The following is a 55,343-nucleotide window of genomic DNA, read 5'->3' as shown; positions in this document are numbered from 1 at the left end:
TGTAAAAAGCAGCCTCAGCGGAAGTGCCATTAGGCGAACAGTCGAGAGCCTTATATGCATACATAAAAAAACGCCGAGGCGTTCGCAGCCTCGGCGTTTTCAACAACCTACGCGCTCACATGGGGTTTAGCGCTGTGCTGCCATCGTGGCCAACACCACCAACAGCGCCGCCGTTTGCGCATCCGGCTCGCCGTCATAACGCGACGGGCGGTATTTCATTTGCAGGGCGGCGATGACGTTACGCGTGGCACGGTCCAGCTCGCCATGCGTGGGCACTGCATAGCCCTGACGCGCCAGTTGCTCCTGGAACCACCGCACGCTCGGCAGGCTGGTAGTAAACAGCGCTTGTTGGCGCGCCACCGCAGCCGCGTCCGGCCAGGGCATCAGGCCGGCATCGGCAAGCCGCTGCCAGGGAAACAGCGGGCCTGGGTCAACCTTGCGCTGCGGGGCAATATCGCTGTGCGCAATGATGCTGCCGGGGGGAAGCTGATGGCGCTGCATGATGTCTTTGAGCAGCACGATCAACGCATCGATCTGCGCCGGGGCAAAAGGCTGCCACTGGCGACCGGAAGGGGTGTCATAAAAGCCCGGGTTGACCAGCTCAATGCCAATCGTCGTGCTATTAAGCCAGGTACGCCCCTGCCACTGACTGACCCCCGCATGCCAGGCGCGACGGTTCTCATCCACCAAACGGTAAATGGTCGCCGGGGCCTCGCCAATCAGGTAATGGCTGCTCACGTCACCTTCGGTCAATAGTTGCAGCGAGCGCGCCAGATCCGCAGAGGTGTAGTGCAGCACGATGTACTGCACGCGGCTATTTTGCCCCGTGGCCGTGTAGCGATCATCGATCCGTGGGCCGCTGCTGCAGCCGGCGAGCAACAGGACTAAAACCGTTAAAAAGAGCGCTTTCATGGGCTGATATGCAACACGCTTTGCAGGTTATCCAGCAGCATGTCGACGCTGAGCATGATCAACAACATGCCCATCAGTCGCTCCACTGCCGTTAACCCGCGAGGTCCGAGGAAACGCTGCAGGAACGAGGCCTGCAGCAATATAAAGGCGGTCGCCGCCCAGGCCAGTAGCACCGCCACATAAAGTTCCCAAAGCGGCCCTTCATGGGTGTTGCGCAGGGTCATCAAGACCGCGAGGGCGGAAGGCCCCGCCACTGCCGGAGTGGCCAGCGGCACTAACATCGGCTCGCCGTCTGGCACATCACCGAGCACGCCTTGTGGACCGGGGAAAATCAGGCGCATGGCGATCACGAACAGAATAATACCGCCGGCAATCGCCGTGGCTTCACGCGACAGGCCCAGAGCGCTGAGCACTTTGTCACCAAACGTGAGGAACAACAGCAACAGTGCCAGGGCAAACAACAGTTCACGCGCTGCAATCCATAAACGGCGTTTGGCCGGTACGTTCTTTAATGCTGCAATAAAGATGGCGATGTTGCCGAAGGGGTCGGTGACCAGAAAGATCAACGCGGCGATGCCGAAAATATCCATGACTACTCCTAAACAGGTCGGCAGAGTTTAGTGCCTCCGGCGGCAGAAAACGCCTCTGATCGGCCAGAGCAACCGAGCGGCGCGATTGCATGGGCACACTGCACCTGACACTGCTAGACTGAAATTGTACATTGAATGCATCATGTACAACTTTTGCATGCCTTGGAGGTGTTGAATGCGCGCGTTGCTGTGGTTCAAACAGGATCTTCGTCTTGATGACCATCCCGCGCTGCAAGCGGGCCTAGCCGCTGAATGCCTGCTGCCGGTGTATGTGCTGGACCCCGCGCAGCTCCAGCTCAACGAATTCGGCATGCGCCGCATGGGCGTACACCGTGTGCGCTTTTTGCTGGAAAGCCTGATCGCGCTGGAAGGCGAACTGCGCCAGCGCGGCTCACACCTGCTGGTCATCGTGGGCAACGCGGAGCAGGCCATTACGCAACTGGTGGCGCAGTTCAATCTGGATTGCGTGCTGACGCTGGAAGAAATTGCCCCCGACGAACGCGCCCAAGTAGCCCGCGTCGCCCAGCACCTTGGTCACATTCCGCTGCAGCAAGCACCCGCCAATAACCTGCTGCGCAGCGAAGAATTGCCGTTCACCCTGAATCAGTTACCCCATGTGTTTAGCCGCTTCCGCAACCTGATTGAAGAACGTGTGCAGGTATTCCAACCGCACCACGCACCGGAGCGCCTGCCCGTTCTGCCGGAGGGTGCGCTGGCCTTGATGCAACCGCTGCCAACGCTGTCGCAGTTGGGCCTGGGTGAACCGCTCAGCGTACCGGCCAGTGCCTTCCCCTTCTCGGGCGGTGAGCCCGCTGCGCTGGGCCGGCTGCGTGACTACCTGTGGAAAACCCAGAACGTGCGGCAGTACAAAGACACCCGCAACGGCATGATCGGCAGCGAGTATTCATCGAAGTTTTCACCTTGGCTGGCCAACGGCAGCCTCTCTGCACGCCGAGTCGTCGCCGAACTGCGCAGGCACGAGGCGCAGTACAAACGCAACGACTCCACCTATTGGCTTTGGGTCGAAATACTCTGGCGAGATTTCTTCCGCTGGACGCTGCGGCGCCACGGTAGCGCGCTCTTCAAAGCCGACGGCCTGAAAGTCACCGAACGCGCGCCCCGGCAACTGGATCAGCGCTTTGAGGACTGGTCACGCGGGCGAACCGGCATGCCGCTGATCGACGCCAACATGCGTGAGCTGGCGGCAACAGGGTTTATCTCCAATCGCGGCCGGCAAGTCGTCGCCAGCTACCTGATCAATGACCTGCAACAGGATTGGCGACATGGCGCGGCCTGGTTCGAAGAACATTTAATCGATTACGACCCCGCCAGTAACTGGGGCAACTGGGCCTACCTGGCCGGTGTCGGCAATGACCCACGGCAAAACCGGGTATTCAATGCGCTGCGCCAAGCCCGTGAATACGACCCCGACGCGCAGTACGTGAGCCTTTGGCTACCGGAGCTGCGCGATGTGCCACAAGGGCTGCGGCATACACCATTCCTGCTGGCCGGCGGACACTTGCGCACGCTCGGTTACCCGAAACTGGGCAGCATCCCGGAAAGCTGGAAGCCCTACCTGCATGCCGTGGCCTGAGCCAGGGGTAATCAGCTCAACTCCAGCCGATTACGCCCAGCCCCCTTCGCGCGGTAAAGCGCTTGGTCGGCCCGCTCGAACACCTTGTCGCTGGCCTCATCGTGGGCAAAAGCCGTCAGCCCAGCCGACAGGGTGATGGTGACCCGCTCACCGCGAAAGTGAAACGGGCATTGCTCGATCCCCTCCAGCAAGGTCTGCACCAATTGGCGGCCACCTTCCAGAGGCGTGGAGGGAATCAGCAGCACAAACTCCTCGCCACCAAACCGGGCAATAAAATCAGTCTTGCGTAGGCGCTTGGCTAGTTCGCCAGCAATGATCTTCAACACCTTGTCGCCAGCCAAGTGGCCATAGTTGTCGTTGATCCGCTTGAAGTGGTCGATATCCAGCACCGCCAGCAGCAACTCGCCGCCATAGCGCTTCCAGCGCGCCATTTCCAACTCTAGGCGCTCACTCCAGCCCGCGCGGTTGGGCAGGCCGGTTAGCGGGTCGATCAGCGCCTTCTGGCGTTGCTCTTCGAGGTGATCCCGGAAAACCTGCGCCTCCTGCTCCATATCAGCGACCTTTTGGGTCAGGCTCTGCAGCCGCTGCGCGACCTGTTCCTCGGTGCCATCACGGTGTTTCTGGTGTTCGCTGACGGTACTGAGCAGGCCATCCAGACGTGATTCCAGAGATTGCTTGAGGGTCGGCAGATCAACCGCATCCTGCACGCTGGCTTGTAAATCGCTGACCTGCTCTCGCAACTCCTGGTTAAAGCTGCGCGCGCTTTCCACTGACTCGTTATAGCCCTCATGGGCCTCGCTGAGGGTGCTGAGAAACGCGGCAAGGCGCTGGTTGAGCTGATTCAGGTAGCTGGCAAACTCGCGCTGACCGTTGTCAGTAACGGCCAGTATCAGCACCGCCAGGTCATCCAACACCGACACCAGTTCATACCAGTTCAGACCGCCCTGTACGCGCTGGCGCAAGGCCTCGCCTTGTGGCTGATGGCGCTCAGGCAGCTCCAACTCATCCAGCAGCCCCATCAAACTGTTACCGATATGCGGGGCAACGGCGCTATAGCCGGGCTCGGGGACTTCCGGCAGGGCGTAGGCCGGATCAGTCTCACCGTGCACAGCCACGGGGGCTTCGGTGACCAATGCGGCATCAGGCGCGACCACCGCCGCCACCGGCAAACCGGGCAGCGGCTCTGGCTCAGCGCTGACGGTCACAGGCGCTGCGGGCACAGGCACGTCACTAACCGGGCTGGGCGGCATTTGTGCTGCAGGAGGTGCGTTTTGCAGTTGGATTGCCGCAGCCGGCCCGGGTGCGGGCGGCTGGGTGACGTCGACTTGGGCAGGCTCGCTGGCCACCGGCGGGTTGGGGGCGTCGTCCTTGCCACCAAACAAACGCTGCAGCAAACCCGGGCGCGCCACACCCGCGTCGCCCTCAAGGGCTGCCAGAGCCTGCTGCTGTAAGCGGCTTAGCTCGCCAAGCAAGGCCGGCAGTTCACGCGGCTGGCTCGCCCGTTCGTCAATGCGTTTGGCAAACTGCTTGAGCGCTTTACGCACCTCGCGCGGCGGCTCTAGGGCGAGCAATTGCTCGGTAAGGCTGGTGACACCGGAAATGTTCTGCTCGACGCGATCCTGGCGACTCTTCTCAGAGTCCAACACCGCTTTCTCCAGACGCGGAATCAATGCGGGCAAGCCGACGTCGATATCATCGCGGCGCAGAATATCGCGCAGCTCTTGCATGCACTGATCAACCGATTTGTCGCTGCCCTCCGCCGCCAGCGAGCTGCGTACCAATCCGCGCCTCAACAGGTCGAGCCGGGTTTCCCAACGGCGTTCAAGCTTTTCTTGCTGTTCCAGGCTTTCCAGGTACTTGCTTTTCCAGCGCTGGGCATCATCGGTCATGGTTGCAGTCCAAACTTAGAATACGGTCAAGGCTGAATCAGCATAGGCGTTGCGGGCGTAAAGAGTGAAGAGGGCAAACGAATCTGCACGGCCACCGGCAGATGGTCGGAGATTGGTTGCGACAGTACTTCACAGCGCTCCAGTCGCAAACCGGGGCTCAACAGGATGTGGTCAAGGCAGCGCTGCGGCCGCCAACTGGGGAAGGTTGCCTCAATCTGCGGGGCAAATAGATCGAGATCGCGCAGCGGCGAATGCTGCAGCAGGTCATTGGCATGGGTGTTCATATCGCCCATCAGCACCAGATGCCGGTAACCGCTGAGCAATTCGCGGATATAGGCCAACTGACGGGTGCGGGTGCGCGCACCAAGGGACAGGTGCATCGTCACCACCGCAATTGCATCCGGGCCATCCCCCAAACGCAACAACATCGCGCCGCGCCCGGGCGGGCCGGGCAGCGGGTGATCTTCCATCAGGCTGGGGCGCAAACGGCTGAGCACGCCGTTGCTGTGCTGTGCAAGGCGACCGAGGTTGCGATTGAGTTGCTGATACCAGTATGGGAAGCCGCCCAGGTGCGCCAGGTGCTCAACTTGATTGACGTAGCCTGAACGCAGGCTGCCGCCATCCACTTCTTGCAAGGCAACCAGGTCGAAATCACCCAGCAGATCGCCAATCCGTTGCAGATTGCCGCTACGCCCGGCAGTTGGCAGCACATGCTGCCAGCTGCGCGTCAGATAATGGTGATAACGCTGGGTGCTGATGCCCACCTGGATATTGAAGCTAAGCAGGCGCAGGCTGCCATTCTGCGGCCAGTCATCCGCGGGCGCACAACGTGGATTGACCTGCGCATCGCACAGGTCAATCGTCCGCCTGGCAGGCCAGCGTCTGAGCATTAACGCGTGATCCGCGCGCGCCGTTTACTGCGCAGCGCGTTCTTGAGCGATCAGATGGTCAGCCACTTGCAGCGCTTGCTGGGGGCCGCCCGAGCTGCCAATGTCGAACCGGTATTTACCGTTGACGATCATCACCGGCACGCCAGTGATCTGGTACGCCATGGCCAGTTTCTTGGCTTTCTCCAGCTGGCTCTTCACGCCAAAGGAGTTGTAGGTCTTGAGGAAGGCGTCCTTATCGATGCCTTCAGCTGCCAGGAAGTCAGCCATCTCTTCCGGGGTTGCAAGCTTCTTACCCTGCAGGTGGATGGCGTCGAATACTGCGCTGTGCACCTTATGCTCAACGTTCAGCGCTTCAAGGGTAATAAACAGCTGGCCGTGGACGTTCCACATACCGCCAAACATGGCCGGAATGCGCACGAAATTGACGTCTTCTGGCAGTTTTTCAACCCATGGGTTAATGGTCGACTCGAACTGGTAGCAGTGCCCACAGCCGTACCAGAACAACTCCACCACTTCGATTTTGCCCGGCTTGGAAATCGCTACGGGGTTACTCAGCTCAACGTATTGCTTGCCGGCTTCGATTGGCTCGGCATGAGCGCTCAGGCCAAACAGGCTGGCGGTGACGAGAGTGGCACTGAGGATCAGGTTACGCATGCGTTACTCCTTGGCTATAAACGGTGCGTGGTGACGAACCGAGGTTCGACCCGCGAAGCAGACTGGGGTTCCAGGCATTGTAGCGAGCCATACAATGAAAAAGGGCAGCCTAAGCCACCCTTTTTCATTACTGCATGTCGCGGCGTTAACCGATCAATGCAGGCCCTGGATAAAGCTGGATACCGCTTCGATATCCTTGTTGCTCAGCTTGGCGGCGATCGAACGCATGATCATGCTATCGCCGTCATTGGTGCGGTTGCCTTCACGGAAGTCGGTCAGCTGCTTGGCGATGTAAGTCGCGTGCTGGCCACCCAATTGCGGGTAACCGGCAGCATCCAGACCTGCGCCGTTAGGCCCGTGGCAGCCGATGCAAGCAGGCATACCCTCAGCCAGTTTGCCGCCACGGAACAGCTCGCCGCCGCGCTCGACCAGTTTAGGATCCGCAGCGCCAACACTCATTTTCTGGCTGGCGAAGTAGGCCGACATATCCTCCAGATCTTGGTCGCTCATGTTGTCCAGCAAGCCGGTCATTTCCACAATAGGACGTGCGCCAGACTTGATGTCCTTTAGCTGCTTGAGCAAGTAACGTTCGCCTTGCCCGGCCAGCTTCGGGAAGTTCGGTGCTGCACTGTTGCCGTCGGCAGCATGGCAAGCACCACAGACAACAACCTTACCCTGACCGGCTTCAGCATTGCCTGCGGCATGTGCCAGGCCGGTGATGCCCAGGGTCAACAGCAGACTCACGAGTACTTTGTTCATCAGCTAATCCAATTTACGGCTAAGAGAAAGAGTTTATAAGCCGGGCTTACTCGGTCATCAACTTGATGACGGCTTGGTAATCCTCGGCCGTGCAGTCCATGCACAGTCCGCGTGGCGGCATAGCGTTCAGGCCATTGGTGACGCTCAGTACCAGCGCATCCATGCCCTTGGCCAGACGCGGCTCCCAGGCAGCCTTATCGCCACGTTTGGGCGAAGTCGGGATCGCGCCGTTGTGGCACACACCGCACGCGCGGGCGTAGACGGCTTCGGGGTCCTGCGCGGCATGCGCACTAAACGAAAACATCAAGGCACTTACTGCAATCAGCAATTTTTTCATCAGATCAACCTCATCAGGGAGGGGAACGTACTGCTTTCTTTGGGCAGATGATCTAAATCGTTCCCGTGGCCACTTATCCAACTGTAGGGAGAAAGCGCACACAAAATCTGCGCCATTATATACTGGCGTCATTGAAACGGAAACGACGCAGCTTGCCGCGCTTCGCCTACACAGGCAGGCTGCGCGCAAATGTCGCAAGGGCATCGCGCCTGTACCGCCACCATATGCTCGCCCTCACGGATACTTAGATGCAAGCCAAAAACCCGATTATCGGCCTGTGCCAACAGGCTACTTTCCTTATCAGCGCAGCCAAGGTTGACCAATGCCCGGAAGATTTCGGCCATGAAGTGGCCTTTGCCGGGCGCTCCAACGCCGGTAAATCCAGCGCACTGAACACCCTGACCCACGCCAGCCTGGCGCGCACCTCGAAGACGCCCGGGCGCACCCAGCTGCTCAACTTCTTCAAGCTGGACGAAGAGCGCCGCCTGGTCGACCTGCCGGGTTACGGCTACGCCAAGGTACCAATCCCGCTGAAACTGCACTGGCAGAAGCACTTGGAAGCCTACCTGGGCAGCCGTGAGTGCCTGCGCGGGCTGATTCTGATGATGGACATCCGCCATCCACTGACTGAGTTTGACGTGCTGATGCTGGACTGGACCGCCTCCAGTGAAATGCCCATGCACATCCTGCTGACCAAGGCTGACAAGCTGGCCTTTGGCGCAGCGAAGACTGCGTTGCTCAAAGTGCGTCAGGATATTCACAACCGCTGGGGCGACCGCGTGAGCATCCAACTGTTTTCCGCCCCTAAGCGTATCGGCATCGAAGACGCTCAAGAGGTGCTGGCCAAATGGATGCAGCTGGGCGAATTTGCCCCTGAGGATGCTCAGGACATTGACGCCTAAGACCTCGGTGACTTCAGTGCAGGCAAAAAAAACCCCGGACTTCTATGGGGAGGGAAGTTCGGGGTTCAACATCTGAACCGCTAGGGCGGGGTCCAGAATCTGCCAACACTTAACACAACAAAGGAGCATCGAAGGGCTGTCTAGGCCGTTCATATGCTCTGAGTGTTCGCCGCAAAGCAAAGTTCATCCCTGGGTAAAAATTAATTCGTTATAAGCCTGGGTGGCCTAATACCCGCATACCTTGGCGCCCGCCGCCAAAGCGTGGTTGCCAGGTTGCGGGCACGACCTTAGTGGGCTTCATCCCAGTTATTGCCTACACCCACTTCCACCAGCAGCGGTACATCCAGCGCGGCGGCGTTGCCCATCAGCGGCTTGATCTGCTCACGCACCTGCTCGACCAGATCCTCACGCACCTCCAGCACCAGTTCGTCGTGCACCTGCAGGATGACTTTGGCATCCAGGCCGGATTCGCTCAGCCAGCTGTCCACGGTGACCATGGCGCGCTTGATGATGTCCGCCGCCGTGCCCTGCATCGGCGCGTTGATCGCGGTGCGCTCGGCGCCTTTACGCAGCGCCTGGTTCTTCGCGTGAATATCCGATAGGTACAGACGACGGCCGAACAGGGTTTCGACAAAACCCTGCTCGGAAGCCTGCTCGCGGGTGCGCTCCATATAGGCAAGCACGCCGGGATAACGGGCGAAATACACATCGATATAGGCCTGCGCCTGTTTGCGGTCGCAGCCGATCTGCTTGGCCAAGCCGAAGGCGCTCATGCCGTAAATCAGGCCGAAGTTGATCGCCTTGGCGCTGCGGCGCTGATCGCCGGTGACTTCGTCCAGCGGCACGCCGAACACCTCGGCAGCGGTAGCCTTGTGCACATCGCGGCCATGGCGGAAGGCATCCAGCAGGCTCTCATCCTTGGCCAGGTGGGCCATGATGCGCAGCTCGATTTGCGAGTAATCCGCCGCCAGCAGCTTATAGCCTTTAGGCGCGACAAAGGCCTGGCGAATACGCCGACCTTCGGCGGTACGGATCGGGATGTTCTGCAGGTTTGGGTCGGTGGACGACAAGCGACCGGTCGCCGCCACCGCCTGGTGATAACTGGTGTGGATGCGCCCGGTGCGCGGGTTGATCTGCTCCGGCAGACGGTCGGTGTAGGTGCTTTTCAGTTTGCTCAGGGAGCGATACTGCATCAGCACCTTGGGCAGCTCGAAGTCCTGCTCAGCCAGCTCGGCGAGCACCGCTTCAGCCGTCGAGGCCTGACCCTTGGCGGTTTTGCTGATGATCGGCAGCCCGAGTTTCTCGTAAAGAATCACGCCCAGCTGCTTGGGTGAAGCCAGGTTGAACTCTTCACCAGCAATTTCGAAGGCCTGACGCTCCAGCGCCACCAGCTTCTCGCCCAGCTCGTTGCTTTGTAGGCCGAGCAGGTTGGCATCCACCAGCGCGCCCTGGCGTTCGATGCGTGCCAGCACCGGCACCAGCGGCATTTCAATCTCCTGCAGCACCTTGGCCAGGCTCGGCTCGGCCGAGAGCTTGGCCCACAGATGCTGGTGCAGACGCAGGGTCACGTCGGCATCTTCGGCGGCATAGGGCGCGGCCTGGGCCAGATCGATCTGGTCGAAGGTCAGCTGCTTGGCGCCTTTGCCGGCGATGTCCTCGAAGCGGATGTTGCTGTGATCCAGGTACTTGAGCGCCAAGCTGTCCATATCGTGACGGGTGGCGGTGGAGTCCAGCACGTAGGATTCGAGCATGGTGTCGAAAGCAACGCCCTGTACCGTAATCGGCGTCGAGGCATTGGCGAGGATGTTGATGTCGTACTTGGCGTGCTGGCCGACCTTGGCCTTGTTTGGGTCCTCTAGAATAGGCTTCAGCGCCTTGAGCACCGCATCGCGATCCAGCTGGGTCGGCACGCCCATATAGGAGTGGGCGACCGGGATATAGGCTGCTTCGCCGGCCTTGACCGCAAAGGACAGGCCAACCAACTGAGCCTTTTGTGCATCCAGGCCCGTGGTCTCGGTATCGAAGGCGATCAGCTCGGCATTGCGCAGTTTCTCCAGCCATTCGTCGAACTGCGCCTGCTCAAGGATGCACTGGTAGTCACCCAGGGCTGCCGCTGCGGGCAACTCGGCAACCGCCGCCTCGGCTGTCGGTGCTTCAGCGACCGCTGGAGCTGGCGCGATTACAGCGGCGGCACTGGAGCTGGGAGCCAAGGCAAACAGATCATCGGCAGGCGCTGCGGCCGGAGCCTTGATCACCGGGGCCGGGTTGCTGCGCAGCAACTCTTCGCGCCAGGTTTTGAATTCCAACTCGGCGTACAACTCGACCAATGCAGGGACATCCATCTCGCCTGGGTGCAGCGAGTCGATGGCGATATTCAGCGGCACATCCAGTTTGATGGTCGCCAGCGCGTAGGACAGATAAGCCATATCGCGGTATTCGGTGAGCTTGGCCGGCAGGGTCTTGGCGCCGCGGATCGGCAACTCAGGCACTTTATCGAGGTTGGCGTAGAGCACATCCAGACCACCACCGACACCAACCAGCAGGCCTAGCGCAGTCTTTTCACCCACGCCTGGCACGCCGGGAATGTTGTCGACCTTGTCACCCATCAGCGCCAGGTAGTCGATGATCAGCTCAGGACCAACCCCGAATTTCGCTTTCACGCCCTCGATGTCGTAGACGCTTCCGGTCATGGTGTTGACCAGCGTCACATGCGGGCAAACCAGCTGGGCCATGTCCTTGTCGCCGGTGGAGATCACCACGTCGCGGCCTTCAGCGGCGCATTGGCGGGCCAGGGTGCCGATTACGTCATCGGCCTCAACGCCTTCGACGCACAGCAGCGGATACCCCATGGCCTTGACGCTGGCGTGCAGCGGCTCGACCTGTACGCGCAACTCATCGGGCATCGACGGGCGATTGGCCTTGTACTCGGCGAACATTTCATCGCGGAAGGTACCGCCCTTGGCGTCAAACACCACGGCAAACGGGCTTTTCGGGTACTGCTTGCGCAGGCTCTTGAGCATGTTCAGCACGCCCTTGACCGCCCCGGTAGGCAGGCCCTTGGAGGTGGTCAGCGGGGGCAGGGCATGGAAGGCACGGTAAAGGTAAGACGAACCGTCAACCAGAACGAGAGGGGCTTGGCTCATGAGCAGGATCAACCTTTTCGGCGGGGGCAGCGGTAGAATGGCTGCACCATTGGAATCAAAGGGACAAGGTTATCATGCGCACACTCAATCGCCTGTTGCTGGCCAGCCTGCTGGCATTCACTACCCTGGTCGCCCACGCCGAAGACCCGGTTTCGGCCGACCCGGATGTAACCATTCGCCAGGACGGCGACAAGACCATCCATGAATACCGGGTCAACGGTTTTCTCTACGCGGTCAAAGTCATCCCCAAAGGCGGCAAGCCGTACTTCCTGGTACGCGCCGATGGCAGCGATGGCAACTTCGTCCGCTCGGACAGCCCGGATATGTTGATTCCGGCCTGGGAAATTTTCAGCTGGTAAGAAGGCAGTTCTGCAATGTCGGTGTTTACCCCGCTTGAGCGCCATGAGCTCGAGGCGTTTCTCGCCCCCTATGGCCTGGGTCGCTTGCGCGATTTCCAGGGCATTGCTGCAGGCAGCGAGAACAGTAATTTCTTCGTTAGCCTGGAGCAGGGCGAGTTTGTTCTAACCCTGATCGAGCGCGGCCCGAGCGCCGACTTGCCGTTCTTTATCGAACTGCTCGACGTGCTGCACGACGCCGGCCTGCCCGTACCCTATGCCCTGCGCACAGCCAGCGGCGAGGCGTTGCGCAGCCTGGCGGAAAAGCCGGCGTTATTGCAGCCGCGCCTGGCCGGCAAGCATGTGCACGAAGCCAATCCGCATCACTGCCAGGAAGTCGGTGCACTGTTGGCGCGTATTCACCTGGCAACCCGTGACCAGCCGCTCCCGCGCAAGAGTGATCGGGGTCTGGACTGGATGCTGGCAGAAGGGCCGAGCCTGGCCTTGCAGCTGCCCGATGAACAGCTGCCACTGCTGCGTGATGCGCTGGCGGAAATCCACGCACTCAAGCCGCGCATCCTCACCTTGCCGCAGGCCAACCTGCATGCCGACCTATTCCGCGACAACGTGCTGTTCGACGGCAACCACCTGGCTGGGGTGATCGACTTCTACAACGCCTGCTCGGGACCGATGCTCTACGACCTGGCGATTGCCCTGAACGACTGGTGCTCTTGCGCAGACGGCAGCCTGGACAGCAAACGCGCGCAAGCGCTGCTCGGTGCCTATGCCGGCTTACGGCCGTTTACTGCAGCAGAAGCCGAGCTGTGGCCCGCCATGCTGCGCATCGCCTGCGTGCGCTTCTGGCTATCCCGCCTGATTGCCGCCGAATCCTTCGCTGGCCAGGAAGTGCTGATCCATGACCCGGCGGAATTCCAGCGTCGCCTGGCCCAGCGCCAGCAGGTTGAGCTGGCGCTACCGTTCGCCTTCTAAGATCAGGGCGCTGATTACAGCGCCTCGAGGCAACCCGCCAGCTCGCCCGCCATGTTCTCCAGCAGGGCTTCGTAGCCGCCTGCATCCACAGGCAAGGCGCCGCCCATGGCATCCAGCTCGGCCAGGGTAACGGGCAGGCCGGCGGTGAGGGTTTGCGCCAGGCGCGGGCGAAACGGCGGCTCGCTGAATACGCAGGTCGGCCCGGTTTCCTGCAAGCGCTTACGCATGGCGGCGACATGCTGAGCACCCGGCTGCACTTCACCGAGCACGCTGAACACACCGGTGTGCTTGAGGCCATAGGCGGCTTCAAAGTAGTCATAGGCTTCGTGGAAAACGAAGTAGGGCTTGCCAGCCAGGCCGCTCAAGCGCGCTTTCAGGCGCTGATCCAAAGCATCCAGACGCTCGCCAAATGCTTTGGCATTGGCCTGGTAGCGCGCGGCATTAACCGGATCGGCTTGCGCTAAGTCACTGGCCATCTTGTTCGCGACAACTCGGGCATTCGCTGGCAGCAACCACAGGTGAGCGTCCAGGCTGCCCGGACGATGCGCATGGTCGTGCACGTCTGCCTCGGCGTGATCGGCGTGATCGGCGTGATCGGCGTGATCGGCGTGATCATCCTGATGCTCGGCGTGCTGCTCATCGCTGTCGCCGAAATGACGCAACGACATGCCTGGCAAGCCCTGCACGGCCACGCTCGGCTTGTCACGACCGGCCAATACGCGCGGCAAAAAACTCTCCAAATCAGCGCCGATCCAGTACAGCAGGTCGGCGTCGCGCACGCTGCGCACATCGGAAGGGCGCAGCGCGTAGTGGTGGGGCGATGCGCCCGGCGGTAGCAGCACTTCAGGCTGGCCAACGCCGTCCTGCACCGCCGCGGCAATCAGCTGCAGCGGCTTGATGCTGGTCAGCACGCGCACATCGGCCTGAGCAGCAGCGCCAAGGAAAAAAGTGACTAACAGCAAGCAGGTAACAGAAAAAAGACGCGACACGGGGAGCACTCAAGCAGAAAGGAACGGGTAATATAATAACGTCTCTTACCTTATTCGTCGTTGCCCATGACTCAAGCGCCCCTGGCTTCACGCCCACACGACCATTCTCATTGCGTTAGCCATGCCCTGGCTGAGGCTGAAAGCATCTGCACGCGCCAAGGGCTGCGCCTGACCACCTTGCGCAAACGCGTGCTGGAACTGGTCTGGGCCAGCCACAAGCCGCTGGGCGCGTATGACATTCTCGGCGTGTTGAGCGATGAAGACGGCCGCCGCGCCGCGCCGCCCACGGTGTACCGCGCCCTGGATTTCCTTCTGGAAAACGGTCTGGTGCACCGCATCGCCTCGCTCAACGCCTTTGTCGGCTGCAGCCACCCGGAGCACGCCCACCAAGGCCAATTCCTTATCTGTCGAGGCTGCAGCGCCGCCATCGAATTGGAGCAGGCGACAATTAGTGGCGCCATCATCAATGCAGCAGCGGCGGTCGGTTTTGTCGTGGAAAGCCAGACGGTCGAAGTGGTCGGTTTGTGCGCCGGCTGCCGGGAGCCCGCATGAGTGATGCCCTGATACGCCTGGAAGATGTGGGCGTGATCTTTGCCGGGCAGAACGTGCTGCAGGATGTGCAGCTGAGCGTAAAACCCGCTGAAATTGTCACCCTGATTGGCCCCAATGGCGCGGGCAAAACCACCTTGGTGCGCGCCGTACTCGGCTTGCTCAAACCCAACAGCGGCAGCGTCTGGCGCAAACCCAAGCTGAGCATCGGCTATATGCCGCAGAAGCTTCACGTTGACGCCACGTTGCCGCTGTCGGTGCTGCGCTTTTTGCGCCTGGTGCCTGGGGTTGATCGCCTTCGCGCACAGGCCGCACTGGCCGAAGTCGGCGCGGCGCAGGTGATCGACAGCCCGCTGCAAAGCGTCTCTGGCGGTGAGCTGCAGCGCGTATTGCTGGCCCGCGCGTTGCTGCGTGAACCCGAGCTGCTGGTGTTGGACGAGCCGGTACAGGGCGTTGATGTCGCCGGCCAAGCTGAGCTGTACCGGCTGATCACCCAGCTGCGCGACCGCTATGGTTGCGGCGTGCTGATGGTGTCCCACGACCTGCATCTGGTGATGAGCACCACCGATCAAGTGGTTTGCCTCAACCGTCACGTCTGCTGTTCCGGGCATCCGGAGCAGGTCAGCTTTGACCCGGCCTTCGTCGAGCTGTTTGGTCAGGACGCGCAAAGCCTGGCGATCTACACCCACCGCCACGACCATGCGCACGACCTGCACGGCGCTGTGGTGAGCGAAGCCCCGACCGGCCTGAACATCAAAGGCCCAGTAAAACCGCATATTCACGGAGATGGCTGCACGCATGGCTGATTTTCTACTCAACGCCCTGCTCGCAGGCCTGGCCCTGGCCCTTGTTGCCGGCCCACTCGGCTCCTTCGTGGTATGGCGGCGCATGGCCTATTTTGGCGACACCCTGTCGCATGCGGCGCTGCTCGGCGTGGCCCTGGGGTTGATGCTGGACGTCAGCCCAACCCTGGCCGTAACGGTCGGTTGCGTACTGCTCGCCACCTTGCTGGTAACCCTGCAAAGCCGCCAACCACTGGCCGCCGACACCCTGCTTGGCATCCTCGCCCACAGCACCCTGTCGCTGGGTTTGGTGGTGCTGAGTTTTATGCAGGATGTGCGCATCGACTTGATGGGCTACCTGTTTGGCGACCTGCTGGCTGTGGGCCCCAGCGACCTGGCCTGGATCATCGGCGGCAGCGCGCTGGTGCTGGTGCTGCTGGCGCTGCTGTGGCGGCCACTGCTGGCCATTACCGTGCATGAAGAGCTGGCCAAGGTCGAAGGCCTGCCGGTGGCAGCGATTCGCTTGAGCTTGATGTTGCTGATCGCCGTGGTGATCGCCGTGGCGATGAAGATTGTCGGCGTGCTGCTGATCACCTCGTTGCTGATCATTCCCGCTGCCGCCGCCCAGCGCCATGCACGCACCCCGGAGCAGATGGCATTCGGCGCCAGCCTGCTGGGGATTGTCGCGGTGTGTGGCGGCCTCAGCCTGTCGTGGTTTCAGGACACGCCCGCCGGACCGTCGATCGTCGTCACAGCGGCCAGCCTGTTTTTGCTTTCTTTCGCCCTGCCCCGGCGCACCGCTTAACGGGTGGTGATGCCACCGAGCGCAGTGTAAACTTGCGCGTTTTTTGCACAATCCGAGACGCGCAGCAATGAAATCGTTCATTTTCCGTGGCCTGCCCTTGACGTGGGTTCTGCTGTTAGCCGGCTGCCAAAGCGCGCCGCAACCGGCCAACCTGCCAGTGGACGACCTGGTCAGCGCCTTTCGTCAGCTCGACCAAAGCCTTACCAGCGGCGATCTCGGCAACGCCGAAAGCCAGCTTGTCCAGCTGCAGCAACGCGCTGCAGGCGATACGCGCCTGGAGCAGTACCAGCGTCAGCTCGCTGAAGCGCACCTGCAGCAAGGGCAAACAGCCCTGCAAAAGGGTGACCTGGATAGCGCCACCAAAGCCCTGAGTCGCGCCCGCAGCCTAATGCCGCAGGCACCGGCACTGACCACCGGCTTGGATGGTGCCATCGCCCAGGCGCGCGTCGCCGAGTTGGCCGCTGCCGAACAGCAGCAACGGGCCAGTGCCCTGAGCGCCGCCCGCGCTGAAGCCGCTCGCGTGGAGCACGCTCGCCAGCTACGCCTGGCCGCCGAGCGGCAGGCGGCGGAGCACGCCAAACAACTGCAGGCCGCGCGCGCACCGGCCCCCGCTAAACCCCAGGCCCAACTGATCAACCCAGCGGCGGCCAGCAGTGTAATCGCCATGCCGATGCTGGATAACCAGGACAACGAACGCCTGCGCAGCCTGCTTGATGGTGTCGCCGCCGATATCGTCGCGTTCAAGTGCGCGGTGCGTATTGAAGTGCGCCAGGCCAAGGACTTCCTCTGGGTCGCCTCCTTGCTCAACGCGCGCATCAAACGCCTGGACCCCAGCTTCACTCCGCGCATGAGCCAGGTGCTGAAACCGGCTCAGGTGCCACAACTGGTACTCAGCCCGACGCGCTAAGCGAAGCGGCACGTCACCACGACCGGGCTTGCCCGGTCGTTTGCATTGACGCTGGCTACACTGGGCGCAACAGCGCCATTGCTAATGCAATTTGGCTATAACCATAGGTCTACAAAGATTTTTGCGGCCTAAGCCGTGCCGGGTAGACTAGCCGGCCGCTTACGCCTACCCGGCAACTCTGAAACCCAAAAGGTTTAACGCGTGATCAATTTTCATCAGGTCCACAAGGCGTACCGCGTCAGTGGCCAGGACATCCCCGCTTTGCAGCCGAGCGACCTGCACATCGCCCATGGCGAAGTGTTTGGCATTATCGGCCACTCTGGCGCGGGCAAAAGCACCCTGCTGCGCCTGATCAACCGCCTGGAACAACCGTCCGGCGGGCGCATCGAGATCGACGGCGAAGACGTCACCGCGCTCGACGCCAACGGCCTGCGCCGTTTCCGTCAGCAAGTCGGGATGATCTTTCAGCACTTCAATCTGCTGTCCTCGAAAACCGTCGCCGACAACGTCGCCCTGCCGCTCAAGCTGGCAGGCGAGCTGCCGCGCAGCGCGATCAATGCCCGGGTTACCGAGTTGCTGGCGCGTGTCGGTCTGCAGGATCACGCCAACAAGTACCCGGCGCAGCTCTCCGGCGGGCAGAAACAGCGCGTCGGCATCGCCCGCGCCCTGGCCACCGAGCCGAAGATTCTGCTGTGCGACGAGGCCACCAGCGCCCTCGACCCGCAGACCACCGCCTCGGTATTGCAGTTGCTGGCGGAGATCAACCGCGAGCTGAACCTGACTATCGTGCTGATCACCCACGAGATGGACGTGATCCGCCGCGTCTGCGACCGCGTGGCGGTGATGGATGCTGGCGTGATTGTCGAATCCGGCCCGGTGGCCGAGGTGTTTCTGCATCCGCAGCACGCCACCACCAAGCGCTTTGTGCAGGAAGCCGAGCAGATCGACGAGAACGAACAGCGTGACGATTTTGCCCATGTGCCAGGCCGTATCCTGCGCCTGACCTTCCAGGGCGAAGCCACTTACGCGCCGCTGCTGGGCACCGTGGCGCGCGAGACAGGGGTGGATTACAGCATCCTCGCCGGGCGTATTGACCGCATCAAAGACACCCCCTACGGCCAGCTGACCCTGGCCCTGACCGGCGGCGATCTCGACGCCGCACTGGCGCGCTTTGCCGCCGCCGACGTGCATCTGGAGGTGCTGCGCTAATGGAAGCCTTACTGACTCGCCTATTACCCAACGTTGATTGGGCGGAAATCGGCTACGCCAGCCTGGACACCCTGAGCATGCTCGGCGGCTCCATGCTATTCACCGTGCTGCTCGGCCTGCCGTTGGGCGTGCTGCTGTTTCTCACCAGCCCCCGGCAGATGTTCGAACAGAAAGCCTTCTACGGCTTCCTCTCGCTGCTGGTGAATATCCTGCGTTCGGTGCCGTTCGTGATTTTGTTGATCGTGATGATCCCCTTCACGGTGATCGTCACCGGCACCTCGCTGGGCGTCGCCGGGGCCATCCCGCCACTGGTGGTCGGGGCTACGCCGTTCTTCGCGCGCCTGGTGGAAACCGCGCTGCGTGAAGTCGACCGCGGCATTATCGAAGCGACCCAGGCCATGGGCGCCACCACGCGGCAGATCGTGGTCAACGCGCTGCTGCCCGAGGCACTGCCCGGCATCATTGCCGCCATCACCGTCACGGCCATCACTTTGGTGTCCTACACCGCCATGAGCGGCCTGATCGGCGGCGGCGGTCTCGGCGACCTGGCCGTGCGTTACGGCTATCAGCGTTATCAGCCGGACGTGATGGCGGTGACGGTGATTTTGCTGCTGGTGCTGGTGCAGATTCTACAAACCGTCGGCGACAAGCTGGTGGTGCACTTTTCCAGAAAATAAGGTGCCCTACGGGGCGCACAAGACAGCGGGATACCGGTTACCTACCGGCCTCCGCACACATCCCACAAGGAGCTTTACGATGAAAAAACTGATCGCTGCATTCGCTGCCCTGGCAGCCTTCTCCGCCCAGGCCGAAAGCCTGAGCGTCGCCGCCACTGCCGTACCGCACGCGGAAATCCTCGAGTTCGTTAAGCCGGCCCTGGCCAAAGAAGGCGTTGAGCTGAACATCAAGGTCTTCACTGACTACGTGCAGCCGAACGTGCAGGTGGCCGAAAAGCGCCTGGACGCCAACTTCTTCCAGCACCAGCCGTACCTGGATGAATTCAACAAGAGCCGTGGCACCGACCTGGTCAGCGTCGCGGGTGTGCACGTTGAGCCCTTCGGTGCTTACTCCAGCCAGCACAAAACCCTCGCCGACCTGCCGCAAGGCGCCAACGTGGTGATCCCTAATGACGCCACCAACGGCGGCCGTGCCCTGTTGCTGCTGCAAAAGGCCGGGCTCATCACTCTTAAGCCGGAAGCGGGCATCCTCGCCACGCCGAAAGATATCGTTGAAAACACCAAGTCCATCAAGGTGCGTGAGCTGGAAGCGGCCACCCTGCCGCGTGTGCTGACCCAGGTAGACCTGGCGCTGATCAACACCAACTACGCGCTGGAAGCCAAGCTCAATCCGACCAAGGATGCGCTGATCATCGAAGGTAACGACTCGCCGTACGTCAACATCCTGGTTGCCCGTGCCGACGACAAGGACAGCGCAGCGCTGCAGAAATTGGCCAAGGCGCTGAACAGCCCCGAAGTCAAAGCCTTCATCCTGGAGAAATACCAGGGTGCGGTCGTGCCGGCGTTCTAAGCGCCCCACTTGCTGCACACGAACCCCGCCCATTGGCGGGGTTCTGCGTTTAAGCGGGTTGGCCCAAACGCAGATGCCGGTCGCAAGCCCGTGCCAATGCCTCAGCATCATGGCTTACCAGCAGCAACGCGCAGCCGTGCTCACGGGCGCTTTGCACCAGCAACTCGGTGACCTCGCGAGCGGTGATGGGGTCCAGCCGCGACACGGGTTCATCGGCAAACAGCAGCACCGGGTCGAGCAACAGCGCGCGGGCAATCGCCAAGCGCTGCAGTTCACCGCCTGAAACCTCAGTCGTCGACCGCGCCAGCAGTTCAGGGCGCAGGCGCAGACGTTCCAGCAACGGAGGCAACTTGGCCGGATCAAGGCGGTGCAGGCGCAGCACATCGTCAAACAGGCGGCGCAGCGGTACGCCAGCGGCGAAAGCCGCCGGCGGGTCCTGGTAGAGCTTGAGGTAGCGGTGTGCGGCCACGCCCGGACGCCGCCTCACCACGCCGGCATCGGCTTGCAGCAGGCCGAGCAGCAGATCGCCGAGGCTACTCTTGCCACAGCCGCTGTCGCCAGCAATACCGAGGATTTCACCCGATTCGATACGCAGGTCCAAGCCTTCGAACAACTGCCGACCGCCACGTTTAAGGCACAGGCCGCGCGCCTGCAGCACCGGCTCGCTGGCTGGCGCGCCCGTCACGGCGGCGACCAGCGGGGTCGGCCAGTGGCGCGGGTCGGCGGCAATCAGCGCGCGGGTGTAGTCATGCTGCGGCGCGTCCAGAATCGCCTGGGCATCGCCCGACTCCAGCAGGTGCCCGGCGCGCATCACCAGCAGTGTGCCGCCCAATTGCCGCGCCACTTCCACATCGTGGGTGATGGTCAGCAGCGCGCCCTGCTGCGCATGCTGGCGCAGCAACGTGGCGACCTGATCGCGGCGGCTGGCATCCAGGCCCTTGGTCGGTTCATCGGCAAGCAGGATAGGTGCGCCGGCAGCGGTGGCGGCGCAAAACGCCAAGCGCTGGGCCATGCCGCCCGACAGCTGGCTGGGCAGACGCGCCGCAGCCGCCTCCAGGCCCACGCCCGTCAGCGCCTGGTTGGCGGTGTGCTGGGCCTGCTCCGGCGCCTGGCCGTGCACGCACTCGTGCACCTCGGCCACCTGCTGCAGCGCCGGCATCAGCGGGTCGAGGGAATGCCAGGGCTCCTGGGGCAACATGGCCAGTTGCTGGCCCCAGAGCTGCTCGCGGGCACAGCGATCGAGGCTGGCAAGGTCGGTATCACCCAGCAGGATGCGTCCGCTGGCGGTCAGCGGTGGCGGCAGGGTGCCCATGATCGCGTGCATCAGCAGGCTTTTGCCGGCCCCGGTTTCGCCGAGAATGGTCAGGCATTCGCCCGCCACCAGATTCAGGCTCAAGGGCTCCAGCAAGGTCTTGCCGTGCGCCTGGACGCTCAGCGCTTCGATGCGCAACAAAATGGTCATGCGCGTTTACCCGCCAGCAAGTTGAGGCCCAGCACCAGCAGAAAGACCGCCAGCACTGGTTGCGCGAGCACCCAGGGGGCGTCGCTGTAATAGGGGAACAGCTCGACCATCATCAAGCCCAGTTCAGCAGTGGGCGGGCGCAGGCCAACGGCGACAAAACCCAGTGCCGCCAGGGCCATGATCGAACCGGCGGCGCCAAACGCGGCGAGGGTCGCCACTGGGCCAACCAGGGCCGGCCAGACATGCCGCCGCAAACAGTAACGCCAGCCGAAACCGAGCATGCGCGAGGCCTGCATCGGCTGCGACGCCACCGCCTGCCAGGTGATCGCCCGCACCACGCGGAAATACTCCACCCACAGCACCAGCGAGATGGCCACGTACAGCGCCAGCATCGAACCCGGCGCCAGGCCGGCGACCAGCAAAATCAATACCAGGCCGGGCAGGGCCAGCACCACATTGAGCACAAACGACAAACCGCGATCGATCCAGCCCTGGCGCCAACCGGCGGCGATACCGAGGGTGACGCCGATCAGCGCCGAGGTCAGCACGCAGACCAGGCTCAGGCTCAACGACAGGCGCAACGCGGCGCCCATGCGCGCCAGCATGCTGCGGCCGAAGGGGTCAGTGCCCAGGGGTTCAGCCAAGCTCGGTGTGGCAAAACGTTGGGCCAGGTTCTGCAGGGCAGGGTCGGTGTGGCCGAGCAGGCCTTCGAGTACGGCGAACAGCACCAGCAGCGCGAGCAGGCCGGCGCCGACGCGCTGACTGGTGGACAGGGAGGCAAACAGGCGCGGCATCATTGGCCACTCCTCTGGCGTGGATCCAGCCAATGGCAGGCCAGGTCAATCAGCAGGTTAAGCGCCACAAACAGCAGCCCCAGGGCCATCGCGGCGCCCTGGATCATCGGTACGTCACGGTTGAACACAGCATGGGCCAGGCCGTGTCCCAGGCCCGGCCAGGAGAACAATGACTCGATCATCACCACGCCCTCGATCACGCTGGCCAGTTGGATACCAAGAAACACCACCACGGGTAGCGCAGCATTACGTGCGCCATGCCGTTGCAACGCTTGGCGCAGGCTCAGCCCTTTGACCCGAGCAAAGTTGAAGTAGGCTGAGCGCAACACCTCGGCAGCACTGTGACGCACCACCCGGCTGGACACTGCAGCCATGGCCAGCGCCAGGGTCAACGCCGGCAGGATCAGGTAACGCGGGCCGTCAAAGCCAGCCACCGGCAACATGCGCCACTCCAGGGCGAACACCAGCAGCAGGCCCAGGCCGATAACAAACACCGGCTGAGCGCGCAGCAAGGCCGAGGTCATCAGGCTTAAGCGGTCGAACCATCCCCCCGCGCGCAGCGCCGCCCAGACGCCAACCGGCGCAGCGATGAGCAAGGCAATCAGCATCGCGCTACCGGCCAGCAGCAAGGTGTGGCCAAGCAGGTGGGCGATCTCGTGGGTCACCGGCAGGCCGCTGACCAGCGAATCGGCAAAATTGAACTGCAGCAAGTCGCCCAGCCAATCGAGGTACAGTTGCCAACCGGGACGGTCCAGGCCCAGCTCAGCACGCACCGCTTCGGCAGCGGCCAGGTCGACGTTGTCGTAGCCATAGCGGCCGGCCGCGATCCGAAACTCCATATCACCGGGCAATAGGCGCATCAGCACAAAGCTCAGGGTGCCCACGCTCCAAGTGACGAAAGCCGCCTGCAGCAAGCGGCGCAGAATCAGTTGCAGCATGGCGAAAAACTCATTTCGGCAATCCGGTAATTACGCTCGTAAGGGTCGAAGCTAAAGCCTTGCACACGGCTCGATACGGCAATTTGCTGGGTGTAATAAAGCAGCGGAATCAGCGGCAGTTCATCGACCAAAATCTGCGCCACACGCTGGGCGTTGGCGCGGTAGCGGGCAGCGTCGCGCTCGCCCTGTTGCGCCGCCAGCAGCGCCGGCAACTCAGGGTTATGCCAGCCCATGGCGCCCCAGTCGCCATTGCCGGCGTCGCCAAAATCGGCCAGCAACAAGCCCAGCGGATCGGCGATGTTGCCGTAGTTACGGGCGATCAGCGCCACCTGCAGGGTGCCGTTGTGGTGCCCGGCCGGGATGTCGCTGGAGTTGACCACCGACACCTGTATATCGATGCCTAATTCGCGCCACTGCGCCTGAATCGCGGTGGCCAGTTGGAACAGCTCGGGCCGGTCGGCGTAGGTGATCAGGCTTAGGCGAAAGCGCTCGCCATGGCGCTGCAGAATCCCGTCGGCTGCCGCTTGCCAGCCTTGCGCCGCCAGCAGAGCACGAGCACGCGGCAGATCACGCGCAGATACGGGCAGGTCGGCCAGGTGCCAGTCGCCCAGCGATGGCGGCACCAACTGCGCCGCCTCGCCCCCCGGTACGCGCAGCACACCCTCAGTCAGGCCAGTACGGTCCAGCGCCAGGCTCAGGGCCAACCGCGTATCGCGAGCGGCGAGCAGTGGATCACCCAGATTGAGCTTGAGCTGGATGGTGCGCGGGACGGTATAGGAGTGCACGCGCACGTTGTCGCGCCGCTTAAGCAGGTCGAGGCTGGCGGGGTCGAGGGTGTAAACGATGTCGGTTTGCCCGGCCATCACCTGCAGCGCGCGGCTTTCGGCGCGGTGCCCGGTGAGGTAGACGGCACGTTTGATCGCCGCCGGCGTGCCCCAGTACCCCTCAAAGCGCACCACACCCAGGCGATGCGGCGGATCAAAACGCTCCACTTGGTAAGGACCCGTGCCCTGCAAACGCGTGATCTGCCCCTGGCTGTCGTAGGAGGCCGGCGAGAGTATTGCCGTCGTGTAATGGGCCAACACCGCGCCAAGCGGGTTGTAAGGCCGGCTCAGGCGTACACGTAACGTCTGCTGGTCCTCGGCCGTAAAGGCCTCGACCGGCGCCGCCGCGAGCACTCCCGGTTTGCCCTGCGCCACCTGCAGCGCACGCACAACAGCGGCGGCATCGAGCAGCGCACCGTCATGAAAGCGCACGCCTTGGCGCAGGCTGAAGCGCCACACCAGGCCATCCTCCGAGCGCGACCAGGCCTCGGCCAGCCCAGGCAGCAACTGCCCCTGCGCATCAACATCAAGCAGGGTTTCAGCCACCTGCAAGCGGGTATACAGGTAGCCGTCGCGTGAGGGGTCTTGGCTGGTGAACTCGAACGGACCGCCAATCGACAATTGATCCGGGTCTTGGTTGGGCGAGCAGCCAGCCAACAATATGGCCAGCAGCGGATATAGCAGGGCTCTCAAGGGCGTTTCCAACAGCGGAATAAAGGGAAAATGCAGCAGAACAAAAACTGCCAGCACAACAAGGGCGCGAACTATAATGCGTTACAAGATAACATTACAAGCCGTGCTGCGCCGGAGGCCCGCGCGCAAAGCGGCGTTCTAGAGCCATAGAAGCCGCCTGGCTTATTCTGCAAAGGCCTGGCCAGCCGCTAACCGGAGTTCTTTTGTTCATGATCAAACGCCTGACCCTGCTCACCCTCGCCGCCTGTAGCTTGGCCCCTACGTGGTTAATGGCTCAGGACACTGCTCAGGATGCCGCTAAAGGCTTTGTCGAAGACGCCGAATGGCTGGTACTTAACCGCATGTTCTACGAGCGCCGCGACTTCGAAAACGGCGCGCGCAATGCCCGTGCGCGTAACAGCAAATACACCGACCGCCTCCAACGCAGTGATGTTGCCGAGGAATGGGGTTACGGCCTGATGGGCACCTTCACCTCGGGTTTCACCCAGGGTCGGATAGGTTTTGGCCTCGACGCGCAGCTGTACCAGGCGCAGGCGCTGGACACCGGTGGCGGCCGCGCGGGGGCCATTCGTGCATTACCGCTGGACCGTGACGGCCACCCCTTGGATAACCTGACGCGGGGCGGGGCCGCACTCAAGCTGCAGGCTGCTTCCACCCGTTTACGCTACGGCGAGCAGCGCGTCAGCACGCCGATCTTTAGCGCATCAGACAGCCGCCTGCTACCGGAAACCCATACCGGCTGGTACCTGGAAAGCGACGACATCAGCGCCATCAAACTCCAGGCCGGACACTTTACCGGCTCCGCCGACCGGCACTCGCGCAGTAACAACAACCCACTGGTGGTTAACTACGCCAGCAACGCCAGGGGCCAACTGGGCAATGCTTTTAGCTTTTTTGGCGGCCGCTACAACGGCCTGCCTGGGTTGAGCCTCAGCCTATTCACGGGCGAACTTGAAGACACCTGGCGCACGCACTATCTGGGCAGCACCTACCGCCTGCCCTTGGGTGATACGCGTAGCCTGACCAGTGACGTGCACCTGTACCAAAGCCGCGACACTGGTCAGGCCCTGGCCGGCGCCGTCGACACCACCACCGGCAGCCTGCTGCTGACCTACCGCAGCGGTCATCACAGCCTGGGGCTGGGCTATCAACAGGTCGCGGGCGATACCCCATTCGATTACGTGACCCGCGGCGCGATCTGGTTGGGCAACGCCATGCAAATGTCCGACTTCAATGGGCCCAACGAGCGCTCTTGGCAGCTCAACTATGGCTACGATCTGGGCGGTGTTGGCCTGCCCGGCCTCACTACCACCGCCGCCTATGTGCGCGGCAGCGGTACCGACGGCAGCCACGCAGACCCGAATGGCAGCTACGCCGGCTTCTATGGCCAGGGTGGCCGGCACTGGGAGCGCGATCTTTCACTGAAATACCTGGTGCAAGGTGGCCCGGCCAAGGACCTCTCCCTGCAACTGCGCCACAGCCGGCACCGCGCCAACAGCGCGCAAGGCGAGAACGACAGTCAGCAGCTCAAGCTGGTGCTGCAATATCCGCTAAGCGGCCGCCTATAACGCCTTTTGTGCAGCCTGCAGGCACTGCAGCAGGCATGCCAGCGCAGGTTGCTGCTGGGCCCTGCGCAGCAGTGCTACTAACTCACGGTGAAACGTCAGTGCACCCAGTTCAATCACCCGTAGCTGAGCCGAGCGCTGTAGCCACAACCCGGCGCGAGGGATCAGCGCTACACCCAGGCCACACTCAACCATGCGCACAATGGCATCAAGCTCGTCTAATTCGAGAACCTCGCGCACCTGCAAGCGCTGCTCACGGAGAAACTGGCTAACCTGGCGCCCGCCGAACGAGTGCCGGTCGTAACGGACGAACGGTTGTTCGGCGAGGATCTGCAAGGGCTCATCGCCGGGCACCGTTAGCGGCGTGATCAACACAAAAGGCTCACGGGCCAGGCTGATTTGCAGCAGCTCCTTGGGTAGCTCAAACGGCGGCTTGATCAGCAGCGTCAGGTCCAACTCGCCAGCATCCACCTGGCTCAGCAGCTGCAGCGATACCCCCGGCACCAACTTCAGCTCGACGCCCGGTGCCGCCAGGCGAAAGGCCGGCAGCGCCTCGGGCAACAGTCCGGTTTGCACACTGGCAATCGCACCGACCTTAAGCACGCCCTTCCACTCGGCCGCGCTGGTGGGCAGGGCCATCTGCGCGTACAGCCCGAGCATCTGCTCCGCCAGCGGCAAGGCATGCCGACCGGCAGCATTGAGCACCGCCGAACGTCCGCTGCGATCAAACAGACGTACGCCCAGGGCCTGCTCCAGCACACGCATCTGTGCGCTGACCGCCGACTGAGTCAGGCCAACCTGCTGGCCGGCCGCCGCGAAGGTGCCATACCGCGCCACCGCCACAAAGGTGTTCAACTCACGCAGCATCGCTGTCTCGACTGATCAATTTTGTTTGTGCTTGCGGCCAAGGATATTCGCTTTTAATCAGAATCGCTGTTGCTGAGAATCGGCAAACCGCCCTTTCAAGGAATCTCAGCATGGCGCTCGCACCCTTTCACCTGGCTATTCCCGTTTATGACCTGGCTGCCGCGCAGCATTTCTATGGAGAGGTGTTCGGCTGCGCGGAGGGCCGTAGCAGCGACCACTGGGTGGATTTCGACTTCTTCGGCCACCAGTTGGTGATCCACCAGGCGCCGAAGATGGCCTATCAAGAAGCAGCGCACAGCAACCCGGTGGACGGCCACGACGTGCCGGTGCCGCATTTCGGTGTGGTATTAGGCTGGGAGGATTGGCAAAAGCTGGCGGCGCGGCTACAGGCCAAGGGCACGCCATTTGTGATCGAACCCTACGTGCGCTTCGCCGGCCAGGTCGGTGAGCAGGCTACGCTGTTCCTGCTCGACCCCTGCGGTAACGCCCTGGAGTTCAAGGCGTTCAAGGATATCGGCCAGCTATTTGCCAAATAGCGGGTCAGAACTTGTTTAAAGTCTCGCGAGCTAGAGTCATGCAAGGCCCTACGTTAGTAACAGCCTCCGGCTGTTCAAAACGGCGAGGAAGCGGAGTTTACTGTTGTAAATGAGCATTCCGAGACGCCGCGTCCCGGCCTGTTTTTAACGCAGCAGGGCCGACGCGCAGCAGACATTAAACAGGTTCTTAGGGGCGCTCAAGCAGACTGGGCAACTGCGCGGCCAACTTGGCGTTGTTGATCGGCGCGCGGATAAAGCCGCGCTGCTTGCCATCCGGGCCGATCAGCACCAAGTTGCCACTGTGATCGACGGTGTAATTTTCCTTGCTGGTATCAGCCGGGATAAACGGAATACTGACGCCGTTGGCCAGCTTCTGAATGGTCGCCTCTTCGCCGGTCAGGCCGATAAAGCCGGCATCGAAATAATCCAGGTACTTCTTCAACTGCTCTGGCGTATCGCGGTTCGGGTCAACGGTGATCAGCACGATACGCAGCTTGGCCAGGGTTTCCGGCGGTAGCTGGCCTTGCAGTTGGCGCAGCTGGGCGAGAGTGGCCGGGCAGATGTCCGGGCAGAAGGTGTAGCCGAAGAACAGCAGGCTCCACTGGCCTTTCATCTGATCGACCGCCACCACCTGGCCATCCTGATTGGTCAGGCTCAGTTCCGGCAAGCTGCGGCTCTGTGGCAGCAAAACGATGCCAGCATCGAGCAGCACGGTGGGATCACCCTGGCCCTTGCTGGTCAGTACTTTGTTGACGGTCAGGCCCAGCACCAGGGCGACGATAGCAACGAGAACAAAAACGGTGATCTGGGTTCGGGTCATGGCACCAACGATTACAGGTTTAACAGCAGATAGTGGTCGACCAGCAGGGCGATAAACAGCGCGAAAAGATACCAGATGCTGTATTTGAAGGTGTTGATCGCCGCATGCGGTTTGCTGTCACGGTACAGCACCACCGCCCAGTACAGAAAGCGCCCGCCCAGCACCACCGCACAGGCGAGATAGAGCAGCCCGCTCATATGGATGGCATAAGGCAGCAGGGTCACCGCAAACATCACCAGGGTGTAAAGCAGGATATGCACCTTGGTGTAGTGCTCGCCATGGGTCACCGGCAGCATGGGGATATCGGCCTTGGCGTATTCCTCCTTACGGTGGATCGCCAGGGCCCAGAAATGCGGCGGTGTCCAGGCGAAGATGATCAGCACCAGCAGCAGCGGTTCGGCGCTGATATGCCCGGTAACCGCGACCCAGCCGAGCAGCGGCGGCGCAGCGCCGGCCAGCCCGCCAATCACAATATTCTGCGGCGTGGCGCGCTTGAGAAAGCCGGTGTAAAGCACCGCGTAACCGAGCAGGGAAGCCAGGGTCAGCCAAGCCGCCAGTTCGTTGGTAAAGGTCAGCAGTAAGGCCATGCCGGCCACCGCCAGCAGCAGGGCAAAGCCCAGCGCCGCACTGGGCGAAATACGTCCCGAAGTCACCGGACGCTTGAGCGTGCGCGCCATGATCGAATCGATACGCCGGTCCACCACATGGTTAACTGCCGCTGCCGCGCCGGCACACAGACCGATACCGAGGTTACCGAAAATCAGCACCTGCCAGGCCACACCCGCCCGCGTGGCGAGGAACATGCCGACCAAGGAGGTGATCAGCATCAGCACCACCACCCGCGGCTTGGTCAGCTCCAGGTAGTCGCGCCAGCTGGCGTGGGCTTGGTGTTCGCGCGCTAGAGTAGCCATAGGGTCTCTCCTCGATTGTTCTTGTTATTTACCGGGCAGCGCGGCAAAACCAGCCTGCGTGCTTGTCACCGGGGATGCCAGCCGTACGCGGCTGCGCAGCCGATAATTGATCAGCACCAGGGTCAGCAGCAGCGCAGCGCCGCCGAGGTTATGCGCCACCGCCACCAGCAGTGGCAGATGAAACATCACGTTGCTGATGCCCAGGCTGATCTGCACCGCCAGCGCCAGCACCAGCAGCTCGGCCAAGCGTGCCAGGCCATGACGCTTGAGCTGCCAAGCCAACAGCAGCAACGCCAGGGTTACCAGCAGCGCGCCAATGCGGTGGGTCATATGAATGGCGGTGCGTGCGTCGCTGTCGAGCTGACCGCCGAGGTAGTTGGGACCGATATGCTGGGTCAGGTGAAAACCATTGGCGAAGTCCATCGCTGGCCACCATTCGCCATGACAGGTCGGCAAATCAACGCAAGCGACCGCCGCGTAGTTGCTGCTGACCCAGCCACCGAGGGCGATCTGCCCGATCACCAGCAGCATGCCGAGCGCCGCCAGGCTGCGTAATCGCGCGGGAAGATTGGCCAAGGCGGATGCTTTGCCGGATAGGCGCAGCGTTAAAAGAAACAACAAACTGAGGGTGGCAAACCCTCCAAGCAGATGTGCCGTCACCACTTGCGGCCAGAGTTTCAGGGTCACCGTCCACATGCCAAAGGCCGCCTGCAGGGTCACCAGAGCAAGCAAGAACAGCGGTAGTTTCAGCGGCTGATCCGCCTCGCCTCGGCGGCGCCATGCCTGCACCGCCAGGCCGAGAATCACCAGCCCCAGGGCACCGGCAAAATAGCGGTGGATCATCTCGTACCAGCCCTTGGCCACTTCCACCGGCGCATCCGGAAAACGCGCTTCGGCCAGGGTCTGTTTATGCTCGCTCATCGGTACGCCGATAAAGCCGTAGCAGCCGGGCCAGTCCGGGCAACCGAGACCTGCGTGGGTCAAACGGGTATAGGCACCGAGCAGCACCACCACGACCGCCAGCACAGTGGCGAACAGGGCAAAACGGTAACCGGGCTTGCTCATCCTTCCTCCTTAGATAGGCCTTTGAAAACGTAGCGAGCGAAGGTTAGGCAAGGCGAAATCAGGCGAGGGCGCGAAGTGTACGAGCTGTACATGAGCAGCCCGAGTCTGATTTCAACGCGGTATAACCGAGCGCAGTAGTCTTTCAATGGTCTATCAGCCAATTTGGGAGATTTTCAGCAGGTGCCGCAGGTCGTTGAGAATCGCCTTGCCCTTGCTGGTGGCGTCATAACGCAGCACCAGATTGCCGTGTGGATCAACGATCCACAGCTGCGCGCTGGAAGCGGCGCCGGCGGTTTTGCCGTAAGCCTCCAGCTGCAGCTGATAGCGCGTCAACTGGGGGTATTCGCGGCGTAGCTGGGCGTCATAGTCGCCGGCGATTGGCTGGGCACTGGCCAAACCATGGGCAGCGCGGCCGACATCACGGTTTAGGCCGATATGCACCTGGCGGGCGAGAAACACCAGTTCCTTGCAGGCGGCATCGCAGACATCCGGCACGGTCACCAGCAGTTGCCAGCGCGGCTCATCGGCACCGACCACACCGAGGTCGGTGCGGGTCTGGCCGGTGCCAATCAGTTCGCCGTGGTAGCTGCGGGTTTCCGGCACCCAGAAGCGCCACTGATACATGGCGCTGGCGAGGATCATCGGGCCGATAACCACGGCCAGAATCAGGATCAGTTGCAGACGCCCACGGCGACGCTGGCTGGGCGACACTTCAGGCAGGGCGATGGCTGGGTTCATGGCGAGTCTCCCGCGCGTTAGATAGACCTAAATAGATAAACAGGCAGAGCAAGGCCGCCGCCAGGGCGAACCACTGCACGGCGTAACCGAGGTGTTTGTCGGGGCTCATGGCGATAACCGGCCAATCGCTTTGAAATGACGCGGGACCCGGTTCGAGGCGCACCTCATAGCTCAGGCCACCACGCCCCAGTTGCTGCCAGAGGTCATCCGGCTTGACCTCGCTGACCACCTGCGGCCAGCCTGCAGTCGGTTGCGCACCCTGCAGCTGAAAGGCCTCACCCAGCGGCACATACACCGTGGCCTGCAGGCGCAGCGGCGTATCCGGGGTGGCGAAGGTTGGACTGATGCGCCGGTCCGGCCAAGGCAGCCAACCGCGATTGAGCAACAGCCAGAGGCCGCTGGTTTGGTCATAGAAGGGTTGCAGCACTTCCACACCCACCTTGCCGTCGCGGGTGCGGTTGTCCAGCAGCAGGGTATGCCGCGCATCGAAGAAGCCCTGCAGCTGCACGCGCTGGTAAGCCGGATTGGGCTGCTGCTCCAGCTCAGCGATGCTGATCGGTGCGGCCAGTTGCTGGGCCTGGTGTGCGGCCAACAGCTCGCGCTTTTCTTCTGCGCGCGCCAGCTGCCAGAAGCCCAGGGCGATCAGGCAGGGAAATAGCAGCAGCACCAGTACGCTAGGCAGCCAGCCAGGACGGAAGGTGCTCATAGCAACCTCCCTAAAGCCCTGTACAAGCTGGCTATACTGCAGCTGAAGCGCATTTCCCTTCCCCCGAAGTTCCGCTTGGGAGTCACGCATGCTCAAAGCCGCGATCGTCCTGTTACTACTGGCTACTCTGGTCAGCCTATTCAGTGGCCTGTTCTTTCTGGTCAAGGACGAAGGTAAAACCTCCCGGGTGGTCAACGCGCTGACTGTGCGCGTGACCCTTACCGCGCTAACCGTTGCCCTTATTGCCTGGGGCTTCTACAGCGGCCAACTGGTTTCCCAAGTCACCTGGTGATGCCGTTAAATCACATAAACGAAGACGAACAGACCAATCCACACCACATCGACAAAGTGCCAATACCAGGCCGCCGCCTCGAAGCCGAAGTGCTGCTCTGGGCTGAAATGCCCGCGGATCACCCTGATCAGCATGATGCTCAGCATCAGCGCGCCCAGCGTCACGTGTGCGCCATGAAAGCCGGTGAGCATAAAGAAGGTCGCGCCATAGATACCCGAGCCCAGGGTCAGCCCCAGCTCACTGTAGGCGTAGATGTATTCCTCGACCTGCAACACCAGAAAGGCGATGCCGAGGATCACCGTCAGCGCCAGCCACAGGGTTAGCGGCTTGCGGTGGTTCTTGCGCAGTGCGTGGTGGGCGAAGGTCAGGGTGAAGCTAGAAGTGACCAGCAAGATGGTGTTGATCAGCGGCAAGCCCCAGGCACTGATGGTGCCGCTCGGTGCCGGATAGAGTTTCGGGTCTGGGGTATTAAGCAGCGGCCAGCTGTACTCGAAGCCCGGCCAAAGCATGTTGCTCACCCCTTTGTCGCCCTCACCACCGAGCCATGGCCCGGCCCAGGTGCGCACGTAGAACAGCACACCAAAGAACGCGGCGAAGAACATTACTTCAGAGAAAATAAACCAGCTCATGCCCCAGCGGAACGAGCGGTCCATTTGCGGGCTGTACATGCCGGAGCGGCTTTCCTTAATCACATTGCCGAACCAGCCAAACAACATATAAGCGAGAAACAGACCGCCGATAAAGAAGATCAGCGGGCCGTTGGAGTCGGCGCGATCTGCCTTCATATCGTTGAACCACATGCCTACGCCGTAGACTGAAAACAGCAGGCCCAAGGTGGCGATGATCGGCCACTTACTTTGGGCCGGGACGTAATAGTTTTCGTGGGTTTTGTGACTCGACATTTATTGTTCTCCTTAAGGAGTCGCCCGGGTAAGGGTCGCTTGCGCCACCGGCGGTTTGCTCGCGGTGATATCAAACAAGGTGTAGGCCAGGGTCACGTGGCGCACATCGGCCGGTAAGTCTCTATCGACGATAAACCGCACCGGCATTTCGATGCGCTCGCCAGGCTGCAATACCTGTTGGGTAAAGCAAAAGCATTCAGTCTTGTGGAAATAAGCCGCTGCTTTGGACGGCGCCACACTGGGGATCGCTTGCGCGGTCATCGGTTTGTCGGTGGGGTTATAGGCGACAAACAACATCTGCGTACTGTCACCCGGGTGCACCAGCACCTCATCAGCTTCGGGGCCGAACTCCCAAACCATCTCGGCGGCGTTGGTGGCGAGAAACTGCACCCGCACCTGGCGTGATTCATCGGTGGTTTGCAGCCCGGCCTCATAGGCACCGGCGGTTTTGCCGTTGATGCCGAAGGCCTGGCACATCACGTCATAGATTGGCACCAGAGCGAAGCCAAAGCCGAACATGCCGACCACCACCAGTGACAGGCGAATTACCAGGCGGCGGGTCGACAGGGCTTCATTCATCAGTCAGCCCCTTACTTCACTTCGGGTGGTGTGGTGAAGGTGTGGTACGGCGCCGGTGACGGCACACTCCACTCCAAGCCTTCGGCGCCATCCCATGGCTTGGCCGGTGCCGGCTTGCCGCCACGGATGCACTTGATGACGATAAACAGGAATAGCAACTGGGTGGCGCCGAACATAAAGGCGCCGATGCTCGACACCATGTTGAAGTTGGCGAACATCATGTTGTAGTCCGGGATTCGCCGCGGCATGCCGGCCAGGCCGACAAAATGCATCGGGAAGAACGCCAGGTTCATGCCGATAAAGCTCATCCAGAAGTGCAGCTTGCCGAGGGTTTCGTCATACATGTGCCCGGTCCACTTCGGCAGCCAATAGTAAGCCGAGGCGAAGATGCCGAAGATCGCCCCCGGTACCAGCACATAGTGGAAGTGCGCCACCACGAAGTAGGTGTCGTGGTACTGGAAGTCCGCCGGGGCGATGGCCAGCATCAGGCCGGAGAAACCGCCGATGGTGAACAGAATGACGAAGGCCACGGAGAACAGCATTGGCGTTTCGAAGGTCATCGAACCGCGCCACATGGTGCTGGCCCAGTTGAACACCTTCACCCCGGTCGGCACGGCGATCAGCATGGTGGCGTACATAAAAAACAACTCGCCGGTCAGCGGGATACCGACGGTGAACATGTGGTGCGCCCAGACGATAAACGACAGGAAAGCAATGGCCGCCGTCGCATAGACCATCGAGGTGTAACCGAACAGCGGCTTACGGGCGAACGCCGGGATGATCGCACTGACCGCACCGAAGGCCGGCAGGATCATGATGTACACCTCGGGGTGGCCGAAGAACCAGAACACATGCTGGAACAGCACTGGGTCCCCACCACCGGCGGCACTGAAGAAACTGGTGCCGAAGTGGATGTCCATCAGCATCATGGTCACGCAACCGGCCAGTACCGGCATCACCGCGATCAACAGGAAAGCCGTGATCAGCCAGGTCCAGACAAACAGCGGCATCTTCATCAGGGTCATGCCGGGGGCGCGCAGGTTGAGGATGGTGGCGACCACGTTGATCGCGCCCATGATCGAACTGATGCCCATCAGGTGCACGGCGAAGATAAAGAAGGTCACCGATTCCGGCGCGTAGGTGGTCGAGAGCGGCGCATAAAAGGTCCAGCCGAAATTGGGTCCGCCGCCTTCCATAAATAGTGTGCTAATCAACATGCCGAACGCTGCCGGCAGCAGCCAGAAACTGAAGTTGTTCATGCGCGGCAGGGCCATATCCGGCGCACCGATCATCAGCGGAATCATCCAGTTGGCCAGGCCAACGAAGGCTGGCATCACCGCGCCAAACACCATGATCAGGCCGTGCATGGTGGTCATCTGGTTGAAGAACTCCGGCTGCACGATCTGCAGGCCCGGTTGGAACAGCTCGGCACGGATTACCATGGCCATGCTGCCACCCAGCAGGAACATGGCGAAGCTGAACCACAGGTACATGGTGCCGATGTCTTTGTGGTTGGTGGTCAACACCCAGCGCATCAGGCCTTTGGCCGGGCCGTGGTGATGGTCATGTCCGGCATGACCGTGGCCAACGTGGCCCGGATCGATCACTGCACTCATGTCCTTACTCCTGAGCCTGTTTGAACGCGAGGATGTCTTTCGGCGTGACCATATCGCCGACCGCATTGCCCCAGGCATTGCGTTCGTAGGTGATGATCGCAGCGATATCAACTTCCGAGAGTTGCTTGCCAAAGGCGGCCATCGACGTACCCGGCTTGCCGTTGACCACGATGTCGATATGCCCTTTGGCCTCACCCTTGGCGATGGCCGAGCCTTTCAACGCCGGGAACATCGGCGGCAGCCCCTCACCATTGGCCTGGTGACAGGCCATGCAGGCGGTGTTGTAAGCCTTCTCACCGCGCACCATCAGCTCATCCATGGTCCACTCTTTAGTGGTCAGCTCCTTCTCGGCAGCGGCTAATTGCTTACGCTCGGCAAGCCAGGCGGCGTAATCCTCTTTCGACTTAGCTTCAACCACCACCGGCATAAAACCGTGATCCTTGCCGCACAGCTCAGTGCATTGGCCACGGTAGATGCCGGGCTCGTCGATACGTGTCCAGGATTCATTGATAAAGCCGGGGATGGCGTCCTTCTTCACCGCCAAGGCCGGCACCCACCAGGAGTGGATGACATCGGCGGCGGTGATCAGAAAGCGCACCTTGGTACCGACTGGCACCACCAGCGGCTCATCAACCTCCAACAAGTAGTGCTCACCTTTGGTGGCCTTGTTGTTGATCTGGTCTTTAGGGGTGGTCAGGTTGCTGAAGAACTCAACGTCTTCACCCAAGTATTTGTAGTGCCATTTCCATTGATAACCGGTGATCTGGATATCCACCTCCGACTCACTGGAATCGTAGATATCGATCAGCACCTTGGTGGCGGGAATCGCCATGACGATCAAAATGACTAGGGGCACCACCGTCCAGAGGATCTCGACCGTGGTGCTTTCATGGAAGTGCGCGGGCTGATGGCCGGTGGAGCGGCGGTGGACGAGCATCGACCAGAACATCGCGCCGAATACGATCACGCCGATGACGACGCAGATCCAGAAGATGGTCATGTGCAGGTCAAACACTGAGCGGCTGACCTCAGTGGCGCCCGGCGTCATGTTGACGCCCCAACTGGCGTGCGCCGAGCTGAATATCAACCACAACAGGAGGCCCATCCAGACTCGTGGATGTCGCATCATTGCGGGTTCCCCTTAATATTGTTCTTGTTATCCCGCCGGATCAGTCAGTGGCTCGGCTACCAACCATCTTCACGATGAAAGATGCCTGTAAAAGCTGTCCGTGCCGCAGCTGATTCGGAGTTATCAGGTACTGCCTTTCGAGTTCGAGTATAGACAGGGAGTTGCAGCTGGCAACGCGAAAGCTGAAATGAGCAAAGCCCTGCCAGGCAGGCGCTAAAGACTGCAGCTGGCGCAGGATGGGTGAGGGTGGCGAGGGCTGCATATAGCCAGTACGCATAAATATTTCATAATTATGACAATCGATTCTCAGCAGCTACGCTCAAGCCATTAACATTCTTGCCCATGTCCTAATTTCGGGAGCAGTCATGAACATCGCCGCCTTGCACGCGCTGATCCAACGCGCGCACCAACACGAAGCTAACACAGGTCACTTAGCCGGTCAGGTACAGGCATATGTAGGACAACTGCATCCCTCTATCCGCCTGCCGGATAAAGATGCCCACGGCGTGCTGCAGCGCTTTGTCAGCGCCTATATCGAGCAGGTGCCAGAGCTGTTGCAGGCTGCCCACCAGGTTGCTCAGGAAGCGGGGATCGAGACGCAGATCAAGCCGGTGCTCAAGGTTGCCGAGCAGTTTTTTCTGCAACCGCCCGCGCTGATGGAGGGCCATGAAGGACTTGAAGGGTTACTTGATGAAGCGTATCTGGCTCACCGCTTGGTCGAAGAGGTGAATGATCGCTACATCGCCCATCTGGGCGCACCGTTGATTCCTGTGGATACCACAGTGGCGAATTTGATTGCTCACCAGCTGATCGGCGAACCCTTTGCCAATCAACTGGATGAAGCCGTACACCATGCCGTCGATAGCATGCTCGACGACACCCGCTTTACTCAGGAATCAGTGCAGGCCTACCGCGAGCGCCTGCATAACCCGCAGACCGAGGCCGCCTGGCAACGCTGGCCTTGCCTGTCACGCCAGCTTGGGGTCGAGCTGCAGCTGGATGCAGCTCGCACGTCCGGTTAGCAGGCCCTCCACCTCGCGCTATTGGCTGACTAGCTGCTCGGCAGATAGCGCGCACGCGGCGTGGCCATCGGCAGCGGGCCCTCGCCGATTAGGCGGAATTCGCCTTTCTCAGAGTCGTAAGCCTTGATCTCGCTGGTTTCGATGTCATACACCCAACCATGGATAAACAGTTGACCGCAGGCCATGCGCGAGGCCACAGAAGGGTGGGTGCGCAGGTGGTCGAGCTGCGCCACCACGTTTTCCTCGGTGAGGATGCCCAATGTGGTGTGATCGGCGCAGCCGCAGTTATCTGCCACCACCGTCTTGGCCACTTCAGCATGGCGCAACCAGGCCTTTACCGTGGGCATGCGCTCCAAGTCTTCCGGGTTGAGTACGGCCTTCATCGCGCCGCAGTCGGAATGCCCGCAGATGATGATGTGCTGTACGCCGAGGGCCATCACCGCGTATTCGATAGCGGTGGAAACGCCCCCCATCATTTGCCCATACGGCGGCACCACATTGCCGACATTGCGGTTAACGAACAGGTCACCCGGTGAGCTTTGGGTGATCAGCTCGGGCACCACCCGCGAGTCGGCGCAGGTGATAAACATGGCGCGCGGGTTCTGCGCAGTGGCTAGTTTTTTGAACAGCTCTTCCTGTTGCGGGAAGATCTCGCTGCGAAAGCGTTTGAAACCACCCACAATGCTCTGCAGCGCTTCCTCGGCAGTTTCAATGCCTGTGCGCCCCTGCAACGGGATCAGCTGGTGCTTGTACGGCATATGTGCAACCTCTATGAACCTGAAAACGGCTGCTAAGGCGACAGCTAAGGCCGCTGGCAAGTCACATACCGGAGATCAGCACAGTGGGTTTAGGCGGCCACCGTCAGCGCCGCGTGACGGGTTAAAGTAACGCCAGCTGGCCACCGGGCGGGCAGAAGCGGGAGCAATCGAGATTAAACCCATCCCGCCGATTCAAGCCCAGACGCTTGCTAGCCAGGGCAAAACGCTGCGCGAGCAACTCGGCAAAGACCCCTTCACCACGAAAGCGCTGGCCGAAGCGGCTGTCATACAGCGCACCGCCACGGCTCTGACGGATAAGGCTGAGCACATGCTCGGCGCGCTGTGGGTAATGCGCTTGCAACCACTCTTCGAACAGCGGCGCGACCTCACGTGGCAGGCGCAGCAGCATGTAGTTGGCGCTCTGCGCGCCGGCCTCCTTGGCTGCTGCCAGTAGATGCTCCAGTTCCATGTCGTTGATCATCGGGATCATAGGTGAGCAGAGCACGCCGACCGGAATACGGTTGTCACGCAGCACACGAATCGCCCGCAAGCGCGCCGCCGGTGCCGCCGCACGCGGCTCCATGGTGCGTTTTAACTCATCATCCAGAGTGGTCAGACTGATCATCACCGCCACCAGGCGCTGCTGCGCCAGTTCGCTAAGCAAGTCGAGGTCACGCAGGATCAGCGAACCTTTGGTGACAATGGTCACCGGATGGCGATAGTCGAGCAGCACCTTGAGGCTGTTACGCGTCAGCAGGTGCTGGCGCTCAATCGGCTGGTAGGGGTCGGTGTTGGAGCCGAGATTGATCGGCGCGCAGACATAGCCCGGCTTGCTCAACTGCTGTTCAAGCAGCGCCACGGCGTTGGTCTTAGCGATCAGCTTGGTTTCGAAATCCAGCCCCGGCGACAAATCCCAATAGGCGTGACTCGGCCGGGCATAGCAATAAATGCAGCCGTGTTCGCAGCCACGATACGGATTGAGCGAGCGATCAAACGGCAAGTCAGGTGATTGGTTGCGGGTGATGATGCTTTTTGCGGTTTCGCTGCGCACCTCGGTCGCCCGGCTGGGCGGCACTTCCTGAAACCAGCCGTCATCGCTGGCGATGATGCGCTGCGAAGCAAAACGGTTATGCGGGTTACTGGCAGTACCGCGACCGCGCGGCGGCAGAGAAACAGACATGGGCTGGCTCCATAAATTACTGTATATAAATACAGTAATTTATATGCATCACCAACCACCAGTCGTCAGTGATACAGCGTGTGCGGCATCTGAATCAGCCCGCCACCAGCAGCAATAACAGCGGCAAACTGGCCGCTGCCAGTAGGGTTTGCAGGGTGATGATGCCGGCCATCAACTGGCTGTCACCACCCAGCTGGCGAGTCAGCACGTACGCTGTCGGCGCGGTTGGCAGGGCAAAGAACAGCACCAGCACGGTACTTTCCATCGCCGGCAGCTGCAGACCATAGGCCACCACCCAGGCCGGCAAAGGCATGGCCAGTAGACGCAGCAAGCTATTGCTAAGCAGCGCCGGCACTTCACCACCCAGCTGCTCGGGCTTTAGCGCTGCACCGACGCAGAGTAGACCCAGCGGCAAACTGGCGGCGGCCAGCAGGCTTAGCAGACGATCACTGCCGCCCGGCAGGCCAAGACCACTGAGGTTGACCAGCGCGCCGCCGAGGCAGGCAAGAATCAACGGGTTCTTCATAATTGGCAGCAGCAGGCTGCGCGCACTGACGCCGCGCTCGGCGGTCAGCGACCACACCGACAGTACATTTACCGTCGGTACCATCAACGCCAGCATTAACGCCGCCAGAGTCAGCCCCGGCTGACCAAACAGGCTGCCAACAGCGGCCAGGCCGAGGTAAGTGTTAAACCGCAGAATGCCCTGACTAAATGCCCCGAAACGCCCCGCCGGCCAACCCCGCACGCGCCGCACCAGCAACAGCGCCAGCCAGGCGATACCCAGCGCCAGCAGCACCGCCAACGCCAGGCGCGGTAACGCCGGATTATCCAGCGGCGCCGTGGCCAGGCTGCTGAACAGCAACGCCGGGAACAGCATGAAGTAGTTCAACCGCTCGGCACCCGGCCAGAACGCCTCATTGGGAAACGCCCAGCGGCGCAGGTAATACCCGGCCACGATCAAGGCAAACAGCGGCCACAGGGCCAACAACAACTCCAGCACACTCACCTCCGCCTGCACATGAGCACTCATCTTGAGCAGCCACGCAAAGCGATGCAAGCTGCCAGGATTGCGCAGGCCGTTACCGCAGGGGATGAATAGGAGCCGGCGTAGCCTGGATCCGCCCAACCTGATCCGGGTTTCACGCCTGCAGAGCACCTTTACTGGCAAGCAGGGTTAAGCACCACCGCAACTAAGGCAACTGCAGACCACCGCCAGCTTTGTGCAAGGCGCGCAGGTGCGTGCCCAGTTGCGCCAGGTTGGCTTCAGTGGCCTGCAGTTCGGCCAGGCGCGCCGGTTCCAGCAGGGTACGCACTTCCTGGTCGAGGTTGTCGCTAAGCTGGCGCAGTTGCTGCTGACGCGCCTGGCTTTCGGTTTCCAGGCGCTGCCATTCGGCGCGCTGTGGCAGGCCGTAGCCACCCTCGAGCAACTCGGCCGGGCGACTGAGGAAACCGCTGTTGGCGAGGATCTGCTGCAGTGCGCCGCCAGCCTTGCTCACCGTGGGATCAACGCCATCACGGCCGCTGAGGTAGCGGCGCTTGAGTTCATCCTGAGCCAATAACAGTTGCCGACGCAGTGCCGCCTGTTCGAGCAGCAGCAGCGCTGCACTGGTGCGCAGGTCGGCACGGGCGAACCAGGGCTGACGCTGCTCAGCGGGCTGGGTCAGCCAGTCCTCAACCTGCGCCTGCTCAATCGGCAACTGCGCCTGCAACACGCTGAACATGGCCTGGTAGCGGTCACGGAACGAGTCAAAGCGATAACCCAGGCGTAGGGCTTCGGTGGAATCGTCCAGTACGCTGCGGTCGGCCAGATCGCGCGCCACCAGGGTGTCGAGCAGGCCGTTGGGCATGATGCTGTCGAGCGCATGCAGGCGCGGGTGCTGGCTGCCGCTGCGCAGCAGCTTGAGGGTTTCCACGGCGCAATTATTGGAGATAAACCAGTAGTCGCCGTCGTAACTCCAGTGCTGCTCGGCGGCGCGGGTCACCAGGTGCTCCAACTGGGTACGGTCCAGCTTGAGCGGCACCGAGGCCAGGCTGCGTAGCTCAACCTTGGTGTACTCCTCGATCACCTGAGCCAACGGCAAAACGAACAACCGCGACGGATAAACGCCGGTCAGGCCATCCCAACTGGACAGCTGCACATCGCCGACAAAGGCGCGGTAGGACAGCACCAGATGCTCCTGCAGATCCAGCCGACAGTCCGGTCCTAGCGGCCGACCAGGCGCACAAATCACCAGTCGCAACATGCTGTGGCCCCAGCGGCTGGCCAGTGCATCGTTGGCTTCGGCCAGCAGGTAATCCACCTGATAAACCCGCTGCGCATCGATGCTGCCCAGCGGCTGGCGGGCGAAGTCCCGCCCGGCATTCAGGTAGGCCAAGCCTTCAGCGCAGGGCTGCTGGTTCGCGGGCGTCCAGGCGAAATGCGTGCTCAGGTAACGTGCCAACGCGGGGCGGCGACAGGCGTAGCTGGGGTCGAGGAGAAAGTACTCCATATTGACGGCGAGAAACTCGCGCGGGTTGCTCAGCTCATAACTGTCCGGGCTGCGCGCGACCTGATGATTGTCCTGCTCTCGCGCACCACGGCGCCCGACCTGCTGCGGCCAGCCGGCCAGGTCCAGCAACAGCGGATCATCACTCAAAGTAAAGCGCCGCGCCGTCTGCCCGCGGCAGTGATCCGGCAAGCCAACCGCGCCCAGACTCTGCTCACGCTGCCGACACTGGCGTTGTAACTGTCGCTCGGCCTGCGGCCAGAGTTGGGCGCGGTCATATAGATGGGTAATTTCATGCAGCACGGTCGCCAGCAATTCGCGGCGTACAGTGCCATGGGGGCGATTGGTTAGGGTGGCGCTGCTGCCGTCGCTTAACCCTGGCAGCAACGCAGCATTCAGTTCGATCCCGCTAAAACGCCCGGCGCGGCCATACACCTGCGCAGGCAAGTTACGCCAGCGCACGCTCACGCGGCGATCGAGGTGCTGTTTGAGCGGTGGTGGTAAGGCGGCCAGCGCCTCCTGCAACAGTTGCTGGCTGGCCTGACGTTCAGCTGGGCTGAGTTCGCCGTTCGCGAGCTGCAAGCGCAACTCGGCCTGGCTGCAGGTACTGGCCAGTAGCGCCAGCCCGAGCAGCCAGGTACGCGGCCAACTCACAGTGCCAGAATGGCTTCGGCCAATACCAGGTCAGAAGCGCCTTGCGCTTCAGGCACTTGGCTGCGGATGGTGCCAATGGCGGCTTCCAGCTGGGCGCCACGGATCTGCCCTTGGCTGGCGACGAAGCTGGCAGCATCGTCACGCGCCGCGAGCACGACTTTCGAGTCACGCACCGAGGTGGTGGTATCCGAGGTGAAGTCGAAGGTGCGGTCTAGGGCACGCACGATGATATTGCTGGTCGCCACCAGGGTTTGCGCCTGTGCAGTGGCACTGAGCAGAACGGCCGCAACTACGGCACTGAGCAAGATAGGGCGCATAGACATCTCCAATAATCAGCCATTAAGTCGTTTGGACTGGCTTAGACAGGCAGTGTGACACACAGTTCCGCCCGCGACAGGCTCGTCGCAGGGCCTAAAGCACTTCTCAGAGGCTAAGAATGGCTGTCGCCAGCTGCATATCGTCACCTTGCACCGTCGGTACTTGCTGACGGATATGTTGCAACGCGGCCTCCAGGCTGACCCCACGGATGCTGCCCTGGCTGGCAACAAAAGCCGCGGCGTCATCACGGGCGGCGAGTACGATTTTGTCGTCATTAAAGGAAGAGGACACATCGGAGCTCGCTTCTGCAGTCGCCGCAACCGCGCCAACCACCGCATCGGTCGTGACCACAAAGCTGGTCGCGCCAGCAGTACCTGCCAGCGCCAAAAGTGCCGCCAGGCTAAAGGTTTTTATTACGTTCATATCCATGCTCCTTAAAATCTCAACAGGCCAACAGCCGTCATTGTAGACCCTGACGGTGCCGCTTGGTTGCCAGAACACTCAGCGCCAGAATGGCTTTTCCAGCTCAGTCTGACGCTGCGCGTGGGTGATTCCAGCGTCCTCCAGCTGATGACTATCCAGACGGGCCAGTTGCCTGCGGGTGCGCAGATTGTGTTGCCAAAAACACAGCGTGGCATAGAGCTTCAGCCACAGCGGCCTAGGCACTCGGACAGACTGTGGGGGGCTGGGTTTGAGCGTGCGTTCCATGGTGCAATTCCTTCGCTGAGCACAGAAAGAGCACCCTAGGATGGGCGGTACGGTGCAGCGCAGGTAGAGACAGCCCTAGAAAATTGTTACGGCGCAGTTATCGATCTAACCGAACTGTACCGCTGGGCATTGCCGCAGACTGTTGTGCGGGAGGCATTGCCTGACGCGCTTTTCGCCGGCACATAAAAAGAAAGCCCCAACGCACGGGGCGTTGGAGCTTCCAAAAATCCCAATAAAGGGAGGAGCAGAAATCGGTGGATAACGGCGATTTAACGCCAGAAAGGCTTGCTCAGTTCAGCGTGGCGCTGCGCTTCGCTGATGCCGGCATCGGCAAGTAGGCGGGCGTCCAGGCGGGCAAGCTGGCGGCGGCTGACGATACGGCGCTGCCATTGCAAGACGGAGGCGAGCATACGCAGCGGCAGGGCGCTGGAGCTGTTGACTTGGCTATGATCAAAAAAGAGGTCGGAACTGAGGGTACGTTCCATGGTGTTCATCCTTCCGCTTGTGGCGGATCAGTGGTGTTTTGCGATGGAGGAATTATTGCCGCTACCGCCACTTCGCTGTAGCCACAGCTGAATGAAATTGCAGTGCTAATAGATAGTTAGCTTTGTAACTGTATTGCTATCTTTAAACTTAACTGTATTGCCTATAAGTGCTTTAGCCTGAATATGCCGTTTTAGCAGTTAAAACCACCGCGCGAGGTGTGAATAACAGTTAATACAGACAGGTACAGTTGCGGATTACGCTGATATTACAGCTGACCTGTTTTTCAGATTTTTGCCTGGCCACACCACTTTTCTGAGCACTCAGACAGAAAAAAGCCCGGCTAACGAGCCGGGCTTTTTTACGACGCAGCAGGAGGGTTAGTCGACCGCTTTAACCATATCTTCGATGACTTTCTTGGCGTCGCCGAAGACCATCATGGTCTTGTCCATGTAGAACAGTTCGTTGTCCAGGCCGGCGTAACCGCTGGCCATCGAGCGCTTATTGACGATCACGGTTTTGGCCTTGTAGGCGTCCAGGATCGGCATGCCGGCGATCGGCGACTTCGGATCGGTCTTCGCGGCCGGGTTGACCACGTCGTTCGCGCCCAGCACCAGCACCACGTCGGCTTGGCCGAACTCGGAGTTGATGTCGTCCATCTCGAACACTTGCTCGTAAGGCACTTCGGCCTCGGCCAGCAATACGTTCATGTGGCCTGGCATACGCCCGGCAACCGGGTGGATCGCGTACTTCACGGTCACGCCACGGTGGGTCAGCTTCTCAGCCAGTTCCATCAGTGCGTGCTGGGCACGGGCCACCGCCAGGCCGTAACCCGGAACGATGATCACGGTGTCGGCGTTGGTCAGCAGGAAGGCCGCGTCGTCGCTCGAACCGGATTTCACCGGGCGTGCTTCTTGAGCACCGGCCGGGCCAGCAGCTTCAGTCGCGCCACCGAAACCACCGAGGATCACGTTGAAGAACGAACGGTTCATCGCCTTGCACATGATGTACGAGAGGATCGCACCTGATGAGCCCACCAGCGAACCGGCGATGATCAGCATCGAGTTGTTCAGCGAGAAGCCGATACCGGCCGCCGCCCAACCCGAGTAGCTGTTGAGCATCGACACCACCACGGGCATGTCAGCACCACCAATCGGGATGATGATCAGCACGCCAATGATGAAGGCCAGCACGGTCAGCGCGGCGAAAGCACGCACATCACCGGTGAAGCTGTAGTAGATGCCCAGGCCGAGAATGGCCAGACCAAACACCAGGTTCAGCATGTGCTGACCTTTGAACTGTACAGGTGCGCCTTGGAACAGGCGGAACTTGTACTTGCCCGACAGCTTGCCGAAGGCGATCACCGAACCGGAGAAGGTGATGGCACCGATGGCCGAACCGAGGAACAGTTCAACACGGTTGGCCACCGGAATCGCATCGCCCAGCGCTGCAACGATACCCAGCGACTGCGGCTCAACCACCGCCGCAATGGCAATAAACACCGCGGCCAGACCGATCATGCTGTGCATGAAGGCGACCAGCTCCGGCATCTTGGTCATTTCAACGCGCTTGGCCATCACGGTGCCGACAGTGCCGCCGATCAGCAGGCCGACAATCACGTAACCGATACCGGCGGTGGCAAGTTCAGCGCCGAGCTTGTAGATCAGGCCAACGGTGGTGAGGACGGCAAGGCCCATACCAATCATGCCGAACAGGTTACCGCGACGCGACGTAGTCGGGTGCGACAAGCCTTTAAGCGCCTGGATAAAGCAGATCGAGGCGACGAGGTAGAGAACAGTGATCAGGTTCATGCTCATCTCAGTGCTTCTCCACTGCAGCGGCTTTCGGCGCTTTCTTCTTGAACATTTCCAGCATGCGCCGGGTTACCAGGAAGCCACCGAACACGTTAACCGCAGCCAAAGCCACGGCCAGGGTGCCCATGGTCTTGCCCAGCGGGGTCACGGTCAGCGCTGCGGCCAGCATGGCGCCGACGATAACGATCGCGGAGATGGCGTTGGTTACGGCCATCAGCGGGGTGTGCAGGGCCGGCGTCACGTTCCACACCACGTGGTAACCCACGTAGATGGCCAGCACGAAGATGATCAGGTTGTAGATGCCGTCGGAAATCATATCCATGAGCGGTGCTCCCCTTAGCCGTTAGTGCGCACGACGTTGCCGTCACGGCACATCAGGCACGCGGCGACGATGTCGTCTTCAAGGTTGAGGTGGAACTTGCCTTCGCCGTCGATAACCAGCTTGAGGAAGTCCAGCAGATTGCGTGCGTACAGCGCCGAAGCATCGGCCGGCACCAGGGCCGCCAGATTGCTGTGGCCAACGATGGTCACGCCATGCTGCACCACCACTTGCTCGGCGACGGTCAGCGGGCAGTTGCCGCCTTGCGCTGCAGCCAGGTCGATGATCACCGAGCCAGGCTTCATTTCCGCCACGGTGGCGGCGTGCAGCAGGGTCGGGGCCTTGCGGCCTGGGATCAGCGCGGTGGTGATGACGATGTCAGCCTGCTTGGCCTTCTCGTGCACCGCCTTGGCCTGACGCTCCATCCACGAAGCCGGCATTGGCCGGGCGTAACCGCCCACGCCTTGTGCGCACTCGCGCTCTTCGTCGGTTTCGAACGGCACGTCGACAAACTTGGCACCGAGCGATTCGATCTGCTCTTTAACCGCAGGGCGCACATCGGACGCTTCGATCACCGCACCCAGGCGCTTAGCCGTGGCGATGGCCTGCAGACCGGCCACACCGGCACCGAGAATCAGCACGCGTGCCGCTTTTACCGTACCGGCCGCGGTCATCAGCATCGGCATAAAGCGCGGATAGTGATTGGCTGCCAGCATCACGGCTTTGTAGCCAGCGATGTTGGCTTGCGAGCTGAGCACGTCCAGGCTCTGCGCGCGGGAAGTGCGCGGGGCAGCCTCTAGGGCGAAAGCAGTGACGCCGCGAGCATTGATGCGCGCGATGGTCTCGTTGCTGAACGGGTTGAGCATGCCCACCAATACGGCGCCGGTTTTCATGTGCGCCAGTTCAGCATCGGTCGGAGCGACTACTTTCAGCACCAGATCGGCACCAAAGGCAGCAGCATCGTTACCGATCGTCGCACCAACCGCTTCATAGGCGCTGTCCGGAATGCTGGCGCTAACGCCAGCACCGGTCTGTACCGTCACCTGATGGCCCTGGGCGATCAGCTTCTTGATGGTTTCGGGAGTCGCGGCGACGCGCGTCTCACCGGCATGGGTTTCGAGAGGAACACCGATGTGCACTTCAATTCTCCTGCGTGATCTTTTTAGTGAACCGGCGCACTGCGGGTGGCACGCGGGCATTGGGGAGGATCAGCACAAACCCGCTCCGAAGAGGCAGGCGCGGCATTCTGCAGGCGAACGGCGGTCCCTTCAAGAAGTTATGGAGTAAGAAATTTGCATTACTACAAGTTATAGGTCTATCACTAGTTTTCATACCAGCCACAGCCCGCGCCGTATCTGGCCTAAGCCTTCAACGACGGTGCGTACAGAGGCAAATGCCATGCATACGGTGGATGACAAATAATCCAATCCTCTGATATGTGAAAGGTAGCGAACGCCGTGTAAAAAATAGCCTACAAGCCATAGCCCATGGGCGTTAGCGCCTTTTGGGTGCGGTATTTTATGTAGTTTGCAAAAACTGGCACTACCTGACGCTAGAGGGAACGCCAGAGCCGCCGCTGCCTGTGCTTGCTGCGCCGAACGGGCGACGATTGGCCGGATAAACCTGCAATAGAGTGGCTGTAAAAGCGCTTTTTATAACGGCTGGTACTGCGCCGCTTCACTTAACAGCCAATCCCGAAAGGCCGTGAGCGCTGCTGACTCCAGCTTGCGCTCGGGCACTATCAGGTAATACGCGCGACCGCTGTCCAGCAGCGGCTTGTTGAGTGCGACCACCAGCAGCCCCTCCGCCAATTCACGGCGAATCAGGAAGGGAGGGATCAGGGCGATGCCCATCTCATGAATGGCCGCCTGGGCCAGCATGGAAAACAGCTCATAACGCGGCCCGGCCATATCCCGCGGGGTACTCACCCCCTGCGCGCTGAACCACTGACGCCAGGCGTAAGGCCGCGTGGTCTGTTGCAGCAGCGGCAGGCTGGCGATTTGCTCGGCACTCAGCTGCGCCTGCTCAGCCAGCAATACCGGGCTGCACACCGGCATCGGGTTCTCGCCCATGAGCAGATGCGCCTGGGTACCGGACCAGTCGCCATCGCCGAAGTACACCGCCGCATCAAACGCGGTGTCGGCAAATAGAAAGGGCCGTGTGCGGTTGGTCAGGTTGACGGTGATCTCTGGATGAAGCCGCTGGAAATCCTTCAAGCGCGGCAGCAGCCACTGCGTACCAAAGGTCGGTACCACCGCCAGCTCGATGCTCATCGCGCCCTGTTGGCCCATCACCGCCAGGGTGTCGCGCTCCACCGCATCCAGTTGGCCGGCCACCCGCTTGGCATACGACTGACCGGCTTCGGTGAGCAGCACGCCACGGCGTGAGCGGCGAAACAGTTCGACATTAAGGAAGGCCTCCAGCGCGGCGATCTGCCTGCACACCGCGCCCTGGGTCAGGCTCAGCTCCTGCGCCGCCTTGGTAAAACTCTGATGGCGAGCGGCGGATTCGAAGGCGATCAGGGCGGCGGTGCTGGGGATTTTGCGGCGCATCTGTGCGTCACTCTCACTTTCATCGATTAAATAGGCCGATTAAAGCTATCTCGAAGTGAGCTATTCGCACAACAGCGTGCGCAATACTCGTTTGCCCATACTTCCCAGGCCGCCTAGGATCAATCTCACTCACCGGCGGACGCAGCGTAACTGCGCAGGCACCCGCCCAACCCCTGTTTGATTTCGAGGTGTTCGCGATGGCCAAGGCAAGCTTCAACTGGATCGACCCCCTGCTGCTCGATCAACAATTGACCGAAGAAGAGCGCATGGTGCGTGACAGCGCCCAGCAGTTCGCCGCCGACAAGCTGGCCCCGCGTGTGCTCGAAGCCTTCCGCCATGAGCAGACCGACCCGAAGATCTTCCGTGAAATGGGCGACACCGGCCTGCTCGGCGCGACCATTCCCGCCGAGTATGGCGGCAGCGGCCTGAACTACGTGTGCTACGGCCTGATCGCCCGCGAAGTCGAGCGTATCGACTCCGGCTACCGCTCGATGATGAGCGTGCAGTCGTCGCTGGTGATGGTGCCCATCTATGAGTTCGGCAACGAAGCGACCAAACAGAAGTATCTGCCCAAACTGGCCAGCGGCGAATACATCGGCTGCTTCGGCCTGACCGAGCCGGATCACGGCTCCGACCCTGGCTCGATGATCACCCGTGCGAAAAAGGTCGACGGCGGCTACCGCCTGACCGGCGCGAAGATGTGGATCACCAACAGCCCGATCGCCGATGTGTTTGTGGTCTGGGCCAAAGACGATGCCGGCGAGATTCGTGGCTTTGTGCTGGAAAAAGGCTGGCAAGGCCTGAGCACCCCGGCGATTCACGGCAAGGTTGGCTTGCGTGCATCGATCACCGGCGAAATCGTCATGGACAACGTGTTCTGCCCGGAAGAAAACGCCTTCCCCGATGTGCGCGGTCTGAAAGGCCCGTTCACCTGCCTCAACTCCGCCCGTTACGGCATCAGCTGGGGCGCGCTGGGTGCCGCTGAGTTCTGCTGGCACACCGCGCGTCAGTACACCCTCGACCGCAAACAGTTCGGCCGCCCGCTGGCGCAAACCCAGCTGATCCAGAAGAAACTCGCCGACATGCAGACCGAAATCACCATGGCCCTGCAAGGCTGTCTGCGCCTTGGCCGCATGAAGGACGAAGGCACCGCGGCGGTGGAAATCACCTCAATGATGAAGCGCAACAGCTGCGGCAAGTCCCTGGACATCGCGCGCATGGCCCGCGACATGCTCGGCGGCAATGGCATCAGCGACGAGTACGGCGTCGCTCGCCACCTGGTCAACCTGGAAGTGGTCAACACCTACGAAGGCACTCATGACGTCCACGCGCTGATCCTTGGCCGCGCGCAGACTGGCCTGCAGGCATTTTTCTAAACAGCAGCGCCAAACTGTAAGACCGTAGGATGGGTTGAGCGCAGCGATACCCATCAGATCGCCCGACGGGTTACGCCGCTTCGCGGCTAACCCATCCTACGTCCTACGTTTCTCTCCCACGAGGTTCCCCATGCCCGGCGCCCTATCCCATATCCGCGTACTCGACCTGTCCCGCGTACTCGCAGGCCCCTGGGCCGGGCAAATTCTCGGTGACCTCGGTGCCGAGGTGATCAAGGTCGAGCGCCCCGGTTCAGGTGACGACACCCGCCATTGGGGTCCGCCCTATGTGAAAGATGCTGAAGGGAATGACTCGCGTGAGGCGGCTTACTTCCAAAGCGCCAACCGCAACAAACAATCGCTGACGCTGGATTTCACCCAACCCGAAGGCCAGCGTCTGGTGCGCGAGTTGGTGCAGAACTGCGATGTGCTGCTGGAGAACTTCAAGGTCGGCGGCCTGGCGGCTTACGGCCTCGACTACGCATCGTTGAAAGCCCTGAATCCACGGCTGATTTATTGCTCGATCACCGGCTTTGGCCAGGACGGTCCTTACGCCAAACGCGCCGGTTACGACTTTATGATTCAGGGCCTCGGCGGGCTGATGAGCCTGACCGGCAAGCCCGATGGCGAAGACGGGGCTGGGCCGATGAAAGTCGGCGTCGCCCTCACCGATATTCTCACCGGCCTGTATGCCACGGTCGGCGTGTTGGCCGCGCTCAATCAGCGCGAACAATCCGGCCTCGGCCAGCATATCGACGTGGCCTTGCTCGACGTGCAGGTGGCTTGCCTGGCCAATCAGGCGATGAATTACCTCAACACCGGCGTCTCGCCCAAGCGCTTGGGCAACGCTCATCCGAATATCGTGCCCTATCAGGATTTCCCCTCGGCCGATGGCAACTTCATTATCGCCGTGGGCAACGATGGGCAGTTCCGCAAGCTGTGTGAGGTCGCTGGCCTCTCGGCGTTGGCCGATGATCCGCGCTTTGCCAGCAACAAGGCCCGCGTGGCCCATCGCAGCGATCTGATCCCGCTGCTGCGCCAGGCCACAGTGTTTAAAACCACCGCCGAATGGGTGACGCTGCTGGAAACTGCCGGCGTGCCCTGCGGGCCGATCAACGACCTGGCGCAGGTGTTTGCCGACCCCCAAGTGCAAGCGCGCGGTCTGCGCCTCGACCTGCCCAACAGCCTGGGCAGCACTACGCCACAAGTCGCCAGCCCGCTGCGTCTGTCCGAGACCCCGGTGGAATACCGCAACGCACCGCCGCTGCTCGGCGAACACACCGAGCAGGTGCTGACCCACCATCTCGGCCTAAGCGTCGAGCAGATCGCCGCGCTGCGTGAGGCTGGGGTGCTTTGAGCCCAACGCAAGGCCAGTGCGGCGCTGCCGGATCGAATCGGATACGCGTGGGAGGGGCTTTAGCCGCGATGCGTTCAGCGCCTTCAAGCCCTTCGCGGCTAAAGCCCCTCCCACCGAGATGACGCTAACCCGGCTGCCCATCCACCCGCGCGGTGCAGAACATCACCGCGTAGTGGCGTACAAACAAGGCAAAGGCCGTGACCCACAACAGGCTGGAAAGCCCCAGCCCTAACGTCGGCGCAAACGGCACCAGCAGCACTCGCGCCACGACGGCCAGCTGCAGACAGGCAAAGGTCCACCCCATCACTTCAGGCGGCTGCAACGGCCGACCGGTATGGCCGAGACTGACCCGCGCGAGCATCGCCAGAATCGCCCCGCCCACCACGCCCAATGCCAGGGCGTGATAGGCCAAGCTGGCGTTGTTCAGCCAGCCCACATGCCAAGACGCCAGGGCCATTAACGCCAGCGGCAGCCAGGCATAGGCCAGGTGCAATGACCAGAGCAGCGGCACGCGCCAGATCCCGCCGTCGTACCAGTGCCATAAACGCAAACCATGCAGCGCAACCAGAGCCAGCAATAGCGGCAGCATCCATAGCGACGGCTGTAAGGCAAAGCCGCTGGCAAACAGCAGCGCTAGGCTGAGCGACAACACCAGCACTAATGCATCTAACCGAGGCCTTGGAGTAGCAGGCTCCGCTCGATTGAGGCCGCGTTGGGTAAAGAACGGAATCACCCGCCCGCCGATGATGCTCACCAGCGCCGCGATCAGCCATAAGCCGGCCAAGGCACCGCGTCGCTGCAGGGTGTCATCGCCCAAAGCCAGGCCATAGAGCAGCAGCCACTCGCAGCCCGCCATCAGCAGCACCACGACCACTAGCGGGTAGTTGCGCCACTGGCGCACCGTCCATAGCTGTCGTCCAAGCAACAACGCCAGCAGCGGTAGAAAGGGCAGTTGCAGCGCCAGCAAGAGTGGCAACGGCGCACCGAACAGCCAGGCCAGTCGCGCCAGCAACCACAAGCCGAACAGCGCCGCCAGCGGCCAACCGCTCAGGCCCGGTCGTCCCGTCCAGTTCTGCAACGCAGTCAGCAGAAAACCGGCAATGATCGCCACGGCAAAACCGAACGGCAGTTCATGCCGATGCCAAGCCAAGTTACCGCCCAGCGGCTGCCAACCCGGCAGATAACCCAGTAATGCCGCAGCCCACAGACCGATTGCCAGCACGGCAAACAACGCGCCACCGAGAAAGAACGGGCGAAAACCCAGCCGCCACAGTGGCGCAATGGCCAGTTCCTGCTGGCGATCACGCAACTGCACAGCAAGGCTCCTGTTGCTTACCCAGCTGTTGCTGCGCGGCCAGGCGCAGCACATAACCGAGCTTAAGCAGGCCTGGGCCGATGATCGTCAGCGAGTGCGCCGTGACCAGGCTGCCCATGCTCAGCTGCGCCTCCAGACCATAGGCGCCGAGCAAGCCGACCAGCAACAGCAGCACACCCACCAGCAGCATGCGATTCGCCAATTGCAGTGCCCGCAAAGGGCAGGTGAGTGATGCCAACATGATGACCTCCAGAGCGGGTGATTAACTGTCCAGCGCGCTGGCCGGACCAAAGAACTCGTAATGACTCTGCGCCGCCGGCACGCCGAGGCTGTGCAGGTGCCGTTTGACCTGCGCCATAAACGGCTTGGGGCCGAGGAAGTAGGCATCCAGATCGCGCTGCTCGGGCAGCCACTCAGCCAACTGTTCAAGGCTGAGCAAGCCTTCGGCATCACCCTGATCGCCCGCACGCGGCTCGCTGTAGCACACGTAATGGCGCAGCTGCGGACGCTCAGCACGCTGCGCCTCAACCCAGTCACGGAAGGCATGCACGCCGGCGTGGCGAGCGCAGTGGATAAAGTGGATATCACGGCCCGTGTCGCGCGCCGCTTCCAGCATGCTCAGCGCCGGAGTGATACCGACGCCGGCGGTGATCAGCACCAGCGGCTTGGCCGACTCGCGCAAGACGAAATGCCCTGCCGGGGCAAACAGCTCCAGGCTGTCGCCAACTTGCAGCTGGTCATGCAGGTAATTGGAGACCTTGCCGCCCACCTCACGCTTGACGCTGATGCGGTACTCGCGGCCATTGCTCAAGGCCGACAGCGAGTAGTTGCGACGCTGCTCGCCACCGTCCAGCAGCAGACGCAGGCCGATGTACTGGCCGGGCTGGAAGGCCGCCAGCGCGCCACCGTCGGCCGGCACCAGGTACAGCGAGACGATCTCCTCACTCTCCTGCACCTTGCGGCTCAGGCGGAAACTGCGCGCCCCGCGCCAGCCACCCTCGGCATTGGCGTTGGCGCTATACGCGGCCTCTTCGGCACCGATGAGGATATCCGCCAGCTGCCCATACGCCACGGCCCAGGCCTCGATCACCGCATCGGTGGCGATCTCCTCGCCCAGCACTTCACGGATCGCCCGCAGCAGGCAACTACCGACAATCGGGTAATGCTCAGGCAGGATCTGCAGCGACACATGCTTGTTGACGATCTGCCCGACCAGCGGCCCCAACGCCTCCAGCCGATCAATATGCCGGGCATACATCAACACCGCATTGGCCAGGGCACGCTGCTGGCCGCCACTGGCCTGGTGCGCCTGATTGAACAGCGCGCGCACCTCGGGGTACTCGCTCAGCATCATCTGGTAGAAGTGCCGGGTCAGCGCTTCACCACCGCTTTCCAGCAATGGCACGGTGGCTTTGATCAGAGCGGTTTGGGCAGGGGTCAACATTGTGCTTCCTCGTCAGGGCGACACGCTGCACTTGCGCAGCGATGCGGTTCATATCACCCTGACTATTACAGGAAGCGTGCCAATTATTTTATTCATATAAATCATATACTTATAAATACCTGTGTCTTTATGACAACAGGCGTTACGAGTCTTAATGACAACTAGCGTGTCCATATGACAGCAAACCCCCTGCTTACCGCGCTGATTCCGCTGGTCGCCGATCTGTCCCGTGAGCTGCCGGAAGCCGAGCGCTATCGCCGCCTGCTGCAGGCACTGCGGCAGCTGCTGCCGTGCGATGCCGTGGCGCTGCTCAAACTCGATGGCGATGTGCTGATTCCGCTGGCCGTTGAAGGGCTGAGCGCCGACACCCTCGGCCGGCGCTTCAAGCTCGACGAACAGCCGCGTCTGCAGGCCCTGTTGGCGCAACGTGGACCGACCCGCTTTGCCACCGACTGCGAGATGCCCGACCCCTATGACGGCCTGGTCGACGGCCATCGCGGCCACCTGCCCGTGCATGACTGTCTCGGCTGCCCGCTGTATGTGCAGGACCAGCCCTGGGGCCTGCTGACCCTCGATTCCCTCGATCCGGCGAGCTTCGGCCGGGTTGATCTGGACAACCTGCAGGCCTTCGCCAGCCTGGCCGCCGCCACCGTGATGGCCAGCGAGCGGATCAACGCGCTGCTGCAACGCGCCGAGGATCAGCACCAGTTGGCCGAGGCTTACAAGCAGGCCGCCGTCCAGCAACGCCCGCGCGAACTGATCGGCCAGAGCGCCGTGCACAAACGCCTGGCCGCGGAGATTGCGCTGGTCGGCAACAGTGAACTGAGCGTGCTGATCAGCGGTGAAACTGGGGTCGGTAAAGAGCTGGTCGCCGAAGCCCTGCACGCCGCATCCCCGCGTGCAGCCAAGCCGCTGATCAGCCTCAACTGCGCGGCGCTGCCCGATAACCTGGTGGAAAGCGAACTGTTCGGCCATGTACGCGGGGCCTTTACCGGCGCGCACAACGAGCGCCGCGGCAAGTTCGAACTCGCCGATGGCGGCAGCCTGTTTCTCGATGAAATCGGCGAACTGCCGCTGGCCGCGCAAGCCAAGCTGCTGCGTGTGCTGCAGAGCGGCCAACTGCAACGGGTCGGTGCCGATCAAGAGCAACGCGTCAACGTGCGCGTGCTGGCCGCCAGCAACCGCGACCTGGCCGAGGAAGTGCGCGCCGGGCGTTTTCGCGCCGACCTCTACCACCGTCTCAGCGTCTACCCCCTGAAAGTCCCGGCGCTGCGCGAACGCGGCCGTGATGTACTGCTGCTGGCCGGCTACTTCCTCGAAGAAAACCGCGCCCGCCTGGGCCTACGTAGCCTACGCC

The 55,343-nt window shown here is 61.6% G+C and carries 56 protein-coding genes (1 of these 56 running past the window's edge); 18 read left to right on the top strand and 38 right to left on the bottom strand.

Going from position 1 to position 55,343, the window contains the following annotated elements; translation table 11 throughout:
- Positions 1-126: 126 nt before the first annotated feature.
- A complete protein-coding gene (locus AC0J6G_RS17255) occupies positions 127-912 on the bottom strand; it encodes an N-acetylmuramoyl-L-alanine amidase (protein ID WP_475249820.1) in 786 nt (261 codons plus the stop codon).
- The gene (locus AC0J6G_RS17250; RefSeq protein WP_475249818.1) at positions 909-1,502 is read right to left on the bottom strand and encodes a MarC family protein; all 594 of its coding nucleotides are present in this window, start codon (positions 1,500-1,502) and stop codon (positions 909-911) included. The genes AC0J6G_RS17255 and AC0J6G_RS17250 overlap by 4 nt, the downstream gene beginning before the upstream one ends.
- A gap of 175 nt (positions 1,503-1,677) precedes the next feature.
- On the opposite strand from AC0J6G_RS17250, the gene AC0J6G_RS17245 reads away from it, so the two are divergent.
- Complete coding sequence (locus tag AC0J6G_RS17245; protein WP_475249816.1) at positions 1,678-3,096, top strand: DASH family cryptochrome; 1,419 nt, start codon at positions 1,678-1,680, stop codon at positions 3,094-3,096.
- A gap of 11 nt (positions 3,097-3,107) precedes the next feature.
- On the opposite strand, the gene AC0J6G_RS17240 is transcribed toward AC0J6G_RS17245, so the two are convergent.
- The 5 genes from AC0J6G_RS17240 to AC0J6G_RS17220 form a co-directional block, all read right to left on the bottom strand.
- On the bottom strand, positions 3,108-4,985 hold the full coding sequence (locus tag AC0J6G_RS17240; protein WP_475249814.1) for a GGDEF domain-containing protein: 1,878 nt from the start codon (positions 4,983-4,985) through the stop codon (positions 3,108-3,110).
- A 26-nt stretch (positions 4,986-5,011) separates the two neighbouring features.
- Positions 5,012-5,875 carry an endonuclease/exonuclease/phosphatase family protein gene (locus AC0J6G_RS17235; RefSeq protein WP_475249813.1) on the bottom strand — a complete coding sequence of 288 codons (864 nt, stop codon included), beginning with the start codon at positions 5,873-5,875 and terminating at the stop codon, positions 5,012-5,014.
- A 24-nt stretch (positions 5,876-5,899) separates the two neighbouring features.
- Positions 5,900-6,529 carry a thiol:disulfide interchange protein DsbA/DsbL gene (locus AC0J6G_RS17230; RefSeq protein ID WP_475249811.1) on the bottom strand — a complete coding sequence of 210 codons (630 nt, stop codon included), beginning with the start codon at positions 6,527-6,529 and terminating at the stop codon, positions 5,900-5,902.
- A 153-nt stretch (positions 6,530-6,682) separates the two neighbouring features.
- Complete coding sequence (locus AC0J6G_RS17225) at positions 6,683-7,288, bottom strand: c-type cytochrome (RefSeq protein ID WP_475249809.1); 606 nt, start codon at positions 7,286-7,288, stop codon at positions 6,683-6,685.
- A 46-nt stretch (positions 7,289-7,334) separates the two neighbouring features.
- A complete protein-coding gene (locus AC0J6G_RS17220; RefSeq protein ID WP_475249807.1) occupies positions 7,335-7,625 on the bottom strand; it encodes a c-type cytochrome in 291 nt (96 codons plus the stop codon).
- A 248-nt stretch (positions 7,626-7,873) separates the two neighbouring features.
- Here AC0J6G_RS17220 and yihA point away from each other — a divergent pair, with 248 nt between their 5' ends.
- Positions 7,874-8,527 carry a ribosome biogenesis GTP-binding protein YihA/YsxC gene (yihA, locus tag AC0J6G_RS17215; protein ID WP_475249805.1) on the top strand — a complete coding sequence of 218 codons (654 nt, stop codon included), beginning with the start codon at positions 7,874-7,876 and terminating at the stop codon, positions 8,525-8,527.
- A gap of 287 nt (positions 8,528-8,814) precedes the next feature.
- Here the strand turns inward: yihA and polA are convergent, their stop codons facing one another.
- Positions 8,815-11,670, bottom strand: a complete 2,856-nt coding sequence (polA, locus tag AC0J6G_RS17210; protein WP_475249803.1) for a DNA polymerase I — start codon at positions 11,668-11,670, stop codon at positions 8,815-8,817.
- A gap of 74 nt (positions 11,671-11,744) precedes the next feature.
- Between polA and AC0J6G_RS17205 the strand changes: the two genes are divergently transcribed.
- Both AC0J6G_RS17205 and AC0J6G_RS17200 read left to right on the top strand, forming a co-directional pair.
- A complete protein-coding gene (locus tag AC0J6G_RS17205; protein WP_475249801.1) occupies positions 11,745-12,029 on the top strand; it encodes a DUF2782 domain-containing protein in 285 nt (94 codons plus the stop codon).
- 15 nt (positions 12,030-12,044) lie between these two features.
- A complete protein-coding gene (locus tag AC0J6G_RS17200; RefSeq protein WP_475249799.1) occupies positions 12,045-12,995 on the top strand; it encodes a homoserine kinase in 951 nt (316 codons plus the stop codon).
- A gap of 14 nt (positions 12,996-13,009) precedes the next feature.
- On the opposite strand, the gene znuA is transcribed toward AC0J6G_RS17200, so the two are convergent.
- Positions 13,010-13,984 carry a zinc ABC transporter substrate-binding protein ZnuA gene (znuA, locus tag AC0J6G_RS17195; protein WP_475249797.1) on the bottom strand — a complete coding sequence of 325 codons (975 nt, stop codon included), beginning with the start codon at positions 13,982-13,984 and terminating at the stop codon, positions 13,010-13,012.
- A gap of 66 nt (positions 13,985-14,050) precedes the next feature.
- On the opposite strand from znuA, the gene AC0J6G_RS17190 reads away from it, so the two are divergent.
- The 7 genes from AC0J6G_RS17190 (at position 14,051) to AC0J6G_RS17160 (ending at position 19,763) form a co-directional block, all read left to right on the top strand.
- Complete coding sequence (locus tag AC0J6G_RS17190) at positions 14,051-14,536, top strand: Fur family transcriptional regulator (protein ID WP_475249795.1); 486 nt, start codon at positions 14,051-14,053, stop codon at positions 14,534-14,536.
- Positions 14,533-15,339 (top strand): zinc ABC transporter ATP-binding protein ZnuC, encoded by an 807-nt coding sequence (znuC, locus tag AC0J6G_RS17185; RefSeq protein WP_475249793.1) that lies wholly within the window; start codon positions 14,533-14,535, stop codon positions 15,337-15,339. The genes AC0J6G_RS17190 and znuC overlap by 4 nt, the downstream gene beginning before the upstream one ends.
- Positions 15,332-16,120: a zinc ABC transporter permease subunit ZnuB gene (gene znuB, locus AC0J6G_RS17180; protein ID WP_475249791.1), complete on the top strand. Its 789-nt coding sequence runs from the start codon at positions 15,332-15,334 to the stop codon at positions 16,118-16,120. Before znuC ends, znuB begins: the two co-directional genes overlap by 8 nt.
- A 67-nt stretch (positions 16,121-16,187) precedes the next feature.
- Entirely contained in the window at positions 16,188-17,027 is an 840-nt protein-coding gene (locus AC0J6G_RS17175; protein ID WP_475249789.1) for a PA5502 family lipoprotein, read from the top strand.
- A 201-nt stretch (positions 17,028-17,228) separates the two neighbouring features.
- Complete coding sequence (locus AC0J6G_RS17170; protein ID WP_475249787.1) at positions 17,229-18,236, top strand: methionine ABC transporter ATP-binding protein; 1,008 nt, start codon at positions 17,229-17,231, stop codon at positions 18,234-18,236.
- Positions 18,236-18,913, top strand: a complete 678-nt coding sequence (locus AC0J6G_RS17165) for a methionine ABC transporter permease (RefSeq protein WP_090254404.1) — start codon at positions 18,236-18,238, stop codon at positions 18,911-18,913. The genes AC0J6G_RS17170 and AC0J6G_RS17165 overlap by 1 nt, the downstream gene beginning before the upstream one ends.
- Before the next feature lie 79 nt (positions 18,914-18,992).
- Positions 18,993-19,763 (top strand): MetQ/NlpA family ABC transporter substrate-binding protein, encoded by a 771-nt coding sequence (locus AC0J6G_RS17160; protein WP_475249784.1) that lies wholly within the window; start codon positions 18,993-18,995, stop codon positions 19,761-19,763.
- Between the two features lie 49 nt (positions 19,764-19,812).
- Here the strand turns inward: AC0J6G_RS17160 and AC0J6G_RS17155 are convergent, their stop codons facing one another.
- From AC0J6G_RS17155 to AC0J6G_RS17140, 4 genes are read right to left on the bottom strand one after another with little or no spacing between them, the layout of a single operon-like run.
- Complete coding sequence (locus AC0J6G_RS17155; protein ID WP_475249782.1) at positions 19,813-21,225, bottom strand: ABC transporter ATP-binding protein; 1,413 nt, start codon at positions 21,223-21,225, stop codon at positions 19,813-19,815.
- A complete protein-coding gene (locus AC0J6G_RS17150; protein WP_475249780.1) occupies positions 21,222-22,022 on the bottom strand; it encodes an ABC transporter permease in 801 nt (266 codons plus the stop codon). Before AC0J6G_RS17150 ends, AC0J6G_RS17155 begins: the two co-directional genes overlap by 4 nt.
- On the bottom strand, positions 22,019-22,957 hold the full coding sequence (locus AC0J6G_RS17145; RefSeq protein WP_475249778.1) for an ABC transporter permease: 939 nt from the start codon (positions 22,955-22,957) through the stop codon (positions 22,019-22,021). Before AC0J6G_RS17145 ends, AC0J6G_RS17150 begins: the two co-directional genes overlap by 4 nt.
- Entirely contained in the window at positions 22,945-24,474 is a 1,530-nt protein-coding gene (locus AC0J6G_RS17140) for an ABC transporter substrate-binding protein (protein WP_475249776.1), read from the bottom strand. Before AC0J6G_RS17140 ends, AC0J6G_RS17145 begins: the two co-directional genes overlap by 13 nt.
- A 212-nt stretch (positions 24,475-24,686) precedes the next feature.
- Here AC0J6G_RS17140 and AC0J6G_RS17135 point away from each other — a divergent pair, with 212 nt between their 5' ends.
- A complete protein-coding gene (locus AC0J6G_RS17135) occupies positions 24,687-26,042 on the top strand; it encodes an OprD family porin (protein WP_475253803.1) in 1,356 nt (451 codons plus the stop codon).
- On the opposite strand, the gene AC0J6G_RS17130 is transcribed toward AC0J6G_RS17135, so the two are convergent.
- Positions 26,037-26,906: a LysR family transcriptional regulator gene (locus tag AC0J6G_RS17130; RefSeq protein ID WP_475249774.1), complete on the bottom strand. Its 870-nt coding sequence runs from the start codon at positions 26,904-26,906 to the stop codon at positions 26,037-26,039. The two genes, AC0J6G_RS17135 and AC0J6G_RS17130, sit on opposite strands and share 6 nt — an antisense overlap.
- Positions 26,907-27,016: 110 nt before the next feature.
- Here AC0J6G_RS17130 and AC0J6G_RS17125 point away from each other — a divergent pair, with 110 nt between their 5' ends.
- Positions 27,017-27,442 carry a VOC family protein gene (locus AC0J6G_RS17125; RefSeq protein ID WP_475249772.1) on the top strand — a complete coding sequence of 142 codons (426 nt, stop codon included), beginning with the start codon at positions 27,017-27,019 and terminating at the stop codon, positions 27,440-27,442.
- A 187-nt stretch (positions 27,443-27,629) separates the two neighbouring features.
- Here the strand turns inward: AC0J6G_RS17125 and AC0J6G_RS17120 are convergent, their stop codons facing one another.
- From AC0J6G_RS17120 to AC0J6G_RS17100, 5 genes are all read right to left on the bottom strand, one after another.
- A complete protein-coding gene (locus AC0J6G_RS17120; RefSeq protein ID WP_475249770.1) occupies positions 27,630-28,262 on the bottom strand; it encodes an SCO family protein in 633 nt (210 codons plus the stop codon).
- An 11-nt stretch (positions 28,263-28,273) separates the two neighbouring features.
- Positions 28,274-29,173 carry a heme o synthase gene (gene cyoE, locus AC0J6G_RS17115; protein ID WP_475249768.1) on the bottom strand — a complete coding sequence of 300 codons (900 nt, stop codon included), beginning with the start codon at positions 29,171-29,173 and terminating at the stop codon, positions 28,274-28,276.
- 24 nt (positions 29,174-29,197) lie between these two features.
- On the bottom strand, positions 29,198-30,238 hold the full coding sequence (locus AC0J6G_RS17110) for a COX15/CtaA family protein (protein ID WP_475249766.1): 1,041 nt from the start codon (positions 30,236-30,238) through the stop codon (positions 29,198-29,200).
- A gap of 153 nt (positions 30,239-30,391) precedes the next feature.
- Entirely contained in the window at positions 30,392-30,976 is a 585-nt protein-coding gene (locus AC0J6G_RS17105; protein ID WP_475249764.1) for a hypothetical protein, read from the bottom strand.
- Positions 30,951-31,682, bottom strand: coding sequence for an SURF1 family protein (locus tag AC0J6G_RS17100; protein ID WP_475249762.1), 732 nt, complete (start codon positions 31,680-31,682; stop codon positions 30,951-30,953). The genes AC0J6G_RS17105 and AC0J6G_RS17100 overlap by 26 nt, the downstream gene beginning before the upstream one ends.
- An 88-nt stretch (positions 31,683-31,770) precedes the next feature.
- Between AC0J6G_RS17100 and AC0J6G_RS17095 the strand changes: the two genes are divergently transcribed.
- On the top strand, positions 31,771-31,974 hold the full coding sequence (locus AC0J6G_RS17095; RefSeq protein WP_275959934.1) for a twin transmembrane helix small protein: 204 nt from the start codon (positions 31,771-31,773) through the stop codon (positions 31,972-31,974).
- A 5-nt stretch (positions 31,975-31,979) separates the two neighbouring features.
- On the opposite strand, the gene AC0J6G_RS17090 is transcribed toward AC0J6G_RS17095, so the two are convergent.
- From AC0J6G_RS17090 to coxB, 4 genes are read right to left on the bottom strand one after another with little or no spacing between them, the layout of a single operon-like run.
- Positions 31,980-32,876, bottom strand: a complete 897-nt coding sequence (locus AC0J6G_RS17090) for a cytochrome c oxidase subunit 3 (RefSeq protein ID WP_475249760.1) — start codon at positions 32,874-32,876, stop codon at positions 31,980-31,982.
- A gap of 12 nt (positions 32,877-32,888) precedes the next feature.
- Positions 32,889-33,455 carry a cytochrome c oxidase assembly protein gene (locus AC0J6G_RS17085; protein ID WP_475249758.1) on the bottom strand — a complete coding sequence of 189 codons (567 nt, stop codon included), beginning with the start codon at positions 33,453-33,455 and terminating at the stop codon, positions 32,889-32,891.
- 11 nt (positions 33,456-33,466) lie between these two features.
- Positions 33,467-35,071: a cytochrome c oxidase subunit I gene (ctaD, locus tag AC0J6G_RS17080; protein ID WP_475249756.1), complete on the bottom strand. Its 1,605-nt coding sequence runs from the start codon at positions 35,069-35,071 to the stop codon at positions 33,467-33,469.
- A 4-nt stretch (positions 35,072-35,075) separates the two neighbouring features.
- Positions 35,076-36,200, bottom strand: coding sequence for a cytochrome c oxidase subunit II (gene coxB, locus AC0J6G_RS17075; RefSeq protein WP_475249754.1), 1,125 nt, complete (start codon positions 36,198-36,200; stop codon positions 35,076-35,078).
- Between the two features lie 365 nt (positions 36,201-36,565).
- Here coxB and AC0J6G_RS17070 point away from each other — a divergent pair, with 365 nt between their 5' ends.
- Positions 36,566-37,222: a hypothetical protein gene (locus tag AC0J6G_RS17070; RefSeq protein ID WP_475249753.1), complete on the top strand. Its 657-nt coding sequence runs from the start codon at positions 36,566-36,568 to the stop codon at positions 37,220-37,222.
- 29 nt (positions 37,223-37,251) lie between these two features.
- On the opposite strand, the gene AC0J6G_RS17065 is transcribed toward AC0J6G_RS17070, so the two are convergent.
- The 12 genes from AC0J6G_RS17065 to AC0J6G_RS17010 form a co-directional block, all read right to left on the bottom strand.
- Positions 37,252-37,980: a carbonic anhydrase gene (locus tag AC0J6G_RS17065; RefSeq protein WP_475249751.1), complete on the bottom strand. Its 729-nt coding sequence runs from the start codon at positions 37,978-37,980 to the stop codon at positions 37,252-37,254.
- A gap of 121 nt (positions 37,981-38,101) precedes the next feature.
- A complete protein-coding gene (locus tag AC0J6G_RS17060) occupies positions 38,102-39,160 on the bottom strand; it encodes a PA0069 family radical SAM protein (protein ID WP_475249749.1) in 1,059 nt (352 codons plus the stop codon).
- 94 nt (positions 39,161-39,254) lie between these two features.
- On the bottom strand, positions 39,255-40,193 hold the full coding sequence (locus AC0J6G_RS17055; RefSeq protein WP_475249747.1) for an AEC family transporter: 939 nt from the start codon (positions 40,191-40,193) through the stop codon (positions 39,255-39,257).
- A gap of 160 nt (positions 40,194-40,353) precedes the next feature.
- Complete coding sequence (locus AC0J6G_RS17050; RefSeq protein ID WP_475249745.1) at positions 40,354-42,303, bottom strand: DUF7844 domain-containing protein; 1,950 nt, start codon at positions 42,301-42,303, stop codon at positions 40,354-40,356.
- Complete coding sequence (locus AC0J6G_RS17045) at positions 42,300-42,620, bottom strand: DUF2388 domain-containing protein (RefSeq protein ID WP_475249743.1); 321 nt, start codon at positions 42,618-42,620, stop codon at positions 42,300-42,302. Before AC0J6G_RS17045 ends, AC0J6G_RS17050 begins: the two co-directional genes overlap by 4 nt.
- A gap of 106 nt (positions 42,621-42,726) precedes the next feature.
- Positions 42,727-43,044 (bottom strand): DUF2388 domain-containing protein, encoded by a 318-nt coding sequence (locus AC0J6G_RS17040; protein WP_475249741.1) that lies wholly within the window; start codon positions 43,042-43,044, stop codon positions 42,727-42,729.
- Positions 43,045-43,122: 78 nt separating this feature from the next.
- Complete coding sequence (locus AC0J6G_RS17035; protein WP_475249739.1) at positions 43,123-43,329, bottom strand: DUF1127 domain-containing protein; 207 nt, start codon at positions 43,327-43,329, stop codon at positions 43,123-43,125.
- 269 nt (positions 43,330-43,598) lie between these two features.
- Entirely contained in the window at positions 43,599-43,814 is a 216-nt protein-coding gene (locus AC0J6G_RS17030) for a DUF1127 domain-containing protein (RefSeq protein ID WP_475249737.1), read from the bottom strand.
- Between the two features lie 378 nt (positions 43,815-44,192).
- The gene (locus AC0J6G_RS17025) at positions 44,193-45,629 is read right to left on the bottom strand and encodes an NAD(P)(+) transhydrogenase (Re/Si-specific) subunit beta (protein WP_475249735.1); all 1,437 of its coding nucleotides are present in this window, start codon (positions 45,627-45,629) and stop codon (positions 44,193-44,195) included.
- A 1-nt stretch (position 45,630) separates the two neighbouring features.
- Positions 45,631-45,948, bottom strand: coding sequence for an NAD(P) transhydrogenase subunit alpha part 2 (locus AC0J6G_RS17020; RefSeq protein WP_090378897.1), 318 nt, complete (start codon positions 45,946-45,948; stop codon positions 45,631-45,633).
- A gap of 14 nt (positions 45,949-45,962) precedes the next feature.
- Positions 45,963-47,084, bottom strand: a complete 1,122-nt coding sequence (locus AC0J6G_RS17015) for a Re/Si-specific NAD(P)(+) transhydrogenase subunit alpha (protein ID WP_475249732.1) — start codon at positions 47,082-47,084, stop codon at positions 45,963-45,965.
- A 513-nt stretch (positions 47,085-47,597) separates the two neighbouring features.
- Positions 47,598-48,497 carry a LysR family transcriptional regulator gene (locus AC0J6G_RS17010; RefSeq protein WP_475249730.1) on the bottom strand — a complete coding sequence of 300 codons (900 nt, stop codon included), beginning with the start codon at positions 48,495-48,497 and terminating at the stop codon, positions 47,598-47,600.
- 197 nt (positions 48,498-48,694) lie between these two features.
- On the opposite strand from AC0J6G_RS17010, the gene AC0J6G_RS17005 reads away from it, so the two are divergent.
- Complete coding sequence (locus AC0J6G_RS17005) at positions 48,695-49,873, top strand: acyl-CoA dehydrogenase (protein WP_090254350.1); 1,179 nt, start codon at positions 48,695-48,697, stop codon at positions 49,871-49,873.
- Positions 49,874-50,003: 130 nt separating this feature from the next.
- Positions 50,004-51,227 carry a CaiB/BaiF CoA transferase family protein gene (locus AC0J6G_RS17000; protein WP_475249728.1) on the top strand — a complete coding sequence of 408 codons (1,224 nt, stop codon included), beginning with the start codon at positions 50,004-50,006 and terminating at the stop codon, positions 51,225-51,227.
- Positions 51,228-51,351: 124 nt separating this feature from the next.
- Here AC0J6G_RS17000 and AC0J6G_RS16995 read toward each other — a convergent pair whose 3' ends face one another.
- From AC0J6G_RS16995 to hmpA, 3 genes are read right to left on the bottom strand one after another with little or no spacing between them, the layout of a single operon-like run.
- Positions 51,352-52,542, bottom strand: coding sequence for an NnrS family protein (locus AC0J6G_RS16995; RefSeq protein ID WP_475249726.1), 1,191 nt, complete (start codon positions 52,540-52,542; stop codon positions 51,352-51,354).
- The gene (locus tag AC0J6G_RS16990) at positions 52,529-52,783 is read right to left on the bottom strand and encodes a transmembrane sensor/regulator PpyR (protein WP_475249724.1); all 255 of its coding nucleotides are present in this window, start codon (positions 52,781-52,783) and stop codon (positions 52,529-52,531) included. The genes AC0J6G_RS16995 and AC0J6G_RS16990 overlap by 14 nt, the downstream gene beginning before the upstream one ends.
- A gap of 21 nt (positions 52,784-52,804) precedes the next feature.
- Entirely contained in the window at positions 52,805-53,986 is a 1,182-nt protein-coding gene (gene hmpA / locus AC0J6G_RS16985) for an NO-inducible flavohemoprotein (protein ID WP_475249722.1), read from the bottom strand.
- 174 nt (positions 53,987-54,160) lie between these two features.
- Between hmpA and norR the strand changes: the two genes are divergently transcribed.
- Positions 54,161-55,343, top strand: partial view of a nitric oxide reductase transcriptional regulator NorR gene (gene norR, locus AC0J6G_RS16980; RefSeq protein WP_475249720.1) — the 5' portion only. Its footprint extends 371 nt past the window's final position; 1,183 of the gene's 1,554 nt are visible here — the first part of the coding sequence; its start codon is at positions 54,161-54,163; its stop codon lies beyond the right edge, outside the window.

It is taken from the genome of Pseudomonas sp. TS_SC_3 (assembly GCF_056156225.1).
This window is presented reverse-complemented; position numbering and strand designations above follow the sequence as displayed.

Coding starts and splice junctions, on each gene's coding strand:
- AC0J6G_RS17130 (WP_475249774.1), bottom strand. CDS start 26,906: ATGCTGCGTGAGTTGAACACCTTTGTGGCGGTGGCGCGGTATGGCACC.
- znuC (WP_475249793.1), top strand. CDS start 14,533: ATGAGTGATGCCCTGATACGCCTGGAAGATGTGGGCGTGATCTTTGCC.
- AC0J6G_RS17010 (WP_475249730.1), bottom strand. CDS start 48,497: ATGCGCCGCAAAATCCCCAGCACCGCCGCCCTGATCGCCTTCGAATCC.
- AC0J6G_RS17200 (WP_475249799.1), top strand. CDS start 12,045: ATGTCGGTGTTTACCCCGCTTGAGCGCCATGAGCTCGAGGCGTTTCTC.
- AC0J6G_RS17055 (WP_475249747.1), bottom strand. CDS start 40,193: ATGAGTGCTCATGTGCAGGCGGAGGTGAGTGTGCTGGAGTTGTTGTTG.
- AC0J6G_RS17025 (WP_475249735.1), bottom strand. CDS start 45,629: ATGAGCATGAACCTGATCACTGTTCTCTACCTCGTCGCCTCGATCTGC.
- hmpA (WP_475249722.1), bottom strand. CDS start 53,986: ATGTTGACCCCTGCCCAAACCGCTCTGATCAAAGCCACCGTGCCATTG.
- AC0J6G_RS17120 (WP_475249770.1), bottom strand. CDS start 28,262: ATGACCCGAACCCAGATCACCGTTTTTGTTCTCGTTGCTATCGTCGCC.
- AC0J6G_RS17065 (WP_475249751.1), bottom strand. CDS start 37,980: ATGCCGTACAAGCACCAGCTGATCCCGTTGCAGGGGCGCACAGGCATT.
- AC0J6G_RS17110 (WP_475249766.1), bottom strand. CDS start 30,238: ATGAGCAAGCCCGGTTACCGTTTTGCCCTGTTCGCCACTGTGCTGGCG.
- AC0J6G_RS17040 (WP_475249741.1), bottom strand. CDS start 43,044: ATGAACGTAATAAAAACCTTTAGCCTGGCGGCACTTTTGGCGCTGGCA.
- AC0J6G_RS17220 (WP_475249807.1), bottom strand. CDS start 7,625: ATGAAAAAATTGCTGATTGCAGTAAGTGCCTTGATGTTTTCGTTTAGT.
- AC0J6G_RS17105 (WP_475249764.1), bottom strand. CDS start 30,976: ATGAACCCAGCCATCGCCCTGCCTGAAGTGTCGCCCAGCCAGCGTCGC.
- AC0J6G_RS17190 (WP_475249795.1), top strand. CDS start 14,051: ATGACTCAAGCGCCCCTGGCTTCACGCCCACACGACCATTCTCATTGC.
- AC0J6G_RS16990 (WP_475249724.1), bottom strand. CDS start 52,783: ATGTTGGCATCACTCACCTGCCCTTTGCGGGCACTGCAATTGGCGAAT.
- AC0J6G_RS17235 (WP_475249813.1), bottom strand. CDS start 5,875: ATGCTCAGACGCTGGCCTGCCAGGCGGACGATTGACCTGTGCGATGCG.
- AC0J6G_RS17060 (WP_475249749.1), bottom strand. CDS start 39,160: ATGTCTGTTTCTCTGCCGCCGCGCGGTCGCGGTACTGCCAGTAACCCG.
- AC0J6G_RS17045 (WP_475249743.1), bottom strand. CDS start 42,620: ATGCGCCCTATCTTGCTCAGTGCCGTAGTTGCGGCCGTTCTGCTCAGT.
- znuB (WP_475249791.1), top strand. CDS start 15,332: ATGGCTGATTTTCTACTCAACGCCCTGCTCGCAGGCCTGGCCCTGGCC.
- AC0J6G_RS17250 (WP_475249818.1), bottom strand. CDS start 1,502: ATGGATATTTTCGGCATCGCCGCGTTGATCTTTCTGGTCACCGACCCC.
- AC0J6G_RS17090 (WP_475249760.1), bottom strand. CDS start 32,876: ATGTCGAGTCACAAAACCCACGAAAACTATTACGTCCCGGCCCAAAGT.
- AC0J6G_RS17240 (WP_475249814.1), bottom strand. CDS start 4,985: ATGACCGATGATGCCCAGCGCTGGAAAAGCAAGTACCTGGAAAGCCTG.
- AC0J6G_RS17225 (WP_475249809.1), bottom strand. CDS start 7,288: ATGAACAAAGTACTCGTGAGTCTGCTGTTGACCCTGGGCATCACCGGC.
- AC0J6G_RS17085 (WP_475249758.1), bottom strand. CDS start 33,455: ATGAATGAAGCCCTGTCGACCCGCCGCCTGGTAATTCGCCTGTCACTG.
- AC0J6G_RS17155 (WP_475249782.1), bottom strand. CDS start 21,225: ATGACCATTTTGTTGCGCATCGAAGCGCTGAGCGTCCAGGCGCACGGC.
- AC0J6G_RS17005 (WP_090254350.1), top strand. CDS start 48,695: ATGGCCAAGGCAAGCTTCAACTGGATCGACCCCCTGCTGCTCGATCAA.
- AC0J6G_RS17095 (WP_275959934.1), top strand. CDS start 31,771: ATGCTCAAAGCCGCGATCGTCCTGTTACTACTGGCTACTCTGGTCAGC.
- AC0J6G_RS17020 (WP_090378897.1), bottom strand. CDS start 45,948: ATGGATATGATTTCCGACGGCATCTACAACCTGATCATCTTCGTGCTG.
- AC0J6G_RS17230 (WP_475249811.1), bottom strand. CDS start 6,529: ATGCGTAACCTGATCCTCAGTGCCACTCTCGTCACCGCCAGCCTGTTT.
- polA (WP_475249803.1), bottom strand. CDS start 11,670: ATGAGCCAAGCCCCTCTCGTTCTGGTTGACGGTTCGTCTTACCTTTAC.
- AC0J6G_RS17160 (WP_475249784.1), top strand. CDS start 18,993: ATGAAAAAACTGATCGCTGCATTCGCTGCCCTGGCAGCCTTCTCCGCC.
- yihA (WP_475249805.1), top strand. CDS start 7,874: ATGCAAGCCAAAAACCCGATTATCGGCCTGTGCCAACAGGCTACTTTC.
- AC0J6G_RS17000 (WP_475249728.1), top strand. CDS start 50,004: ATGCCCGGCGCCCTATCCCATATCCGCGTACTCGACCTGTCCCGCGTA.
- AC0J6G_RS17100 (WP_475249762.1), bottom strand. CDS start 31,682: ATGAGCACCTTCCGTCCTGGCTGGCTGCCTAGCGTACTGGTGCTGCTG.
- AC0J6G_RS17150 (WP_475249780.1), bottom strand. CDS start 22,022: ATGATGCCGCGCCTGTTTGCCTCCCTGTCCACCAGTCAGCGCGTCGGC.
- cyoE (WP_475249768.1), bottom strand. CDS start 29,173: ATGGCTACTCTAGCGCGCGAACACCAAGCCCACGCCAGCTGGCGCGAC.
- AC0J6G_RS17030 (WP_475249737.1), bottom strand. CDS start 43,814: ATGGAACGTACCCTCAGTTCCGACCTCTTTTTTGATCATAGCCAAGTC.
- AC0J6G_RS17245 (WP_475249816.1), top strand. CDS start 1,678: ATGCGCGCGTTGCTGTGGTTCAAACAGGATCTTCGTCTTGATGACCAT.
- AC0J6G_RS17070 (WP_475249753.1), top strand. CDS start 36,566: ATGAACATCGCCGCCTTGCACGCGCTGATCCAACGCGCGCACCAACAC.
- ctaD (WP_475249756.1), bottom strand. CDS start 35,071: ATGAGTGCAGTGATCGATCCGGGCCACGTTGGCCACGGTCATGCCGGA.
- AC0J6G_RS17205 (WP_475249801.1), top strand. CDS start 11,745: ATGCGCACACTCAATCGCCTGTTGCTGGCCAGCCTGCTGGCATTCACT.
- coxB (WP_475249754.1), bottom strand. CDS start 36,200: ATGATGCGACATCCACGAGTCTGGATGGGCCTCCTGTTGTGGTTGATA.
- AC0J6G_RS17175 (WP_475249789.1), top strand. CDS start 16,188: ATGAAATCGTTCATTTTCCGTGGCCTGCCCTTGACGTGGGTTCTGCTG.
- AC0J6G_RS17165 (WP_090254404.1), top strand. CDS start 18,236: ATGGAAGCCTTACTGACTCGCCTATTACCCAACGTTGATTGGGCGGAA.
- AC0J6G_RS17255 (WP_475249820.1), bottom strand. CDS start 912: ATGAAAGCGCTCTTTTTAACGGTTTTAGTCCTGTTGCTCGCCGGCTGC.
- AC0J6G_RS17125 (WP_475249772.1), top strand. CDS start 27,017: ATGGCGCTCGCACCCTTTCACCTGGCTATTCCCGTTTATGACCTGGCT.
- AC0J6G_RS17145 (WP_475249778.1), bottom strand. CDS start 22,957: ATGCTGCAACTGATTCTGCGCCGCTTGCTGCAGGCGGCTTTCGTCACT.
- AC0J6G_RS17035 (WP_475249739.1), bottom strand. CDS start 43,329: ATGGAACGCACGCTCAAACCCAGCCCCCCACAGTCTGTCCGAGTGCCT.